The organism is Aerococcus sp. Group 2, from assembly GCF_905125285.1.
GTDB lineage: Bacteria > Bacillota > Bacilli > Lactobacillales > Aerococcaceae > Aerococcus > Aerococcus urinae_E.
The window spans coordinates 458,919-512,257 of the sequence record NZ_CAJHPA010000002.1 but is presented as its reverse complement, the minus strand read 5'-3'; the positions used below and the strand labels follow the sequence as shown (position 1 = coordinate 512,257).

Below are 53,339 nucleotides of genomic sequence, written 5' to 3'. Positions count from 1 at the left end.
CTTACACTATATCTAAAAAAAGAAATAGCTCGAAGATAAATCCGTCGATTTACCTTCGAGCTAATCTTAGTATGTTTTTTATCTTAAACCCAGGTATTGGCCGAAAGAAGCGGCAATAATGGCCAGACCGATAAAGACCCAGAAAGAAATTTTTAAATAATGGTCGAGCTTTTCCTTACCGGAAACCCGGGTTTTGAAGAGGCGGTAGAGGGCAATGGCGAAGGCGATCAAGCCAAAAATGAAGGCAACAGTATAACGATTCATAGTAAACTCCTTTATTATTGCTTCTAGACGATGTATTTCTTAATCATTGTAAGGGAAAAAATCTCCTAAGCAAAGAAGGATAAAATTTGTTTAAGGCTTTGGCTTTTGTTTTGGGAAGTGGTCCTTCCATTATATAATGGATAAAAGAAGCGGAGCGTGAAGAAAGTAATGGCAAAAAGAGGATTTGAAATTGTCAGTTCCTACAAAAATCAAGGGATACACCTGCCTCAAAGGCAAACCACTTTTGCGGCTGGCTATGATATTGAGGCCGCTGAACGGGTGATTTTACCGTCCTTTTGGTCGGCGGCAGTCAAAGCGGCTGCGGGTCAGGGAGAAGGCGATTTAGCGAAGATTACCCAACCTACCTTGGTCCCGACCGGGCTCAAGGCCTATATGCCTAGTGATGAATACCTGCAAATTATTTCCCGGTCCAGTAACCCTTGGAAACGTAACCTCACCCTACCTAATGGAGTGGGGATTATTGATAGTGACTACTATAATAACGCCAACAATGAAGGCCATATCTATGTCCAACTGCTCAACTTTGGCTTGGAAGATGTGGTGATTGAGAAGGGCGAGCGGATTGCCCAGGGAATTTTTACTCCCTACCTGAAGACTGACCAAGATAGTGGGGGTCTGAAGGAGCGGAGTGGTGGTTTTGGAAGTTCCGGACAATAAGAGAAAGTAGAGGGAAGGAATGGCTAAAAAGAAGCGAAAAACTGTCTACACCTGCCAGGCCTGTGGCTATGAATCACCTCAGTGGTATGGAAAATGCCCCCAATGTGGGGCCTGGAATACCCTGGAAGAAGAAGTAATTGCGGGGAAGCCCATCCGCCAAGCTGGGACAGAGGTCAATCAGAAAAAAGCCAAGCCTGAACGCCTCAAGGAAGTCAGCCAGGCGGAAGAAAAACGGGTAAAGACTGGCTTAGGCGAGTTCAACCGGGTCCTCGGTGGCGGGGTAGTCCCTGGGTCTTTAGTCCTGATTGGTGGGGATCCCGGCATTGGGAAGTCGACCCTGCTTCTCCAGGTAGCTAAGCAATTAAGTGATAATGGTGGCCGGGTCCTCTATGTTTCCGGTGAAGAAAGTTTACATCAAATCAAGATGCGGGCTGACCGCCTAGGCTACCAGGATGCGGACTTCTTTGTTTATGCTGAAACCGACCTCTTGGCTATTCAAGCGGCGATTTCTGATACCCAGGCTGATTTTGTAGTGATTGATTCCATCCAAACCATGGTCCATCCTAATAATGAGTCCCTGGCCGGCAGTGTCAGCCAGGTCAGAGAAGCGACTGGTGAACTCATGCATATTGCCAAGAGCTCTGGGATCGCCATCTTTGTGGTCGGCCATGTGACCAAGGAAGGCAATATTGCCGGACCGCGGATTCTCGAACACATGGTGGACACGGTCTTGTACTTGGAAGGGGAGAAGCATAACACCTTCCGCATCCTCAGAGCGGTCAAAAACCGGTTTGGGTCGACCAATGAAATCGGAGTTTTTGATATGAAAAGCCAGGGCCTGGAAGAGGTCACCAATCCCAGCCAGCTCTTTTTAGAAGAACGGCTCATGGGGGCCAATGGGTCGGCAGTGGTTGCTTCTATGGAAGGAACCCGTCCGATCCTAACCGAAATCCAAGCCCTCTTGTCGGCCACGGCCTTTGGTAATGCCCGTCGTACGGCCAGTGGTTTGGACTATTCCCGGGTGACTCTCATTATGGCGGTCTTAGAGAAGCGGGCCCATCTCATGTTGCAAAACCAAGACGCCTATCTCAAGTCAACCGGTGGGGTTAAACTGGATGAACCAGCCATTGACCTAGCTATTGCTATAGCTGTGGCTTCCAGTTACTGGGAGAAGGAGACCCAGGCCAGCGATTGCTTTGTGGGTGAGATTGGCCTGACCGGTGAAATTCGCCGGATTTCCCGGATTAATGAACGGATCCAAGAAGCGGAAAAATTAGGATTTAAACGGATTTTTATCCCTTATGGGAATCTCCAAGGCCTGGCGACAGATAGTCAAGACATTGAAATTATTGGTGCCAAGACCCTGACCCAAGTTCTCAAAGAAGTCTTTCCTCCTCAGGGGTGATAGGGAGTATAATTAACTAACACTTAAAAGATATATTGTGTATAATGTAATAGAAAATAAAATAATAGTTATTGAAAGGAGGTGACAAGATGAAACGATTAGATGTATGGGCCAAGATTATTGATTTTCTGTGGTTATTAGTGGGCGCAGGCTTTGGTTACTATCTCCTCCCCATCTTATGGCGGTGGACCAATTTGTCCCACACCTTTATTAATCAAGCGTGGATTAATATCATCATTGGAGCACTTATTTTTCTAATTCTTATTAAATTATTAGAACCGCTTGAAAAGAAACTGGTCAGACGTTTAGAGAAGGAGATTCGCGATCTACCGATCAGCAATATCCTCATCGCCCTCTTAGGGATTGTTATGGGGCTGATTCTGGCCTGGTTGATTAATATTCCTTTGATTGCCTTGGACATTTACTTTATCAGTAATGTCTTGCCGGTTGTTCTGACCATTCTCTTTGCTTTTTTAGGATATTTTGTCCTCTGGGTGAAGAGTGATGAGATATTGGCCTTCTTCCGTAATATCCGTATCAGTAATTTACGGGACCGTGTCCAAGACAAGGAGACCGCTAGTGATGAAGAGAAGGCTGAAAGTGAGCCTAGTCCAGCCAAGTCCGATAAGGAGTCGGGTCAAGAGAGCGTTGCATGGGAAAACTTCAAGCCTTATAAGATATTGGATACCAGTGTCATTATTGATGGTCGGATTCTGGACGTCTTAAAGACTGGGATTATCGAAGGGACAATTTTAGTGCCCAACTTTGTCCTCAAGGAACTTCAATACATTGCCGATTCTTCCGATGCCTCTAAGCGGGTCCGGGGCCGGCGGGGTTTGGATGTCTTAAATGCTATCCAAGCCTTAGATGACTTGCCGGTGGAATTTTATGCGGGCGACTTTGAAGAAGAGGAAGAAGTCGATTTGAAGTTGCTGCTACTGGCTAAAGAAGTCAATGGGGTGGTGGTAACCAACGACTATAATCTCAACAAGGTCAGCCATTTCCATCAAATTAAGGTCCTCAACTTAAATGAATTAGCCAACGCCATGAAGACCGTGGTTATTCCTGGCGACCGCATGCAAGTCCATATCATTAAAAAAGGAACCGAACGCCAACAAGGGGTCGGTTACTTGGATGATGGCACCATGATTGTGGTGGAAGAAGGACGCTTGCATATGGATGAAGAACTCGAAGTCGAAGTGACTAGTGCCATTCAAACCAATGCGGGCAAGATGATTTTTGCCAAATTAGCTGATGAATAAAAATAAAAAATGCCCAAGCTTTTTCTGTGGAAGCGGGTCAAAGCAAGCTAGTTGATATTTCTTCAACGGCTTGTTGACCGCTCCAGAATGAACTGGGCATTTTTTGATGGCTTAAGCTTGTTTCGCTTGAAGGACTTGGTCCATGACCTGGATCACTCCGTGGTCATTATTAGAAGGCGCTTGGTATTTAGCGACTGATTTAATATCGTCATGGGCATTGGCAACGGCATAGCTATATGCGGCCACTTCTAGCATGGGGATATCGTTATAGTTATCACCAATGGCCAGCATTTCCTGGGGAGTGATTCCCTCTGCTTGGCCCAAATGGCTAATGCCTTGCCCCTTGTCGACGTCAGGAGCGGTGATATCAATCCAGTCTAAGCCCGAGACAGCCACTGAGAAGTCATCCCCAAACTTGGGGGCATAGTCTTGGTCATGGTGGGCCTTACTATCATTATTAGGCAGGTAAATGGTGAATTTGTTGGCTGGAAGGTCCAGTTGGCTGAGGTCATCCACATAATTCAGTTGGTAGTAGTAATAGCGCAAGGCTTCATCATAGCGCTTGGCTTCCTTAGTTACATAGGCTCCGTCTAAGCCACACAGGACCCCAATGTTATGGGGGATGCTTTCCGTAAAGTGGGCCATGGCTTGGTAGTCCTTAGGGTCGATTAGTTCTTGGTATAGGGGACGGTCTTGGTAGCTGACATAACCGCCGTTATCCGAGATAAAGGCTACTTGGTCCTCTAAGTGAGGAAACATAGCTTTTAAGGTATAATTGGGGCGTCCACTAGCAATAGCGACCAGGACATCGACTTGGGCGAGCTCTTTTACCAAGCTGGTAAAGCGGTCGGGAAGCTCGCCGCTATCGGTAATCAGGGTCTTATCCATATCGATAGCAATGAGGCGGACATTTTCTAAGTTGGGCATGTAAAAATCTCCTCTTCTTTATTCGATTAATTTAGTTTTACTCTATCATATTCTTTGTAGGGAGGCTATTTTCAGCGAACGATATCGGTTGCTTTTCTGTTTCTTTCATGAGAAATTAGTATAATTATATTAATAAGAAGTATTTTGTACAAAAAGGGTGGTCAACTTGTCTTATATTGAACTAAAAGATGTTTGCAAGAGCTATGGCCAAGGCAATAGCCAAGTGATTGCTAACGATAATGTCTCCTTCACTATTGAAGAAGGCGAATTTGTGGTCATTTTAGGGCCTTCAGGGGCCGGAAAGTCAACGGTTTTAAATATTTTAGGCGGCATGGACCAGGCGACCAGTGGTGAAATCTGGGTAGCCGGTAAAAATATTGCCAACTTTAATGAACGTGAGCTCACCGCTTATCGCCGCGATAATGTGGGTTTTGTTTTTCAGTTTTATAATTTAATTCCTAACCTTACCGCTAAGGAAAATGTGGAAATGGCCGAGCAGATTGCCGATCAGTCCTTTACCGCTAGCGAGGTTTTAAAGGAAGTGAACTTGGCAGACCGGGAAAATAACTTCCCCGCCCAACTCTCTGGTGGGGAACAGCAACGGGTATCGATTGCTCGGGCTATTGCCAAGAATCCCAAACTCTTACTCTGTGATGAACCTACCGGGGCCTTGGATAATGACACCGGCCAACAAGTGCTCAAGCTCTTACAAAAACAGTCAGTAGACAATGGAACCACAGTCGTGGTGATTACCCACAACCAAAACATTGCCCACATGGCTGACCGGGTGATCCGGATTAAAAACGGCCAGGTGGAATCCAATGTCACCCAGGACGATCCTAAGCAAGTAGAAGAGATTGAGTGGTAAGCATGAAAAAAACAGCTTTATGGAAGAACGCTTGGCGCGAAATTAGAAATTCCTGGGCGCGGTTTTTGGCCCTTTTTGGAATTATCTTATTAGGAACGGGTTTCTTTGTGGGAATCCGGGCCGCGGCGCCAAATATGCTGAACACTTCTAACCAATATTATGACGATTATTACTTAGAAGACCTTTCTCTCCAGTCAACCTGGGGAATTCGTTCTGAAGACCTGGATGCTTTAGAGTCAGTGGATGGGATCGATAGCTTATCTTATAAGACCGTCGACCGCCAGTCGGAAGACTCGGAACTGCTCTACCGGATCTTCCCTAATTTCAATGCCTTAGATGCAGAAGTCAATCATTTCAAAGTGAGGGAAGGCCGCCTACCGGAAAATGACCAAGAGATTGCTCTTGACCATATGCTAATTGCTGAAAACCAGGTAGATATTGCCATTGGGGATACCATTACCTTCAACCAAGCCGGCAAGACGGATGATGACAAGGCTCCCAAGCTCAAGCAGGATAGCTTCACCGTGGTCGGCTTTGTTGACTCTCCCATGTATATTGATAAGTTAATTCGGGGACAAACCAGTATCGGTGACGGGGCTTTGGATGCCTTTGCGGTAGTAAGTCCGGATGCCTTTGCAGGCGAATACGACTCTGCCGTTTCTATCCGCATCCCCGATGCCCGTCAATATCACGGCTATAGTGATGACTACGACCAAATGGTTGCCGATAAAAAAGCGGAGGTCGAGTCCGCCCTTGAAGACCGGCCTAATCACTTACTCCAAGAGGCCAAAAGTGATGGTCAAGAAGCTATTGATGAGGGGCGCAAACAACTTAACCAGGCGCAAGATGACTTAAACAGTAAAAAGAGTGAACTTGACCAGGCCAAATCGGCTTTAGACCAAGCCCAAGGCCATTTGGACCAAGAAGTCCAAGGGATCAAGAGTCAGTTGCCCGCTGGCATGAGCCTAGAAGAAGCTGGTTTGGGTCAAGTGGCTAGCCAATTCCAAGCCAACCAAGACCGGCTCAACCAGGAGAAAGACCAGCTCTCCCAAGGCCAAGACCAAATGCAATCGGCTAAGGAAGAAATCGACCAAAAAACTAAAGACCTCGACGAGCAAGCCAAGCAGTTAGAAGAACTCCAAGCCCCCACTTACCTGGTCAATGACCGCAGTGCCTTATCAGGAATTAGTGAATACGGGGATAATGCTGAGCGGATTTCTGCCATCGCCCAAGTCTTCCCATGGATCTTCTTCTTGGTGGCTGCCCTGGTGTCCTACACCTCTATGTCAAGAATGGTGGACGAGCAGCGCTCACAAGTGGGGACTATGAAGGCGATTGGCTACGGGTCAGGAGACATTGCCATGCAGTTTCTTCTCTATGCTAGTTTAGCCAGTCTCTTAGGAACCGTGATCGGGGTAGGGATTGGTAACTTCCTCTTCCCTAATATTATTTACAATGCTTACCGGATGATGTATACCCTGCCGGATATCCAGTACGGTTTCTACCTGAAAGATATCCTCCTAGCCCTGGGCATAGCCCTCTTAACCACAGTGGGACCGGCCATCTTTACCACCAGCCACTTGCTCCAAGAAAATGCCGCCCAATTAATGCGGCCCAAACCGCCTAAGCAAGGGGAACATATCCTCTTAGAAAAATGGCGGTGGTTCTGGAGTCATCTCAACTTCTCGATGAAGATTACCCTCCGTAACCTGTTCCGTTATAAGGGCCGGAACTTGATGACTGTCATTGGGGTGGCTGGGAGTACCGCCTTGGTCTTGACAGGTTTTGGCATTTCTGACTCGATTTCAGGTCTGGCTGACCGCCAATATACCGTGATTGAGTCCTATGATATCGTGGCCCAATACGCCAATGACTTGAATGCCGAGGATAACCAAGCCGTCCGGGAAGCGGTGGAAGCTACTGAGGGCGTCGACCAGGTTCTCCATTCCTATACCACTAACTTGGAAACCACCGATCCTAATATTAATACCCAAACCGTTCGTCTCCGAGTATTTAATGCGGATAGTCCTTACCATGACTTTTACGCTTTTAATGCCGTGGATGACCCGGAAAAAGCTTATGATTTAAAGGATAATGAAGCCCTCATAAGTCAGAAATTGGCGCGATTACTGGGACTTTCTGAAGGCGATACGATTGAACTGGCCAATGAATCCGGGCAAACCATTAGCCTGCCGGTCGGAGGAATCGTAGAATCTTATATCTTCCATGATTGCTTTATCAATGAGAATACCTATAAGAACCTAATTGACAAGGACTTGCCGGCACCGAATATGGGGCAAATCCAATTAAGCCAGTCATCCAGTCAAGGGCAGGTCTTGGAAGACTTACAAAACACCGACCATGTTCTGGCTGCCTACGCTAGTCAGAGTCTCCGTGATGCCTTTAATGACACCATTGAAAGTTTAAATGTGGTGACTTTAATTCTTATTATTGCCGCCGCCTTACTCGCCTTTATTGTGCTCTATAGTTTAACCAATATTAATGTGTCTGAACGGATTCGGGAACTATCTACCATCAAGGTCCTTGGTGCCTATCCTAATGAAGTGACCATGTATATCTTTAGGGAGACCCTCCTGCTCACCACAGCAGGCATTCTCATTGGTCTCCTGATGGGCTACGGTCTGACAGGATATATCTTAAAAACCGTGGAAGTAGATAATTTAATCTTCCCCCACACCATCCACTGGACCTCTTACCTCTATTCCATTGCCCTAACCTATCTCTTTACCCTGATAGTCATGGGAATCATGCATGTCAAACTCAAACACGTCGACATGGTAGAAGCCCTAAAAGGTGTGGAATAAAAAGGATGTGAGGAAGGATCAGGGAGGGAGATTCCTTGGAAGAAAAGATGAAAAGATCAGAAATAAGGATGTGAGGACGCCGTCAGAGACTTGAATTGCTGGAGGAAAATACCAAAAGCACAGCACGACTGTGCGTTGGAATTTTCTGAAGCAACTTCAAGGCTGGCGTCTGAACTCAACTAGAGAGTGCGACAGTCAGACCTTAAGAGCTGAGATTTTTGTCTCGGCTCTTTTTTTGTCCAAATGTTAAGTCATAAAATATTATTGACAGGGATAGATAAATAAAATACAATAAAAAATAAATTAAAGACAGAATTGTCTGATATTTAATAATCAATTAGTAGAGAAAAGGAGGATGAGCTATGAAGATCAAGCGCAATATAAAGGGGTTGGCCCTCGTCGTCAGTTGCTTAATGATGACTGCCTGTGGTTCTTTAACCCAAACTCAGGAAAAGTCTAACGACCAAGCAGATGTGATTAAGATTGGCGGCAACTGGGAACTCTCCGGTGCCACAGCAGGCTATGGTAGCCCAGGAAATGAAGGGGTGGAATTAGCCGTCGACCAGGTCAACCAGGCGGGCGGAATACTTGGCAAACAAGTGGAATACGTGTCTTTGGACAATAAGTCTACTAGTGAAGAAACCACGGCCAATACTTCGCGGTTAATCTCTAATGACCAAGTATCCTTAATCATTGGTCCAGCTACCACCGGCTTAATGGAAGCGCAGATCTCTAGCGCCTCCTCCCTGCCCGTGATTGCGCCTATGGCAACCGGCGACAGCTTGACTACTGATAGTTCTGGCAAGGTTTTAAACAATGTTTTCCGGGTTTGCTTCCAAGACGCCTTCCAAGGGCAAGCCTTGGCTAAGTTTTCTAATGATAACCAGTTCAAGAAAGCCGTTTTAATCCGGGACAATTCGACCGACTATGGGCAAAACTTGACCAATGAATTTAAGAAGTATTTCCAAGGTGAGGTTGTTGATGAATTAGCTTATAATGCTAAGGATACCGACTTCAACTCCCTGGTTACCCGTTTGAAGGCTAAGGAACCCGATGTGATTTTTGTGGCCGGTTACTACGAGGAAGCTGGACCCTTGATTAAGCAAGCTCGTGAACAAGGGGTTAAGGCGGCAATTCTAGGGCCAGATGGCTTTGGGAACCAAGAGATTATTGATCTCGCCGGCAAGCAAAACATGACTAATGTCTATTACACGGCCCATTACACCACCAATGACCCTAGTCCAGAACTCAAAAAATTCATGGAGGCCTACCAAGAAAAATTTGGCCATGCCCCTGATATGTTTGCTGCCTTGGCCTACGATGGGGCGCGTCTAGCCTTTGACGCTATTAAACGGGCCCAATCGGTAGATAGCAAGGCCGTCAACCAAGCCCTAGCAGAAACCAAGGATTTCTCAGGGATTACCGGGAATTTTACTATCAACGACCAACATAATCCGATTAAGACCGCCTATGTGCAAAAGGTGGACCAGGGCGAAATTGTTGATACCACACCAATTGAACCTTAAAGAGTTAGCAAGTTGAAGCCATGACTTTTGTCGTGGCTTTTTTATTCCTCAATTTAATCACAAAAGGAAAGCGCCGTTCTATTGACTAAGGGGGCTTGAGCGAGCTGGTCGCAGTCTATTTTAAATATTCTTTATATCTTTTAATTAGCCAATATTTCAAAAATTCAGACAATTATCACAAAAGGGCTTGCTTTCTATGTAAAGCCCTGCTAGAATGAGTTCAAGATTATTTCGAAAGGAAGTTTATCCATGTTTAGCTCCCATCAAGCAATTATTATTATTATTAATACCAGGGCTTAACGCTGTTTCAATAAAAAACAGACTAAGTCCTATTCGTGCTTGTTAAAATGAATGGGACTTGGATAAACAATAAAGCCACCCATTCATTCTAAGATGGGTGGCTTTTTCTATGGCTACTGACTTGAAATAATTGTTATGTAACGCTTCTCTGTTGGCCAACAAATCAGCGTTTGATGATTCTAAGGAAATTGCCGTGAGCAATACTTGAGAAAGGGTTTTAAAGATGAAGAAAAAAATGAAGAAATTAGCCGCCTTATTTGGAACTGCTATGATGCTAGGGGCCTGTGGATCGATGACCGAGACCGCTAAGAATGATTCTGCTAACAGTGATGTGGTGAAGATTGGTGGGAACTGGTCCTTGTCTGGGCAATATTCTGCCTATGGAACCCCTCACGACAACGGGGTCAAAGTTGCCGTTCAAAACCTCAACGATAATGGTGGGGTCCTGGGTAAGAAAGTGGAATATGTTAGTGCCGATAACAAATCCGACAACGCTGAATCGACTTCCCAAGCCACCCGCTTAGTGGAACAAGAAGGTGTTAATGTTCTGGTAGGTTCAGACACCACAGGGAACTGTGAAGCACAAATTCCTGTGGCCCAACAATTTAAGGTGCCTATGGTCGCTCCTGCAGCTACTGGGAATGGCTTGACCCTCGACGATAACGGTAACCTCTACGACTACGTCTTTAGAACTTGTTTCGAAGATGCTTACCAAAGTAAGGAATTAGGGAAATATGCCGCTCAAAAGGGTTGGAAGAAGGTTGCCGTCTTAAAAGACAATTCCTCTGACTACGGTCAAAACGTGGCCAATGACTTCAAGGCTTCCTTTGAAGAACATGGCGGTCAAGTGGTTGGCGAAGAGTCTTACACCAGTGGGGACACCGACTTTAAGGCCCTCTTAACCAACTTAAAACAAAATTCACCGGATGTTGTCTTTATCGCTGGTTACTACCAAGAAGGTGGATTAATCATCAAACAATTACGGGAAATGGGCGTGAACGCAGCGGTCTTAGGACCTGACGGCTTCGGTAACCAAAAACTCATCGACTTAGCTGGCCCAGAAAATGCCCACGATGTCTTCTTCGTGACCCACTTCTCCCATAATGAAGACTCACCTGAAAACGTCAAAGAATTCATCAAGAAATACGAAGATGCTTACGGCACTTCACCTGACCACTTTGCTGCTCTAGCTTATGATGCAACCAACCTCATCGCCCAAGCTATGGAAAAAGCTGGTTCAACCGATAGCGAAGCGGTTCAAAAAGCCTTAGCTGAAACCAAGGACTTCCAAGGGGTGACTGGTAAATTCTCCTTTGATAAAGACCATAACCCAGTCAAAGAAGTCTATGTCCAAGAACTTCAAGGTGGCCAAGTGGTCGATACTGAAGTGGTTAAATAATCCTTTTAATCCGAGAATTTTTAAATTAGACTTTGTTCATTAAAAATTAGACCTAAAGAGTCTTTGTTATATTGTTAATTTTATTGATCTTCACAAAAGTTTGATAAATAATTTCAAAAAGATTAAAAAGTGTTTGACAGAATTGTCAGACTATTTTAGAATATTGAGTATCAGCAATTGAATACTTATTCTTTTGTCAAATTTTAATGAGGAGGAGTTAGCATGAATAAGAAATGGTTGAAAGCCTTTGTGACATTGGGGAGTGTCATGGCCTTAGCCGGCTGCGGTTCGGGTTCCTTGACTGAAACGACTAATCAATCCGCTGAAAATGCAGATGAAATTCGTATTGGGGGGAACTGGGAGTTATCGGGCAATGTTTCTGCTTATGGTGTTGTACAGAACAATGCAATCAAGCTCGCCGTAGATGAAAAAAATCAAGCTGGCGGCCTTCTCGATAAGAAGATCAACTACTTAGAATATGATAATAAGTCCACGACTGAAGAAGCGGTTTCTGGTGCGGAAAAACTCGTTGATGAAAACGCGGCAGTGATTATTGGACCTTCTACCACCAATAATACTGAAGCGACGATTTCAACGGTGACCCGGGCCAAGACCCCTTTGATTTCAGCAACTGCCACTGCTGATAATATTACTCTTGATCAAGAGGGGAATGTCTTGGATTATATCTTTAGAATCTGCTTCCAAGATTCCTTGCAAGGGGGCTCCTTAGCGGAATTCTCTAACAAGGAAGGCTATACTAAGGCAGCGATCATCAAGGATAATTCTTCTGACTATGGTCAAAATCTATCTGACGAATTCCACAAGCACTTTGATGGTGAAGTGGTTCGGGAAGAATCCTATGTGGCTAAGGAATCTGACTTTAACAGTATTTTGAGCAATATTAAGAATTCAGATGCCCAAGTGATCTTCGTTGCTGGTTATTATGAAGAAGCTGGTCCAATTATTAAACAAGCGCGCGAAATGGGCATTGACCTGCCAATTCTTGGTCCAGACGGCTTTGGTAATAAGGAAATTATTAACTTAGCAGGGGAAGAAAACTGGGATAACATTTACTATGCTGCCCACTTCGTTGAAAACGAAGACTCTCCTCAAGAAGTCAAAGACTTCTTAGCCAAGTACCGTGAGACCTATCAATCTGAACCAGATATGTTCGCAGCTTTAGCATATGATGCGGCTAACCTGGCCTTTGACGCCATCGAGCGTGCAGGCACTACAGATGGGGAAGCGGTCCAAAAAGCACTGGCTGAAACCAAGGACTTTACCGGAGTCACTGGGAACTTCTCCATGGATGAAAAACACAATCCTTCTAAGACTGTCTTTATCCAAGAGGTAAAAGACGGCCAAGTGGTTGGTTCTCAAGCCATTGAAGCGGCTAAGTAATGAAAAAGTTTAATATTTAAAAATTAAAGCAAGCAGAGTTGTCCAGGGGATGGCTCTGCTTACTGTTTGTTAATAGGATGTAAGGGCTTTAAAGCAAAATCTTTTATATCTAGGTCTAAAAATTATTGAAATAGGATGGAGTGAGAAGTGTGAATAATGTCATTCAACAATTAATCAATGGCGTGGCGCTAGGAAGCATCTATGCCTTGATGGCCTTGGGTTATACCATGGTTTATGGGATTATTGGTTTGATTAACTTTGCCCATGGGGATATTTATATGGTGGGGGCCTTTGTCGGTTTCACCTTGATTACTAATGTCGGAATGGGTGTTTTCCCGGCTTTAATTTTAGCTATGTTATTTACTGCAGTATTAGGGGTTATTATTGAGCGGGTGGCTTATAAACCCTTGCGTGGGGCGACCCGGATTGCCGCTTTGATTACCGCGATCGGGGTATCCATGCTCCTACAAAATGTGATGATCTTCCTCAGAGGACCTGAAGTACGAGCTTTTCCAGCAGATCTGCCTGACTGGTCCTTACAATTGGGAGCCTTTACCATTAACTCCCAACAAATTCTGATCTTAGCGGTAACTATTGTTTTAATGATTGCCTTACAAGTGATCGTACAAAAAACCAAGTTAGGCCAAGCCATGCGGGCGGTTTCGGTTGACCCAGACGCTGCTCAATTGATGGGGATTAATGCCAACACCATTATTTCCTTTACCTTCTTAATTGGTTCAGCCTTAGCAGGTGCAGCAGGGGTGTTAGTAGGGATTTACTATAATTCCATTTCACCATTAATGGGTGTCAATATTGGGACTAAGACCTTTGTTGCAGCTGTGGTCGGTGGGATTGGATCGATCCCTGGTGCCGTTCTTGGGGGCTTGATTATCGGTATTGTAGAAACCTTCGTCTCCATGATTGGTCTCTCCACTTGGAAAGACGCCGCAGTTTATATTATTTTGATTATTATTTTACTGGTCAAACCAACCGGCTTGCTCGGTAAACCGCAAGTAGAGAAAGTGTAGGTGGCAAAGATGAAAGAAAACAAAACTTCTTGGTTCAATCAGTTTTTCACCAAGACCACTCTGGCTAGGGTTGGTGTCATCGTGCTCGGCTTTGTCTTAATGGCAGCCTCCTACATTGCTGGTTTAGTTTCGGCCTACACCCAAAACATTATTATGAATATTGCCATTAATATTATTCTTTCCGTGGGGCTTAACTTAGTGGTTGGTTATGCCGGCCAGTTCTCCCTAGGCCATGCTGGTTTTATGGCGATTGGGGCCTACGTGGGAGCCATCGTTTCCCAAGAAATCCCTGGCCAAGCTGGTTTCTTAGCCGGTTTACTAGCAGGTATGGTAGTGACCGCCGTAGTGGCCTTGATCGTGGGGATTCCTACCCTGCGTTTACGGGGGGACTACTTGGCTATCGCCACGCTTGGGGTTTCTGAAATTATCCGGATTACCATTATGAACTTAGAGATTACTAATGGGGCTGCCGGGATTTCTGGGGTTCCCCGTCACGTGACCTGGATTACCATGTATGTCTTTGTGGTGATTACTACCTTATTAGTGGTTAACTACATCTATTCCAGTCCGGGTCGGGCCACCATTGCGGTCCATGAAGATGAGATTGCGGCCGAATCAGTAGGGATCCACACCACCACCTACAAGACCCTGGCCTTTGTGATCGGGGCGGTAACCGCAAGTATTGCTGGTACCCTCTATGCCTCCTACTTTGGCGTGATTAACCCCAGTCAGTTTACCTTCCAAAAATCGATCGACATCTTAGTGATCGTGGTTTTCGGGGGGATTGGGTCTATTTCCGGGAGCTTTGTGGCTTCGATCTTATTGGGGCTATTGAATACCTTCCTAGCGCCTTTTGGTCAAGTGCGTCCCATCCTCTATGCCGCTGCTTTGATCTTAATCATGATCTTCAAGCCATCGGGATTGATGGGTGAATATGAATTCCAATTCTCCAAGCTCTTTAACCGCAAACGAGGCCAATCACAAGCCGTAGCCAAAGAAGAAAGTGAGGACCAATAGTATGAGTATCTTAAGTTTAAGCCATCTCAGCAAGTCCTTTGGGGGCCTAACCGCCGTTTCCGATGTCAGTATCCATGTGGAAGCGGATGAATTGATCGGTTTGATTGGTCCTAATGGGGCCGGGAAAACCACCCTATTTAACTTGATTACTGGGGTTTATGCACCGACTTCTGGGTTGATTGAATTAGAAACTGACCAAGGCAGTCAGTCCCTAGCAGGTCAACGTCCAGATAAGATTAATGAAATGGGGGTGGCCCGGACCTTCCAAAATATCCGCCTCTTTGCCAACCGCTCGGTCTTGGACAATGTCCTCATTGCCATGCACAACAAACGCGGAGTCGGGGTTTGGCACAGTCTCCTAAGAACGCCCAAGTACTACCAAAACCGGGACGCCCTCCATGCTAAGGGGATGGATTTATTAGCCATCTTTGGCCTGGAAGGCTACGCCAATGAAAAAGCCAAGAACCTGCCTTATGGCCAACAACGGGCCTTGGAGATCGTTCGGGCCTTGGCGACTGAACCCAAGATCCTCTTCTTAGATGAACCCGCTGCCGGGATGAACCCTAATGAAACCACGGACTTGAAACAGACCATTCGTAAGATTCAAAAAGAGTTTGGGATTTCTGTTGTTCTCATCGAACACGACATGTCTTTGGTGATGGATATTTGTGAGCGGATCTATGTTTTGGAATATGGAAAAGTAATCGCTGAAGGTACACCAAGCGAAATCCAAAGCAATCCGAGAGTTATCGAAGCCTACCTAGGAGGTGCCTAGTCCATGTTAGAAATCAAAAATATCAAGGTTGCCTATGGGATGATCCAAGCCATCAAGGGCATTTCCTTTACCGTTAATGAAGGGGAAATTGTTTCTCTGATCGGGGCCAATGGGGCCGGAAAGTCAACCATTCTAAAGACGATTTCTGGACTCTTGAAACCGACCCAAGGGGAAATTCTCTACAACCATGAACCCCTACAAACCAAGTCCTGTGCCCAAATCGTCCAAGCCGGGGTTTCCCAGGTTCCTGAAGGCCGTCATGTCTTTAGCGGTATGTCCGTTAAGGAAAATTTACTGATGGGAGCTTATACCCGTAAGGACCGCGACAATTTAGCCAGCGATATGGAACGTTACTTTGATTATTTCCCAATTCTTAAGGAGCGTTTCAACCAGGACGCGGCGACTTTATCCGGTGGGGAGCAACAAATGCTGGCTATGGCTCGGGCCCTGATGGCGCGTCCCAAGCTCTTGCTCTTAGATGAACCCTCTATGGGTCTAGCGCCGATTTACATCCAACAAATTTTTGAAATTATTCAAACCATTAATAGTGAGTTGAATACCACCGTCTTACTGATTGAACAAAACGCTAAGGCGGCCTTAGAAATCTCTGACCATGCCCACGTCCTCGAAGTGGGTAAAATTACCGCTTCCGGAACCGGGAAAGAACTCCTATCTTCTGAAGTGGTCCAAAAAGCTTACCTGGGAGCTTAAAACCTTCCTTAAATAAAATAATAATGACCTAGTAAAACCCTTAGCCGCTGTGGCAACCGTCACAGTGACTAAGGGTTTTGTTTTATTCAAAAGCAGAACGAATGCTCATAAAGCTATTTGTTAAAATTTATTTTACAGACCCAAATTAAGGATTTCTTAATAAGAAAGCGCTTGCTAATTATATATGATGCACTATATAATCTAATAGTACACACTATATATCTTAATAAGCCATCTTATAAAAGGAGGAAGTCCAATGAAACAAGTGATTTATGCTTTTAACCAAGGGTCTGCGAAGATGCGTGATCTCTTGGGAGGCAAGGGGGCTAACCTGGCGGAAATGACCCGGCTAGGTTTTCCTGTTCCTAAGGGGTTTACCTTGACCACTGAAGCCTGCCTAGATTACTTAGCCCAGGAAGAAAGTGAAGAATTAAGTGACTCAGTGACAGCGGCCATTGACCAAGCGCTAGCTGACTTGGAAAGCGCTACTGAGAAGGCCTTTAATGATCCTGAGAACTTACTCTTGGTGTCGGTACGGTCCGGGGCAAGAGAATCTATGCCGGGGATGATGGATACCATTCTCAATGTGGGACTGAACGACCGCAATGTGGAAAGCCTGGCCCAAATCACCCAAGATGAGCGCTTCGCCTACGACTGCTACCGCCGTCTCTTACAAATGTATGGCAATGTGGTCTATGGCCTGGACAGTCAACTCTTTGAAGCGCACTTGGACCAAGAAAAAAATAAGGCCCAAGTTCGTTTTGACTATGAATTAAAGGTGGACCAATTGAAAGCATTAGTATCCGCCTACAAAAGGGTTTACCAAGACCAACTAGGCTTTGACTTCCCCCAAGAGGTTAAGACGCAAATTTATGAAGCAGTCAAGGCCGTCTTTAAGTCCTGGAACAACCATCGGGCCCGGATCTATCGAGAGATGAACCATATCCCTCATGACCTGGGAACTGCTGTTAATATTCAGGAGATGGTCTTTGGTAATAGTGGTCAAGAAAGTGGGACTGGGGTCCTCTTCACCCGTAATCCCGCTACTGGGGAAAGCAAGCTTTTCGGCGAATACTTGGTCAATGCCCAAGGGGAAGATGTGGTTGCCGGTATTCGTACCCCAGCAGTTATTGAAGACCTAAAAGCAGATATGCCAGAAATTTACCAAGAGATCCATGACCTGGCCAAACAATTGGAAGGCTATTACCATGATATGCAGGATATTGAATTTACCGTTGAAAAAGGCAAACTCTACTTCCTACAAACCCGGAATGGGAAACGGACGGCTAAGGCAGCCGTTAAGATTGCTGTCGACATGGTGGAAGAAGGTCTAATCGAGGAAAAAGAGGCCCTCTTGCGGATTAAACCATCCATGATTGACCAATTACTCCATCCTTCTTTTGACCCCAAAGCCCTGGCACAGGCAGAGGCCTTCTCAAGTCTAGGTTTGGCAGCTAGTCCGGGCGCTGGCTCAGGACAAATTGTTTTCAGTGCCCAAAAAGCTAAAGAATGGCAGGCCGGTGGTAAGAAAGTCATCCTCATGCGCAATGAAACCTCGCCAGAAGACATCGAAGGGATGTCTGTAGCAGAAGCGATTGTCACCGCCCATGGGGGGATGACCTCCCATGCCGCCGTGGTTGCTCGGGGAATGGGAAAATGCTGTGTCAGTGGCTGTAGTGATTTGACCATTGATGAAGACGCTAAAGTGGTTCACTACCCAGGTGGCCAGCTGCAGGAAGGCGATACTATCTCTGTGGACGGCAGTCAAGGGAAACTCTACTTGGAAGAAATTCCTACCGCCCTGTCTAATACTGATGAAAACTATCAGAAAATGATGGCATGGGCGAGAAAATATAGCCGTCTCAAGGTGCGGATGAATGCTGAAACCCCTGAAGATATCCAAACCGGCTTTAGCTTTGGAGCGGATGGGATTGGTTTAGTCCGGACTGAGCACATGTTCTTTAAGGCCGAGCGCCTGCGGGAGATCCGCCGCTTTATTCTCTCAGTTGATGAAGACCAACGTCAGGCTGCCTTGGAGAAGATCCGTGACTACCAGGTGGAAGACTTTACTAAGATTTTCCAATTGTCACAAGAGGCTCCCGCGGTAATTCGTCTACTGGACCCACCGCTCCACGAATTTATGCCCAAGAGTGACCGTGAAGTGGCCGAAGTGGCGGCTGACCAAGGGATCAGTGAAGCAGAATTGCATAGCCGGATGGTGCAACTGGCTGAAGTCAACCCCATGTTGGGTCACCGGGGCTGCCGCTTAGCTATGACCTATCCTGAGCTCTATGACCGCCAAGCGGAAGCCATTATTTACGGGGCCATTGCCGCTAGAGCAGAGGGCTTGGATCCTCAAGTAGAGATTATGATTCCTTTGGTGAGTGTGGAACCCGAGTTAAATCGCTTGCGTAAGCGTCTCAGCCAAGTCATTGACCGGATCCTAGCCCAGGAAAATGTGACAATCGCTTACACAATTGGTACAATGATAGAGATTCCGAGAGCCTGTTTCATTGCCGATCAATTAGCCCAAGAGGCGGACTTCTTCAGTTTTGGGACCAATGACCTGACCCAAATGACCTATGGCTTTTCACGGGATGATGCCGGGAAATTCATTAACCAGTACCTAGAAGACGGTACCCTGACACAAGATCCTTTCCAAACCATCGATCCAGAAGGGGTAGGCGCCCTGGTCAAAATTGCGGTAGACAAGGCCCGCCAGGCCAAAGTCGGGCTCAAGATTGGGGTCTGTGGGGAACTCGGTGGCGATCCAGCCTCAATTCACTTCTTTGACCAAGTGGGCTTGGACTATGTTTCCTGTTCGCCTTACCGGGTGCCCCTGGCTCAATTAGCCGCTGCTCAATCCGCCATCAGGCAAGTAGAAGAAAGTCACTAGAGAAAACCAGGATGAGGGGCCAAGTCCACTGGCAGAATAGAGGTAAGCTATGCAATTCACTGACCGACAAAAAGAAATCATTGCCATTGTCAAAGACCAAGAACCCATTAGTGGCGAGGCCATTGCCAAGCAATTTGGCCTATCTAAATCGACCCTAAGAAGTGACTTGGCCTTACTGACCATGACTGGGATCTTAGATGCCCGTCCCAAAGTGGGCTACTTTTATACCGGCCTGGGTTTTGATCCCTTATTAGGTCAGAAATTGAGCGAGGTCAAGGTAGCAGAACTCATGGCCAGTCCAGTCAATATTTCAGCCAAGACCACGGTTTACGAGGCCATTACCACCATGTTTCTCTACGATAATGGGTCCTTGTATGTGACTGATGAGGACCAACACCTGCAAGGCTTGGTTTCTAGAAAAGACTTATTGCGGTCCTTGGCGACTAAGGGTCAAAGTGAATCTCCTGCGGTGGCCTTGATCATGACCCGGATGCCCAACATTGTGGTGGTGGAAAAAGACACCCTAGTCCTAGAAGCGGGTAAGCTCCTGGTTGACCATAAGGTGGATTCCCTACCGGTCGTCAATAACCGTGAGGACTACCAGGTCCTCGGCAAGATTACCAAAAGCCATTTAGTTGAATTTTTTGTTAATACCTTAGCGAGTGAGGGAGACCTATGACAGAAGCCAAGCAAGTATTTTTTATCATATCGGACGCTGTCGGAGAAACCGCCCGGCAGGTGACAAAGGCGGCTTTAGCCCAATTCGCTCCCGACTTGAAGAGCGACTTGCGCCGCTATCCCTTTGTGAAGACCCAGGAGGAATTAGGCGAAATCCTTCGTGATGCCCAGGCAGAAGGGGCGATTGTGGCAGCGACCTTTGTCAATGACGACTTGGACCGCTTTGCCCGCCAATATGCCAAGGACCACCAGCTCACCTATATTAACTTCCTCCATGAGCTGATCCAGGGGATTGGTCAAGCCACTGGTCTGACTCCTAAGGAACAGGCTGGGGGCTTACGCAAGGTAGATGACGCTTACCTAGCCCGGATGTCGGCGGTCGAATTTGCCATTAAGTATGACGATGGTAACTACCCGAAGAAAGCCTTCGCCCAAGCGGATATTGTTATCCTGGGCGTGTCACGGTCATCCAAAACCCCGCTATCTCTCTATTTAGCTAACCGGGGTTACCGGGTGGCTAACTATCCCTTGATTCCAGAGGTCCGCTATCCAGAAGAACTCTACCAGCTTGACCCTAATAAGGTCTTTGGCCTCATGGCTTCACCTCAATACATTATGAATATCCGAACCAACCGCTTGAAATATTTGGGACTCACATCAACCGCTAAGTATAGCCAGTTGGAACGGATAAAATATGAATTGGTGACCGCCAATGACTTGTACCGGGAATTAGGTGCCCATGTCATTGACATTGAGTACAAGTCCATTGAAGAAAGTGGCGCTGAAATTATTGAATACCTCAAGGAAGAGCAATGAAAATATTAAGAGCGTTAGCGAAGACAATTTACTAAATAAATCGAGTTAATAAAATTAAACAACCTAAAAGGAGACTGAGACAAAAATCTCAGCCTCCTTTTTTGAGTAGTGTTGTTATTCTTTAACTTTAGAAAATAGAGCACGGATAATGATAAAGATAATAATGAAAGATAAGAAATCAATGAAGAGATTATCTAAATTTATCCAATTGCCTATGATACTTTGAATAATAAAAGATATGGCAAAGATGACAACATCGATTATAAAATTTTTCATATTTTCTCACTCCTAAAATTAAGCTAATGTCGTCTCAATCCGTAAATTAACATAGATGAGAACTTCATCCAAGTGAGAAAACTGGCTTCACTTAATAGGACGTAAAAAGCTCTTTTCCTTGATGATTTTGATCTTCTTGGGAAATTAATGGGCTTAGGCTGGGGAAAATGATACAATTAAAGATAGATCAATAAGTCGTGGCTCAAAAGATCGTCCACTCGACTTAAGAGGTGAAAGGGGAGGCCCGGTGGCGCGTAAAAGAAAGAAACGGCCTAAAGTAAGGTTTAAGAAACGCTTTTGGCCCAAGAAAAAAAGGCAGCGAGTGGCTGTGATGATCTTAGTGGCCCTCTCTTTACTTGGTTTGACCTATTGTGCCAATCACTACTTGCCTTATTTTAATTTTTCTGCCTACCAATGGAAGGATAAGGAAATGAGTGATCAAGAGGCGGCCTTTATCAACCAAATCGGTAATTATGCCACCCTCAACTACTCCAAGTCCCAAGTCCTACCCAGTGTAGTCATTGCCCAAGCGATTTTGGAATCGGACTTTGGCAAGAGCCAGTTGGCTAGCCAGTATGGGAATCTTTTCGGGCGCAAGGCAGGTGCAGGGGAACCGAGTGTGACCCTGTCGACTCAAGAATATGGTCCAGGGGGCTGGGTAACCATTACCGATCACTTTAAGGTCTATCCCGACTGGCAGAGTGCGGTGGTTGACCATGGCAATTTAATGGTTAATGGCACCGATTGGAACCCCGATCTCTACCTAGGTGTCAGACAAGCGCGTCATTACCGTCAGGCGACCAAGGCCCTGGCTGAGGCGGGTTATGCGACAGATCCAGGTTATGCGGACAAATTGAACCACTTAATTGAAAGTTACGGTCTCATGCAATTTGATCCCTAGACCAAAAAAGGAATATATTTAGCTAATAATTTTTGGTATCATTAAAAGGAAATTTAACGTTTGCGAGGGAGGAAGCAAGAATGGCTAAGTCTATGAGTTATAAGGAGAAAGCTTATCGCTATTTGAAAGAACAAATTGATAATAACGTGTTGTTAGCAGGAACTCATTTAAAAGAAAATGATTTAGCTAAACAATTGGATATGTCGCGTACCCCCATTCGCAAGGCCTTGGACCAACTGGCTAAGGAAAAATATGTCCGAATTGAACCCTATAAGGGGGCCGTGGTTTGTAAGAATACCCTTAATTCCAAGGCGATTGTGGAACGGCTTCAGTTCATTGAGCTCTTGGTGACGGCCCTCTTTAAGCAAATGGAAAATAAGGGCATCACGGTAAATATCAAGCAGTTAGACGAAATCGCCCACCATTTGAAGTGGGATAAGACCATTGACCAGATTAATGACTATTATGATGCCGAAGCCAAGCTCTTCCAGCTCTTGGTTTCTTATCATTCCAATGCTTACTTCCGCCGGGTGACCTTGGATACAGTCTTAAACCTGCATGAACTCTATATTAACGAAGCCAAGAAACGAGAAGAACGTTTCTTAGCGGAGTTAGAAGACATGCAGAACATCTACCCACCCTTTATCCAAGCCCTCAAAGACGGCGACTACCCACAGGCTAACAAGTATATCCGCATGTGGATCAATAAACTGATCCTGCAACAAATTAATTATTAAAAAATAGGGAAGCTGAAAAAATTCAGCTTCTTTTTAAATTATGAATAAGTTATTAGATCCTGTTCCATCGCACTTTACTAAAACCTGCTTCAAGCGCAGAGCAAGCGTCCGCTTCAGAAAATGACGACAAATTCTCTTTGAGAATTTTTACATCTTTTTCTTTCAGCAATCATGCTCTTCAACGCGCTTGTCGCACTCTATTTAAACGTGCTCCGGGTGCAGATCGATCTCCACTTCACTAAAGGGCAAGAAATTCTTTTCAAGAATTCTTGCTCTTTAGCTCCAGTTGCTATAGCTGTAGGAAGCAAAGCGACGTACAGATATAGTATGCGTAGCTCTATCGATCTTTGGTGCACCCGTCACACTCTATTCAAACCTGCTCGCTGACAAAAGTGAACTCCACTTCAGAAATATTTGTCAATCCTTTTCAAGGATTTCCGCATATTTCTTCCAGTGTTTCACTTTTTTGTCGTCAGCTCGCACTCTATATCTAAACTGTTTGATGGCGGGTTATAGAAGTGATAGACTATTAAAGAATATCAGAACGGAGGTTTGGTATGACCCATATTAATCAATTAATCGACGGTCTCAATCCACAACAAAAAGCAGCAGTTCAATATACAGAAGGCCCCCTCTTAATTATGGCTGGGGCGGGATCGGGGAAAACCCGGGTCCTCACCCACCGCATGGCCTACTTATTAGAAGAAAAAGCGGTCCGGCCTTGGAATATCCTAGCCATTACCTTTACCAATAAGGCCGCCAATGAAATGAAAGAACGGGTGAAAAACCTAGTTGGCGAAGCCGCAGATACCATGTGGGTAAGTACTTTCCACTCCATGTGTGTGCGGATTTTGCGCCGGGAAGCAGAAGCTATCGGTCTCTCCCGGTCTTTCACCATTGCTGATCCTGCCGAACAACAAAGTTTAATTAAGCGGATCATGAAGGACCACAATCTCGATACCACGCAATTTAAGCCCAAGATGATCTTAGGAAAGATTTCCGATGCCAAAAATAACCTGCTCGACCCCAAGGAATACCGAGAAAAATATACTGGCTTTATCGAAAATATTGTGGCTGACCTTTATGAAGACTACCAAGCTGGTCTCCAAGCCGCCCAATCCTTGGACTTTGATGACTTGATTATGTTGACAGTCCGCTTATTTAAGGAACAACCAGAGATTCTTTCCTACTACCAACAAAAATTCCACTATATTCACGTGGACGAATACCAAGATACTAATGAAGCCCAATACCGCTTGGTTAAACTCTTAGCGGATTACTTCAAGAATATCTGTGTGGTGGGGGACGCTGACCAAAGTATCTACGGCTGGCGGGGAGCCAATATGGAGAACATCCTTAACTTTGAAAAGGACTACCCCCAAGCCAAGGTGATTCTCCTCGAACAGAACTACCGGTCCACCAAGACCATCCTCAAGGCGGCCAATGAAGTGATTCAAAATAATGTCCACCGCCAAGCCAAGAAACTCTGGACCGATAACCAGGACGGTGGCAAGATTAACTATTACCGTGCCCAAAACGAACAAGATGAGAGCCACTATGTCTTGGATAAGATTCGCCAAGCCACGACTGACAAGAACTACCAATACAAGGACATTGCCATCCTCTATCGAACCAATGCTCAGTCCCGGACCATGGAAGAAGCCCTGGTCAAGGCCAATATTCCTTACCGGATTGTCGGCGGCCTCAAGTTCTATGACCGTAAGGAAATTAAGGACGTCCTGGCTTACTTGCGGCTGTTAACCAATCCCCAAGATAACCTGTCTTTCACCCGGATTATTAATGTTCCGAAACGGGGAATCGGGCCAGGGACCCTGGACAAGTTACGCCATTTTGCTAGTGAGCACGGACTAACCCTCTTACAGGCCGCTCAAAAGGTAGACTATGCGCCCATTTCAGGAAAAGGGGCTAAGTCGCTCAAGAAATTTGCGGACATGATGACCAAGCTGCAAAAACAAAGAGAATTTCTTACCATTACCGACCTCACCGAAGAGGTCTTAGATAAGTCGGGTTATTTAGCTGATCTCAAGGCCCAAAAGACCTTGGAAGCAACGGCCCGGATTGAAAATATTGAAGAATTCCTGTCTGTGACTCGAGCTTTCGATGAACGGTGGGAGAAGGAAGCTGACCAACGCCAAGCTCTAGCGGAGATCACCCAGACTGACCAAGCCGGGAATGCGGTGGAACCGGTGAATATTATGGATGATTCCAGCCAAGATGACCTAGCAGGGGAAGTGTCGCTCTTGAGTCCCGAAGAATTAGATGCCGGGCTCGGTCAAGCAGCCTTACTTGGTTTAGATCCGGGTGCGGATGCTAGTGATGATGCCCTCTTGGCCTTTATTACCGACCTATCCCTAGTTTCTGACTTGGATGATAGTGAGTCCAATGAAGAAGAGGGCCAAGTCAACCTCATGACCCTCCATGCCGCTAAGGGCTTGGAGTTTCCCATCGTCTTTATCATTGGTATGGAAGAGGGCATCTTCCCTCTTTCCCGGGCCAGTGAAGATGATGAGGAATTAGAAGAAGAGCGCCGTCTGGCCTATGTGGGGATTACCCGGGCAGAAGAGGAGCTTTATCTCACTAACAGTTACTCCCGCATGCTCTACGGCCAACATAAGAGCCATCCAGAATCACGATTTATCACGGAGATTGACGATGAGCTCTTGGCTAAGGAAGACCATAGCCCGCTCTCAATGGGGAGCTTCTCTTCCAGTCGGCCGGCCTACTATAATCGCAGAAGCCGGGTTTCCAAGTCTGCGGCCAAAGCCCAAGAAAAACGTTCTATCTTTGCTAAGGGGCCCAGCCAATCTCAAGCCAAGAGCAGTGAAGCGGTGGAATGGCAGGTGGGCGATAAGGCCCGCCATAAGGTTTGGGGAGTAGGCACTGTGGTCAAGGTGACCGGCAGTGACAATGACCAAGAATTAGATATCGCCTTTAAGGGGCAGGGGATTAAGCGCTTGTTAGCGGCCTTTGCACCCATTAGTAAAGAAGATTAGGAGGTTTTGCTGTGACAAAAGAAGAGCAAGCTCAGGAAAATAGCCAAGGGGTCCAGGAAAGAATGGCAGAATTGGTTGACCAGTTAAACCACTATGCCCATGAGTACTATGTCTTAGACCAACCCAGTGTCAGTGATGACCTCTATGACAAGACCTACCGTCAATTGGAAGAATTGCAAGCCAGCCATCCCGAATTGATTCAAAGCGACTCCCCCACGCAAAGAGTCGGGGATGTTTTAAATGAAAAGTTTGACAAGGTTCACTTTGACCATCCCATGCTGTCCTTAGGCGACGTCTTTAGCCAGGAAGAATTAATGGCCTGGGTAGATGGGGTTCAAAAGGAATTTGGCGAAGATACCGAATTTGTCTGTGAGATGAAAATTGACGGCCTGTCTGTTTCTCTCCTCTACCAAGACGGCCGTTTGGTCAGGGGAGCGACCCGGGGCGATGGTAATACAGGCGAAAATATTACCAATAACATAAAAACCATCTCCTCCATTCCCCTCCGCTTACAAGAACCCTTAAATGTGGAAGTTCGGGGAGAAATTTATATGCCCAAGGCTTCCTTTGCCAAGTTGAATGAAGAGCGGGAGGCTGCGGGGCTGGCAACTTTTGCTAATCCGCGTAACTCAGCCGCGGGTTCAGTCCGCCAATTAGACCCCAAAGTGACCGCCAAGAGAAATCTGAATGTCTTTCTCTATACTGGCGTTTTACCTGCCGATGCTGGGGTCAACAGCCAAGCAGAACTGTTGACCAGCTATCCTCAATGGGGCCTCAGGGTGAACCCAGAATTTAAGTTGACCCACAGTAAGGAAGAAATTTGGGACTATGTCGAACACGTTAGTCAGGTTCGCCATGACCTGGCCTATGATATCGACGGAATTGTGATCAAGGTCAATGACTTCGATCAACAGGAAGAATTAGGCTATACCGTCAAGGCACCACGCTGGGCCATTGCCTATAAGTTCCCCGCTGAACAGGCGAAGACCACCATCCGTGATATTGAATGGACCGTGGGGCGGACTGGGGTAGTCACCCCTACTGCCGTCATGGATCCGGTCCTAGTGGCAGGGTCGACCGTGCAACGGGCTTCCCTCCATAATATGGACCTGATCCAAGCCAAGGATATCCGCCTCCACGACACCGTGATGATCCATAAGGCTGGGGATATTATCCCAGAAGTGGTTAGCGTGGTGACGGAAGACCGGGACGCTGATAGTCAACCCTATCCAGAGCCTGAGACCTGTCCAATCTGTCACAGTGACTTAGTCCACTTAGAAGATGAAGTGGCCCTCCGCTGTGTCAACCCCGCCTGTCCAGCCCAGGCCAAGGAGAAACTCTTCCACTTTGTTTCCCGCAATGCCATGGATATTACCGGGGTGGGGCCAGCGGTCATTACCCAATTGTACGAGAAGGGCTATGTCAAAGACCCTAGTGACCTCTACCAATTAGATGAAGATACCTTACTGACCTTAGACAAGGTCAAGGAAAAATCGGCCCAAAACATCCTCCAAGCCATCGACCAAAGCCGGGAGAATTCCTTGGAACGGCTCCTCTTTGGCTTAGGCATCCGCCATGTGGGCGTCAAGGCAGCGCGCGACATTGCCATGACTTTTGGCTCCATGGAAGACATCCAAGCTGCTGAACGGGAGGCGATTTCAGCCATTGATGGGATTGGTGAAATCATTGCCGATAGTGTGGAAGAATACTTTGCGAATGATGAAGTGACTGCCCTAGTCAACCGCCTGAGTGAGCGGGGGGTTAATATGACCTATCTCGGCGCTAGCCCGCAAACTTTAGCCAATGTGGATTCCTTCTGGCAAGGTAAAACCGTGGTCTTAACTGGTAAACTGACTCACTATAGTCGTCAAGAAGCCAAGGCCCTCATTGAAGGCCAAGGGGGAAAAGTCACCGGATCAGTTTCCAAGAATACCGATGTGGTCGTGGCCGGTGAAGATGCCGGCAGTAAATTGACCAAGGCCCAAGACTTAGATATTTTAATTTTTGATGAAGAAGAGATGTTGAGTCACCTAGAAGATGCTTAGTCACTTGATTTCGTGTTAGAATAGTATGGACTCTACAGATATCGTGATAAAGGAGAGCATACCGTGAAAAAACGCATCCAACATATGATCGTGATTGGCTTAGCGTCACTGAGCCTGTTAGTAGCTTGTGGGAGGGACGCCCAACCCAAATCAACCGCTGGGCAAACCCAAACCACGGAAGAATCAAGTAGTGAAGAGGAAGAAAGTGGTAAGAAGAACACCCTTACCGAGGCTTACTATCCTGCCGCTATCAAAGATGGCAGCTATCCCTTAAGTAACAGCCGGGGGACCCTGTCTAGTCGAACCAGCCAGGCCAACCTGGAAAATATGGAACGGGGCCTCTATGAATTAATGAAGAATGCCTATCCGACCGATGAGTATTCCTTGGCGGAAGGCCAGGTCCTATCCAAAGACAAGATCACTTCCTGGCTCAAGCCCAAGTCTCAGGACAATCCTGAAGGGCTTAACCCCGAAGCCAGCGCCGCGAGCGACCGCGATCAATTCCAACCCCGTTATTTGAATTCCATCTTGGAATACAATTTAATGCAAGAAAATGGGGATGACTATGACTTGAAAGTCATCAGTCTCGGCCTGGCCATGAATGCCGAAGACCGCTTCCAAAACAAGGATAGTGAAGAAACCATAGAAATTAGCCGGGACCAAGCCCTCCAAGAAGGCAAGGCCATGGCCCAAACCATTGTCGAGCGTATCCGCCAAGAAGGCAAATACGGCCAAACCCCGATTCAAATCGCTCTTTTCTATAATGATAAGCAAAACAGTCTCGGGGGCGGGGCTTATATGGCAGAAGCCATTGCTGAACCCGGAGCGGGCCTAGGTAAGTGGAAGGAATACAACCGCCAATACGTGGTCTACGGGGTCGACCAAGCCCCACGTGAGGAAGATAACACTTCCTTCAGCCGTTTCCGTGGTGAAATCGAATCCTTCTTCCCAGAATTGAGTGGGATTGTGGGTGTCGGCCAATACGATAACGGCAAACTAAACGGAATTGACTTCCATATCAATACCCCATTTGACGGTTATACCGAAAACATCGCCCTGGTCCAACACGTCATCGCTAGCCTGGATGCCATCTATCCTAAAGACGTGCAAATGCAGGTAACCGTCGAAGGCCCAAGCCGAATGACCGCCAATATCACCCGCCTCTCCGGCCAAGGCAAATTCCAATATACTGTGTATTAGTAGAGTGTGACAAGCGCGTCAAAGAGCAAGACCATTGGAAGAAAGGGACGTAAAAATTCTCATAGAGAATTTGTCGTCATTTTCTGAAATGGACGCTTGCTCTGCGCTTGGAGCACGTTTTAGACCAGTAAAGGGCATCCACCCTTAATTTGTGAGATTTTTTTACAAGAATAAGTAAGTCAGTAAAAATGCCCTAAGAACTTATGTTAAAATAGAACAGTAAATATTTTGAAAAAGAAAAAAGGAGGCCATTATGTCTATCAGCGAACAAGACTTTAAACACGTGGCACAACTTGCAAAACTATCCTTTTCTGACGAAGAGGTAGGTCCCATGAACGACCGCTTTACTGAAATCCTCGATATGGTTGAACAACTCTCTGAAGTGGATACCGAAGGGGTCGAAGTCATGACCCACGGTATTAACCTAAAAAATATTATGCGCGATGACCAACCTGAAGCAGGTACCGATCGCGACTTAATGTTAAAAAATGCGCCAACCAAACGGGATGGCTTTATCGTCGTACCAGCCAGTTTTGATGAAAGTGAGGATTAATCCATATGAGTCGATTTGATGAAAGCATTAAAGGCTTAAACCAACAATTGGTCGATGGAAAAATCACTGCCGTTGAATTGGTACAGTCTACCATTGATCGTATTAAGGAACTCGATGAAACTTACAAGGCCTTTCTCACCCTAGACGAAGAAGGCGCTCTTGCAGCCGCTAAAGCTAGTGATGAAAAAGGCTATTCCACCGACCGTCCCCTACAAGGGATTCCAGTCGGGATTAAGGACAACATCATTACCGAAGGGATTGAAACGACCGCTTCTTCTCATATCTTAGAAGGCTTCGTCCCAGTTTACCAATCCGCTGTGGTGGAAGCCTTAGAAGCCGCTGGAGCTATTACTATTGGTAAGTTAAACTTGGACGAATTTGCGATGGGGTCTTCTACGGAAACCTCCTACTTTGGACCAAGTAAAAACCCTTGGGACACCAGCCGGGTACCAGGTGGTTCTTCCGGTGGGTCAGCAGCTGCTGTAGCCAGTGGTGAAGTTGTCGCTTCCCTAGGTTCTGATACCGGGGGTTCTATCCGCCAACCAGCCGCCTATAACGGGATTGTGGGGATGAAACCTACTTATGGTCGGGTATCACGCTGGGGCTTAATTGCCTTCGGATCTTCCTTAGACCAAATTGGCCCAATGACTAGAACTGTTGAAGATAACGCCTTGGTGCTTAATGCCATTGCCGGCCACGACCACCGTGACTCCACGACAGCCGACATTGAAGTGCCTGACTTCACTGCCCAATTAGGTGACAGTATCGAAGGCTTACGGATTGCCGTTCCTGAAGAATTCTTCACCAACGGTATCGAAGCTGACGTCCAAGACCGCGTAGAAAAAGCCATTGACCAACTTGAATCCATGGGAGCCATCGTGGAAAAAGTCCACTTCCCACTCTTAAAATACGGGATTCCAGTTTACTACATTGTGGCTTCTTCAGAAGCTTCTTCCAACTTGCAACGTTTTGACGGTGTTCGTTATGGCTACCGCGCTGACGACATCCAAGACTTGGAAGACCTCTATGTACGCAGCCGTTCAGAAGGTTTCGGTGACGAAGTTAAAATGCGGATTATGTTAGGGACCTTCTCCCTATCATCAGGTTACTATGACGCTTACTTCAAGAAAGCCGGTAAGGTCCGTACCATGATCCGTCAAGAATTTGAAGAACTCTTTGAAAAATATGATGTTGTTGCTGGTCCAGTAACCACCTCAACCGCCTTCAAATTTGGCGAAAAATCTGACGACCCAATCGAAATGTACTTAGCTGACCTCTTAACCGTTCCGGTGAACTTGGCCGGCCTACCAAGTATTTCGGTACCTTGTGGGTTTGACAGCGATAACTTACCAATTGGTCTACAATTAATTGGTAACTACTTCGATGAAGCGACCTTGTACAAGACCGCTTATGCCTACGAACAAGCTACCGACCACCATACCAAACATCCAGAGTAGAAGGGAGATTATTACATGAATTATGAATCAGTTATTGGCTTAGAGATCCACGTGGAATTAAAAACTCAATCCAAAGTTTTCTCCCCAACACCCACCAGTTTTGGTGCCGATCCTAATACCCAAACCAACGTTATTGATTGGGGTTACCCAGGTGTCTTACCAGTAACCAACCACCACGCCGTTGAATTTGGCTTACGGGCTGCTTTGGCTTTGAACTGTGAAGTGAACCCGGTCCAAAGCTTTGACCGCAAGAATTACTTCTATCCTGACAACCCTAAGGCCTACCAAATTACCCAATTAGACCGTCCTTTAGGGGAACACGGCTATGTAGATATTGAACTCGAAAACGGGGAAACCAAACGTATCCGCATTGAACGGATTCACTTAGAAGAAGACGCTGGGAAGAGTATCCACGATGAAGGCGATACCTTAGTGGACTTAAACCGCCAAGGGACTCCGCTTGTGGAAATCGTTTCTGAAGCTGACATGCGTTCACCAGAAGAAGCCTATGCTTACTTGGAAAAAATCCGCGAAACCATGATGTTTATCGATGTTTCTGACGTGAAGATGGAAGAAGGATCCATGCGTTGTGACGCCAACATCTCCTTGCGCCCTTATGGCCAAGAAGAATTCGGTACCAAAACCGAAATTAAGAACCTTAACTCCTTCTCTAACGTCCGTCGTGGTTTAGCTTACGAAGAAAAACGTCAAGCCCAAGTCTTAAACCGTGGTGACCGGGTCGTTCAATCCACCCTCCGTTGGGACAAGGATAACCAAAAAACCGTCCTCATGCGGGTGAAAGAAGGGGAAGCCGACTACCGTTACTTCCCAGAACCTGACCTTCCTGAATTTACCGTCAGCGAAGAATGGTTGGATGAAATTAGAAAATCTATCCCAGAAATGCCAGCTGAACGTCGGAAACGCTATGTAGAAGAATACGACCTACCAGACTATGACGCTATGGTCTTAACCCAAACCCTAGTCATGTCCGACTTCTTTGATGAAGCGGTCAAACTGGGAGGCGATCCTAAGCAAGTTTCCAACTGGTTGATGGGTGAAGTGTCCGCCTACATGAATGACAATGAAAAGACCTTAGATGAAATCGGCCTCACCCCAGAAAACTTGACCGAAATGATCGACTTGATTGCCAACGGAACCATTTCTTCAAAAATTGGTAAGAAAGTCTTCAAGCACCTAGCCGAAAATGGCGGCTCTGCTAAGGAATATGTGGAAAAAGAAGGCCTGGTTCAAATTTCTGACCCAGAAACCTTGCTGCCAATGATTAACGAAGTCATTGACAACAACCCACAATCCCTTGAAGACTACCGGGCTGGTAAGAAGAAAGCCATGGGTTACTTAGTTGGCCAATTAATGAAACAAACCAAGGGTCAAGCTAACCCACAAGTCTTGAATAAACTCTTAAAACAAGAATTAGATAAACGTTAATGCACTTTATTGGTAGATAACAACAATGCCACATCCGCTTGGGTGTGGCATTTTTTGTTGGATTCTTTGCCTTTGTTCCTGAAAAAGATGTAATAAAAGACAGACTAGAACAAATATTGTTTATTTACTGTCAACTTAAGCGAAAAAATTGTTTTCTTAGTTTTATTTGGGGTATTATTAGGGCTAATTATACAGTGAAATAACTGTAGCTTTAATATAAATAAAAAAAGAATTTAATTATGTTTTTAAGATGTTAATATATAGTTTAACTAAATTAACTTATATCATTAGTGTAATATTGTATAAGTTAAAGTCTTCGATTGCATGGAGGAGAACAATGGAGAAGAATTATAGATATGCAATAAGAAAAACCACCTTGGGGGTGGGAAGTGTCGCCATTTCTGCCTTCTTAGCTGGTCAAGGCCAAGAAGTGCAAGCTGCAGAACAGCCCGCTCAGCCAAGTTCGGCCTTAGCGGTTGATGCAGTGAATCCAGCTGACCAAGCTGGCTTCTATGCCGCAGAGGGGGCTCCAGTTAACACTGACCATCCCGCACCCGGTGATGCCGCCAAAACGTCTGGTCTACCTGCTGATACTGTCAACATGCCGATTGTAGCTGCTAATCCAGATAACCCGAATTACTCAGAAAATGAGAAGAATGTGGGTCATTATAGGCAGTCGGAATTGGCGAATAATGGGATTTCCTATACTGCTACGGAAACAGAAGGTAAGACTGAAGGGGTTACACATAAAGTACTAAATCCATCAGTAAACAGCCCTAAAGAAAAGAAAAAAAATTATGGGATTGATATTTCCATCGATCGTAATGAGTCTCAGAGAACTTATAATCATATATCTATTACAGATTCTGTAAATAATGCGCCGGTAAGACTTGGCTCTAGAGAGTTTGAAAATATTGGGACTCCAACACTTATCAATGGAAAATCTACCAATTTTAAACCAGAGGCAACAGTAGATATTACTACTTCAGGTCCACAAAAACAATTAAATTCGGATCTAAGTAAAGCAGATTTAGAACATATTAATAAATACGATAATAAAGAGATAACTATTTCGTTTAGAGATAAATATACAAAAGATGTTCCAGGAGAAAAATTTAAATTACTTGACGGTGGTAACTTTGCTTTTGCTTTTGGCGTCAACCCCTATCCAAATGAGAACTCTAATCTATCTCTGATCAAGGTAGCTGGAGATACCAATGTTAATCGGATAGCTGTGAATGAAGGTTATATTAAGACCAAAGCCCATATTGAAAATCTTGATCCAGCTGACTATGATCGGGTGGTGGGCCAAGTCTACCATCCAGATGGCTCTGTTGTACCAGAAGCTAACGCGTTTATTGTTACGCCAACCAATATAGAAGATTTAAAAACAAAGCTAGGTAATGATATCCAGTTAGGGCAAATTATCTTTGCTATGCCTAAGGGCGCTCTAGAAGGTAAAGATTCCATCTTTAATACAGATAAATTTAGGGGCATTCAAAGTCTCAAGGCTCAATTTTTCGCACGACCTAGGACAAAGGAAGAATTCCAAAATATAGCCAATAAAAAAAATATGGTAGCTACTGGTGTTGATACATTAGAAGATTATAAACTGGCAGTAGCTGAAGGATGGGCAGAAAGTCCTTACAAATACGTCCAAACCGGTGCTGGGACAGAGATTATTAACCACAATGGCCAGCCCGTAACCATCGACAAGCAAGGTATCGCCCGCTACGATAACTACAACGATCTAGGTTCCATCACCGTCAATCTAGACGACACACGATTCTATGATCAATCATTCCTAGATCAAAACGAGAAAGATACAGAAAAGCATACTTATTCGGAAGTAGAACCTGGCCAAGAATTTAAGGTAGAAATGTACGTGCCTAAAACTACTAAGGCAAATCAAAAAACTGCTGAAGAAATGAAGGCAGCTGATCAGGCAGGCTTGTCAAGGGGTAAGCTTGATAAGCAATTTATAGATATTGCAAATCACAAAATAGCCGAGCGATTAGGTACAACTGTTGATAAGTTAACTGATGATCAAAAGTGGACCGTAAGTTTTAATAGTAAAAAAGATAGTCAGGGGAATCCAGAAAAAGATAGCAATAGTAATAGTATTATAATAGGAGATATTACAAGCCTTTCTGTTAAAGCTCCAACCAATGCCAAGGCAGGAGACTTTGTAGCAATTCCTGTTGAGTATACTTACACAAATGGTTCAACAGATACCCATTGGTTCCACTTTGTTGTTCAAGATTCTGACAATAACAAGCCTGAATACCATGCTGAAGTGGGATTCCAAGGGGACCAGCTTGTCAATACACCAGAGATTCCTAAAGATTCGAAAAAATTAGCTCCTAAATCCTTTGAACTCATACCTCAAAAAGACGGTTACAAGGATGATCGAGGCAATGTTTGGTCAGATGTTAAGATTGACCCTAACACAGGTGTAGTTACCGCAACAGTTCCAGAAGATGCAGAGATTATAGGTGGGGAAAACCTTTACATACCAGTAAGAGTTAACTATGGAACTAATTCCGTTACTAACAAACCAATAACAGAAGAAGTCAAAGCCCAATTCATTGCCCGTCCGAAATACAAGACAACCGTTACCGACACCGATGACAAGCTGATTCCTTATGAAACTAAGGAAGTCATCGATGAAACTCTGCCTGCAGGAACCATCCAAGTGGTGACTCCAGGTAAGCCTGGTAAGGAACGGACCATCTTCGAACAAGATGTCATCAATGGACAAAAAGGGCTGATTGACCCTGCCACTGGCCAATTTACAGCTGGCGACCAACTTTTCCGCAAACGGACAGAAACCATCGAAGAAAAACAAGACCGTTTGGTGAAGGTTGGGGTTAAACCAGTTGAAGAAACCGTAGCTATCCCTCGACCTGTTGAAGTTGAAGTGGATCCTAACATGGAACCAACTGCTCAACCGGTCGTTGTTGAAGAAGGTCAAGATGGCGTGGTTACCGTGAAGACGACCAGAGACCCACAAACTGGTGCGGTCAACATCACGAAGACCACCACGACACCAGCTCAGCCTAAGAAAGTCAAAGTCGGCACCAAGACCACCGGCACGGTTGTCGATACCGACGAAATTCCATTCAAGTACACGGTGGAATTCGATCCGGACTTCTACAAGAATTATCCTGATGCGACCGAAAACTACAAGGTCGTGACCCCAGGACAAGCCGGCTCTAATAAGAAGACCTGGACCATCGAAAACTCCAAGGTCGTGGGCGAGCCTCTTGTCGAAACGGTGGCCCCAATCAATGCGCTGATCAAGGTGGGCCAAAAAGACTACACCGGCAGCTTTGAAACGGTGGACAAGGATCCAATCCCTTATGAAACCGAATATATTGTCGATAACACGCTTGAACCCGGTAAAGAAGTGGTCGAAAATCCAGGTGAACTTGGTGAGAAGACCACCACAACCACCCACACCATCCAAAATGGTCAGGTGACCGCTTCAACTCCAGGTCAAACTGTTCAAACCAAGGCGCCAGTCAAACGGGTTATCCGCATTGGGGCTAAGTCCAATGGCAGCCACCAAGTGACTGAACCCATCCCATTCCAAGTGGAAGTCAAGAAGGACCCAAGCTTGAAGAAGGGCGAATACAAGGTTGAAACCCCAGGTAAGCCAGGCAGTCAAACCAAGACCCTGACTATCGAAAACTCGCAAGTAATCGCTACTTCTGAACCAACCATTAATGAACAACCAAGAAATGCGGTTGTCTTAGTGGGTGACCAAGACTTTACTGGCGAAGTCAGCCACGATGTCACTGAAAAAGTCCCATTCCCAGTCAAGGTCATTGAAGATCCGACTATGGACAAGGGCACCTACCATGTCGACCAAGAAGGCCTTCCAGGATCTAAGACCACCACTTACACCCAAGCCATCAAGAATGGGGCAGCGGATGGCGCCTTGACCTCAACCGTCAAAGCCAAAACCGCGCCTCAAGAACACATCATTCGTGTCGGAACCAAGCCTTTAGCTGGCTCAACAAATGTGATAACGACTAACCAAAAACCATTTGATGTGGAAATTGAATATGACGCGACTAAACCTGCCGGAACCGTCGAAGTGGTGCCAAATACGGGTGTACCAGGTGAAGAAACCAAGACCACCCCAGTGACTGCAGCGGATGGCACAGTAACTCCAGGAACCACCACCACGACTGAGACCAAGGCCCCAGTCAATAAGAAGATTATTGTGGGGACCCAAGGCTATAACGGTGAATTCAGCCACGAATACACCAATGTCGTGCCTTTTGAAACGGAAGTCGAAGTCGACCCAAGCTTGGCACCCAACGAAGTGGTTGAAGTTCAAAAAGGCCAGTTAGGCGAAACCACCACCAAGGTGACCCAAACGATTAGCAATGGCGTTCCTGGTGAGAAAGTGGTCTCAGATCCTGTTCAAACCAAGGCCCCAGTCAACCGCAAGATCAAGGTGGGCGCTAAGACAGAAGGTAAGCATACTTACACTGAAGAACTCCCATTCAACTATACGGTGGAATACGACCCAGCTATCCAAGCCGGCAAGTATGAAATCGTAACTCCAGGCGCAGTGGGTTCACGAACCACTGAATGGCCAATTACCAACTCTGTTGTTGGCCAAGGCAAGGTGACCCAAGAAACGCCTGCGACCAATGCGCTCATCAAGGTTGGCAACAAGGACTTCACCGGCCAAGTTTCCCATACCGAAACGGTACCGGTACCGAACACGGTGGAAATCCGTTACAACCCCAACGTCAAAGCTGGCGAGACCAAGGTCCTTGAAGAAGGCAAACCGGGTTCTGTTGATGTGACTTACACTCAAGCCATCAAGAATGGCTAAGCGGACGGGGACTTAGTGAAGACCGAAGCCAACCGCGTAGAACCAGTTAACCGCGTGATTGAAGTCGGCACCCAGCCAGCATCTGGCACTGAAACCCCAATCCAACAAGATGTTCCGGTTGAAGTCGAATACGTTTACGACAACACCAAGGACAAGGGCTTTGTTGAAGCTGGTCAAGTCAGCCCTGGCAAGACCGAAAGCAAGGTCGTTTCCAAGGTGGTTGACGGCCAAGTGGTCAACACCGTTGAAAATGTCGTGACGCCAGCCAAACAACAAATTATCGTTGGAACCAAGGATTACACCGGCAACTTTGAATACAAGGATACCGACGTGATACCAAACAATACCCATGTGACTATCAACCCTAACTTGGCACCAAATGAAATCAAGGTGGTTGAAGCGGGTAATACTGGTCTCAAGGAACGGACAGTTCGCCAATCCTTCACCAATGGAAAACTCGGTGAACAAGTCCTTGGTGACTACACCACGGTTAGAGAACCTAAAGACCGCGTGATTGAAATCGGTGCTAAATCCGATGGCACCTATACCCACAAGGAAGCTCTCCCATTCGAAGTTGAAGTGAGAAAGGCGCCTGACCTTAAGAAGGGCCAAACCAGAGTCCTTCAAGAAGGTCAACCCGGTGAACAAACCACCACGGTAACCATCGAAAACTCCCAAGTCGTTGGCACACCAAGCGTGACGACCACCAAGGCACCGGTTAAACATATTGTTGAAGTCGGCGACCAAGACTTTACTGGAGAAGTAACACATAATGTCACTGAAACACTGCCATTCAAGGTAGAAATCCAAGAAGATCCAAGCCTCCCACTCTTTGAAATCCAAGAAGTTCAAAAGGGTGAGAATGGTTCCAAGACCACTAAGTACAGTCAAGCCATTAAGAATGGGGCAGCTGATGGTGAGTTGAAGACGGAAGAAATTGCCCGCATTGAACCCAAGACCCATATTATCAAGGTCGGCACCAAGGCTCCGGAAAATGCTGAAACGAGAGTCAAGGAAGTTCCTGCTGAGATTGAGTATGTCTACGACAAGACCAAGGATAAAGGTGTGGTTGAGAAAGGGGCTTACACTCCTGGCAAGGTTGAAACGAAGATCGTCAATAAGTTCAACCCTCAAACTGGCCAAATTGAAACCACAACCGAAGAAGTGGTCACCCCAGCCAAACAAGTGATTGTGGTGGGGACCAAGGACTACACCGGTGAATTCAAGCACACCGAACAAAGCTTGGCACCATTCAAGACCGAATATATCCTTGACCCAAGCCTGAAAGCTGGCGAAGAAGTGGTTAAAAAAGAAGGTAAACTCGGTTTAATCGAACGTGATGTCAGTCAGAAATACGTCAATGGCACACTGGCTGATAAGGTCTTCGGTGAGACTCGAGAAGTGATCGCTCCTGAAAATCGGATCGTCCGCATCGGTGCCAAGACGAATGGCAGCCATACGTCTACAGAAGAAATTCCATTTGATGTGAAAGTTGAAGTCGATCCAAGCTTGCCTAAGGGTGATTACCGAGTGGTGACTCCAGGTCAACCAGGTACCAAGGAAACGACCGTCAACATTGAAAATTCTCAAATTGTTGGCGAGCCCGTCTCTAAAGTAACCAAGGCACCTGTAACTCAAGTGATCAAGGTCGGTAACCAAGACTTTACCGGTCAAGTGAAGCACACGGAACGCTTCGACGTGCCTTACAAGGTTGAAGTGCGTGAGAATCCAAATCTCAAGGTTGGCGAAACTAAGCTGATTCAACAAGGTCAGCCAGGTTCATATGACGTGACCTATACGCAAGCCGTTAAGAATGGTCAAGCCGATGGTGACTTAGCTAAAACCATCACCAACCCGGTTGAGCCGAAAGCGCATATCGTTGAAGTCGGCACCCAGCCGGTTGTAGGCACAGAAACGGCCATCAACAAGGAAATTCCAGCTGAAGTTGAATATGTCTTCGATGATACCCTTGAAAAAGGTCAAGTGGAAACCGGACCATTAACCCCAGGGAAGACAGAAACAAAGGTCGTTTCTAAAGTGGTGGACGGCCAGGTGGTTAATACGGAAGAGACTCTTGTAACCCCAGCTAAACAAATTGTCCGCGTGGGGTCTAAGGACTTCACCGGCGACTACAAGTTCTCCAACACTTGCCCAGTCCCATTCTCAGTTGAAATCAGAGAAAATCCTGATTTACCAGTCGGAACGACCAAGACTGTTCAAGAAGGTGTCCCAGGCTCCAAGACCACGGACTACAGCCAAGTTATCAAGAATGGCCAAGCGGAAGGGGCACCTGTCAGCCAAGACGGCGCCTACACCGCACCGAAAGCCCACATCATCGAAGTGGGTACCAAGCCGGTGGCAGGTAACACCCATGAAAGCAGCACGGATGTCCCTGTTGAAACTATCTTTGAATATGACCCAAGTCTGGACAAGGGCAAGGTGGAAACCGTCCAAGTTGTGCCAGGCCATGTGACCACCAAACTGGTCAACAAGGTGGTTAACGGTCAGGTGGTGACTGAAGAAGTCCCAGTGGTGACCCCAGCCAAGCATATCGTTAAGGTAGGGACCAAGGACTTCATCGGCAGCTTTACCACCGTGGATAAGAATCCGGTGCCATTTGAAGTGGAATATAAACTGGATCCAAGCCTGGCACCAGGGACTGAAGTAGTTGACCAAGAAGGCGTTCTCGGTGAAGTAGAAACCCCAACCACCCACACCATTGTTAATGGTCAAGTGACCGAATCGACTCCAGGTGAGACCAAGCAAACCAAGGCTCCAGTGAAGAAGATTGTCCGCATTGGTGCCAAGACCGATGGTAGCTACACCCATACGGAAGAAATTCCATTCAAGGTGGTCGTGGAAGTTGACCCAAGCCTGAACAAGGGTGAATATAAGGTCGAAACCCCTGGTCAAGTGGGCCAAAAGACCACTACGGTGACGGTTGAAAACTCTCAAGTTGTCGGTAGTCCAAGTGCTGTGGTCACTAAGGAACCGGTGACCGAAGTCATTAAAGTAGGTGACAAGGACTTTACTGGTCAAGTCAGCCATACGGAACACTTCGAAACGGCCTTTAAGGTGATCGTCCGTCGCAATGAGGCCTTGAAACCAGGTCAAGTGAAGACCGTTCAAGAAGGGGTCAAAGGCTCTTACGACGTCACCTTTACCCAAAAGATTAAGAACGGCCAAGCTGACGGGCCGCTCCAAGCAGACCGTCACAACGAAGTCGCAGCTCTTGATCATATTATTGAAGTGGGACCAGATTGTCCAATCTGTCCAGTTCCTGACCAACCTGACCAACCTGACCAACCGGGTGAAGACAAACCGAATACTGACAAGCCTAATGAAGAAAAACCTGGCGATAACACACCAGGTGGCCATACCTCAGATGGTGAACCAGACAAGCCTACACCAGGTGGAAACACCCCAGGAGGCGGCTCTTCGGAAGATCCTAGTTCAAATGCTGACAAGCCCGGTAAGGACACCCCAGGTAACCCTAGTTCAGAAGATTCTCAACCAGGGGACAAGAAACCCGATCAAGACACTTCTGAGTCGGACAGACCGGGCGGATCTAGCTCAAACGGGCTAGTCCCAGGGAAGGATCCAGCTGATGGCAAGACTCCCGGAAATCCAACACCAGGCTCTGGTATTATCGGGGAAGCAGTCTCAACGGATAAAACGTCAGAAGCAGATCTGCCAACCGATAAACTAGTCAGTGAGGATCCAGCTCTTGAACCAGCTGCAACTGACAGCCTCAGCCCGGGGAGTCACAAGGCCAGCTCAACAGCAAGCGCTCAACCTGTCCAAGTGGCGTCAGTCTTACCACAAACTGGTGCGGTTGCTTCAGTGACAGGAGTCGGTTTATCCCTACTTCTGGCTGGATTGGGCTGTCTCAGACTCGACCGTAAGAAGAAAGATTAAGTCTTTTACTGAAAAACTTAGAACTTTTTAAAAGTATGACAAAAGCCCCTGAAGTTGAGCTCAGGGCCGACTTTTAAAATAGGTTTTTAGCCGAAGTGTTAAGCTTCGGCTTTTTTGCTTAAAACGAGATGTAGATAGTGGGAAAGGGATTGCTATCTAGGTAAGAATTATTGGTGTCCATCCCAGACAGCAGAGGTAGTGACATTTTTCTATAAATCATCTAAAATTTTTGAATTTACAATTTATCATTTTCTTATTTTAATTTATAATATCTAATGCATTGTTAAGTGCTTTTAAACAAAATAAAATGAATGGATGATTAGAAATGGAAAATTTTGAAAAAAGACAGCGTTTCTCTATTAGAAAATTATCTGTTGGGGTGGGCTCTGTATTAATTGCTACCCTTTTATTTGCTCAGTCAGGGACCGTTTATGCGGACGAAATATCTCATACTGAGAGTAAGTTAGCTCATGTTGGCGAGGGAGAAGGTCCCAATATAGCTAGCGAAAAAAATGCCAACCCGGCTACTGGTGCGGAAAGTGACCCTGCTGATAAGCTAAGTCATGATAGTGCCGCAAAAGTAGAAGAAAAGAAAAATACTGACCAAAAAGTTCAAGACAATGTGGTTGAAACGGGCAAAGTTGAAACAGGAGAGTTTACCAATACTGTGGCGGCTCATCCAGCAGAGACTGCAACGAACGTAAAAGATAGTTATCCTGAAAGCACTTATGAAGTAGGAAAAAATGACGAGGGCTCATTAGATACTTTAGTTGATCAATTGAAAAATGCTAAAGATTCAAGGGCTGTATTAAAAGCTCAATTAAATGAAGTCTATAGTGAAGAAGATAGCGCTGCTATTCTTTCTCGTGTAAAGATTGAAAATATAACAGATAGCAAGTCTTTAAAAGAAGAGCTGACCAAAGCTGGCCTTGACTATGCTAATAACAGTTCCTTGTTAAATAAAGCGCCAGTCTTAGCTGCTATCAATAATGAGGGGAAAGATGTATCAAATCTCTTAAATTTTACCAGATTTGACTTAAAACACAATGCCTGGAAGCCTGACTTTAGTAAGATGGAATTAAAGGACTTCAACGAAGCTCAGCCAATCAGGTCCTATATGGGCGAGTCTGGTTATGTCGATTTTGATGTAGAAATCCCTGATGCCACAAAGGCTGGAGACTACTTTATCATTGACTATGGTAAGAATGTAAGACCAGGTGGCATCGAAACACCAATTGGTTTAACGCCACTTATCTCAGAGGGCGTTTATATCACGGATATCACCTATGATGAAGCCAACAACCGTGTCTTCCATCGGTTTAACAAAGAGGTTGAAAAGAAAGATAAGCATAAAGTCCATTATCAAGATCCTTTCTGGCAAAAATATGATAGAGTCACCGATAGTAAGAAAAAATATCCCATTGAGCTGACAGTAGGTGGGAAATCATTCAAAAAAGAACTTTCTTATGATTATGGGAACGAGTCACAAGGTAAGAAAGTAGTCTTTGGTGCTAATATCAATGTGGATGACTCAGGAGATAAGAAGAGAATAACCCAAGTTTGGCATGTCAACCGCTATGGTGAAAAAGTACCGGAAGGAAACCATAGCTTACTATGGGAATCCAATACTGGCGAGGACTTCGAATCCATCAAGGTTTATGAAGTAACAGACGATCGAGCACTTACAGATAGTCCAAATCCAAGACCAAATCCTGCCTATGTAAAAGAAATCAAGGTCACACCTGAAGTAACTCCTAATGGAACGGCGCGGGTAGATTTAGGAAGTGGTGTGGCAGAAGGTAAGAAGTATATTGTTGTTACAGTAGCAAACCCTACTAAGCCCGGACCTAGCGTGGATTGGCTATCTCTTAGAAATAAAGATGACCACTCAAGACCACAAGATTCCATGGGGATAACAATTGGTGTTAACAATAGTGCCAGTTCGGGTAGCGGCCAAAAAAGACCAGGAATGTTTATTGAAAACCATCGCTATGAGCTGGTAGATGAAGATGGCAACGTATTGAAGGTCGAAGACCGTGTAACTAAATTCCCACAAAAGGGCTTTAGAGATGAGCAATATACAACAGCAAAAGAAGACCGTGAAGGCTATAAGTTTGTAAGAGCGGAAAACCCGAAAGAAGCGCCAACATACTCACCAGACGGAGCGGAGACTAAGGGAAATTACAAAGCAGGTAAAACCCAAGAAATCACCTATGTTTACCAAAGAACAGTTAAGACAAAAGGCTCCTTCCAAGAACATCACATTTATAGAACCGTAGATAAGAACGGAAATGTGATCTATGAAGATTCAAAAGAAGACGGAAAGACCACGGAAGGAAAATCTTCTGACCACTACACTACTTCCAAAAAGGATAAGCCTGGCTATAAACTGGTTAAAGTTGAAGGGAAAAATGGTGGGAAGTTCGCTAAGAACGGAGCCCAAACCAAAGCCAATTACGTTGACAATACTAAACAAGAAGTAACCTATATCTACGAAAGAGTTCAAGAAGAAAAAGGTTCCTTCCAAGAGCACCATATATACAGAACCGTAGATAAGAATGGCAACGTCCTTTCAACCGATGAGGTTACCGATGGTGAAACCAGTGAAGGGAAATCTTCTGATCAATACACCACTTCTAAGAAAGACAAGCCTGGCTATAAACTGGTTAAGGTTGAAGGTAAGAATGGTGGTCGATTTGATAAGAATGGTGCTGAAACCAAAGGTAACTATGTTGACAACACCAAACAGGAAGTAACCTACATCTACGAAAAAGTACAAGAAGAAAAAGGAACCTTCCAAGAGCACCATATTTACAGAACTGTTGATAAGAATGGAAACATTCTTTCAACCGATGAAGTCAGCAATGGAGATACTTCTGAAGGAAAATCTTCTGATCAATATACTACTTCTAAGAAAGATAAGCCTGATTACAAACTCGTTAAGGTTGAAGGTAAGAATGGTGGTCGATTTGATAAGAATGGTGCTGAAACCAAAGGTAACTATGTTGACAACACCAAACAGGAAGTAACCTACATCTACGAAAAAGTACAAGAAGAAAAAGGTTCCTTCCAAGAGCACCACATTTACAGAACTGTTGATAAAAACGGGAATGTGATTTCTGAAGATTCCAAAGAAGACGGCAAGATTACTGAAGGAAAATCGGACGAAACTTACACCACTTCGAAGAAAGACAAAGCTGGCTATAAGCTGGTTAAGATTGAAGCTAAAAATGGTGGGAAGTTTGATAAGAACGGTGCTGAAATCAAAGGTAATTATGTTGATAACACCAAACAAGAGGTAACCTATATCTACGAAAGAGTTCAAGAAGAAAAGGGCTCCTTCCAAGAGCACCACATCTACAGAACCGTAGATAAGAATGGAAATATCCTTTCAACTGATGAGGTCAGCGATGGTGAAACTTCTGAAGGAAAATCTTCTGATCAATACACCACTTCGAAAAAAGACAAGCCTGGCTATAAACTGGTTAAGGTAGAAGGCAGAAATGGTGGTCGATTTGATAAGAATGGTGCTGAAACCAAAGCTAACTACGTGGACAATACCAAACAAGAAGTGACCTATATTTACGAAAGAGTTCAAGAAGAAAAAGGGTCCTTCCAAGAGCACCATATCTACAGAACCGTTGATAAGAATGGCAACGTTCTTTCAACCGATGAGGTTACCGATGGTGAAACCAGTGAAGGGAAATCTGACGAAACTTACACTACTTCTAAGAAAGATAAAGCAGGCTATAAGCTGGTTAAAATTGAAGGCAAAAATGGTGGGAAGTTTGATAAGAACGGTGCTGAAACCAAAGCCAACTACGTGGACAACACCAAACAGGAAGTAACTTACATCTACGAAAAAGTACAAGAAGAAAAAGGAACTTTCCAAGAACACCATATCTACAGAACTGTTGATAAAAACGGCAATGTGATTTCTGAAGATTACAAAGAAGATGGCAAGACCACTGAAGGAAAATCAGACGAAACTTACACCACTTCTAAGAAAGATAAAGCTGGCTATAAGCTAGTTAAGATTGAAGCTAAAAATGGTGGGAAGTTTGATAAGAATGGTGCTAAAACCAAAGCGAACTACGTTGACAAGACTAAGCAAGAAGTGACTTATATCTACGAAAGAGTCCAAGAAGAAGCACCAGTTGAGAAGAAAGGCTCCTTCCAAGAACACCATATTTATAGAACTGTTGATAAGAACGGCAATGTGATTTCTGAAGATTCCAAAGAAGATGGAAAGATTACCGAAGGAAAATCAGACGAAACTTACACCACCTCCAAGAAAGACAAAGCTGGCTATAAACTGGTTAAGGTAGAAGCTAAAAATGGTGGCAAGTTCGATAAAAATGGTGTTGAAACTAAAGGTAACTATGTTGACAACACCAAACAGGAAGTAACCTACATCTACGAAAGAGTCCAAGAAGAAACACCAGTTGAGAAGAAAGGTTCTTTCCAAGAACATCATATCTACAGAACCGTAGATAAGAATGGTAAGGTGATCTCCGAAGATTACAAAGAAGACGGTAAGACTACCGAAGGAAAATCAGACGAAACTTACACTACTTCTAAGAAAGACAAGCCTGGCTACAAGCTGGTTAAGATTGAAAGCAAAAATGGCGGTCAATTTGATAAGAGCAGTTCCGAAATCAAGGGTAATTATGTGAACAACATTAAACAAGAAGTGACTTATATCTACGAAAGAGTTCAAAAAGACCTGAGCCAAGAGTATCCTATTACTCAAACAAGTCATAAGAATGGTAAGGTTACTTTAGTTAATAAGACAGTAAAAATCCCTGACCAAGAAACACCAGTTGTGAAAAATAAAGAAAAAGATGCAGTTCTTCTTGAAACACCGAAAGAAAATAGTAAAAAAGATAAAGTTGAAAGCCCTACTGTTGGGGAAACAGTAGAAAAACACTCTGAAATCCATCCAACAGCTGAAAAAGTTGCAAGCAGTTTACCTAAGACAGGGGCGATTGCACCATCTTTATTCAGCTCAGTGTTTGGTTTTGCTCTTACATTTGCAGGGTTTAGAGTCTTCAAGAAGAGAAAATTTTAAAGCTTTACTTGGAAAAATATCTAACTTGACGACCTATTAAACAAATATAAACTTATAGATCCGTAAGTTTTTAGCCGAAGTGTTTCGCTTCGGCTTTTTTTAATGATCGAGATGAAAATTCATAAAAGTTAGAAACATTTGCCTAATTAATTCATAGCTTTTTCACAAATGGTCTTTATGATAAAGACAGTCCAAATAAATTTCTTTATATTTTTCTCCCAGCGAGCTTTCAAGCGAAAGCTCGTTTTTTGTTGGGAAATTGATTAAGAGGTAAAAATTTTTACTAAAACATGTGAAAATTTACAAAAACTATACTTTGAATTGACGGTATTTTTATATAAGTATGAGATCCTGTAGGTGTAAGAGTAATTGAATAAACAGCCTACAAGGAGGATAAAATGAGTATCAAAAAATGGCTATTGAGTGGTTTAAGTGTATTAACCGCTTTTGGTTTGGCAGCTTGTGGTAATGAAGGTGGAGAGAGTGGGGATTCAGCTGAGGCAGATAATCATATCGATACGTTATCAGTAGAATTCGTTCCTTCTCGTGACCCTGAAGAAATTATTACGGTCACTGATCCCTTGAAAGACATTTTGAAGGAAGAATTAGAAAAACAAGGGTTTACTGTTGATAATGTCGATATCAACGTGGGAACCAGTTATGAAGCAACGGGTGAAGCCTTAGAAGCGGGGACTACTGACGTTGGTTTTATTCCTGGTGGGACCTATGTCCTTTATGAAGAAGGTATCGAACCGATCTTAACTGCTACTCGTGGCGGACTTTCGGTGACTGGTGAAAATCCTCAAGACTGGAATAAAGAACCAGTAACTAAAGTAGACGACCAAGTCACTTACTATCACGGTCTAATCTTAGCGGGACCAAGTGAAAAAGGGCAAGAATTAGCCGAAAAGGTAAATAATGGCGAAGAACTCAACTGGGAAGACCTCAATTCAGCCAACTGGTCAGTGATGGGTACTTCTTCACCAGCTGGTTATATTTATCCATCTCTTTGGTTACAAGATAACTTTGATAAGAACATTACCGACTTAGACAATGTGGTTCAAGCGGATTCCTATGCTTCAGCCTTTGCCCGTTTAGCTTCTGGTCAAGTGGATGTCATGGTTACCTATGCGGATGCCCGTTTAGATAATGAAGAGAAATGGCAAGAACAACTCGGTGGTAGTGATGACATTTGGAAAGAAGTTCAAGTGATTGGAGTCACTAAACCAATGATGAACGATACCATTTCCGTGTCCAAGAACTCTGAAAACATGACGCCTGAATTGGCTGAAGCCTTACAGGAAGCTTTCATCAATATTGCCCAAACCGATGAAGGAAAAGAAATTATTGCTGTTTACACCCACGAAGGTTATGAAAAGGCCGAACCAGCTGACTATGATACCGAACGTGAAGCCCAAAAATTAGTGCAAGAAATGAATTAATTAAGACGATAACTCGATGGTTATTTTGAGTTTATGAATAAGTTATTAGGATAAAAAAGTGCTTCGATCAATGGCTAACTATTGGTTGAATGCACTTTTCCTATTTCTACTTATGGGGAATAAGTCGTTTGTTTAAGCGGTAGTGAGTAATCATGTTTTGGAGAAAGGAATAAAAAATGATTCGATTTGAACATGTGGATAAGGTTTATGAAGGTGGATTAAAGGCTTTAGATGATATTAATTTAGAAATTCCCAATGGGCGTTTTGTCGCCATTGTGGGGAAATCCGGAGCTGGTAAATCGACTTTAATTCGTACTATTAATAAAATGCATGATATTAACGGGGGTAAATTAACCGTTAACGATAGGGATGTTTCGGCCTTAGAAGGTAGCCAATTAAGAAAATTTCGGAGAGATATTGGCATGGTCTTTCAGTCCTTTAACCTCGTGGAGAAGACCACCGTCTTAAATAATGTTTTAAATGCCTTTTTACCTGACTTAGCCTGGCATCAAAAACTATTTTCCTTGTTTACAGAAGAGCAAAAGGTTAAAGCCCTGGAAGCTTTAGAAAGTGTGGATATCCTCGATAAGGCCTATGACCGGGTCGACCAATTATCTGGTGGACAAAAACAGCGGGTGGCTTTGGCTCGAACCTTGGTTCAGGAGCCGTCGATTATTTTAGCGGACGAACCGGTGGCCAGTCTGGACCCAATTTCTTCTAAGCAGGTCATGGATTACTTTAAAGATATTAATCAGAGCCAAGATATTACCATTTTAATTAATATCCATGATGTCGATATGGCCCTTGATTATGCCGATAGTGTGATCGGGATTAATGCAGGGAAGATTGTTTATTATGGCCCAAGTAGTGAGGTTAATCAAGAGATTTTAGATACGATTTACAAGAAGTCTTAGGGGGATTAAAGTGTTTAAACGAAAAGAATATCAACTGGCTTCTGGAAAGGTATTTAAAGAAAAACGCTCTTGGACGCCAGTGATTGTACTAGTTTTAGCCATTGCTTTATATGTTGCCTTAGAGGTGACCGAGTTTGATTTCGCTGACATTATAAAACGGGGCCACCAGTTAACTACCATTGTTGCCCAACTCTTTCAACCGGATTGGTCCTATCTATCTGATGTCATCCAACCCTTAATGGATACCATAAAGATGTCATTATTTGGCTCTTTTGCTGGGGCAGCAGTTGCTTTACCCTTTGCCTTTTTAGCCTCATCCAACATGGTCCATTTTGCGCCAGTAAACTGGTTGGTTAAGGTGCTATTTACCATTATTCGTACCATTCCAACCTTAGTTTCTGCTTTGATTGCGACTTATTTGTTTGGTCTAGGGACTTTGGCGGGGACGGTAGCCATCTTCCTATTTTCATTTTCCTATGTGGGTAAGCTATTGTATGAAGAAATTGAAACTACTGATCTAGGAGCCTTTGAGGCTATGATTGCCATGGGTTATACCCGTCCTTTTGCCTTTTTTAAAGGTGTGATTCCTAATATTATGCCTTTCTATCTGTCCACCGCTCTCTTTAACTTTGAAGGGAATGTGCGTTATGCCTCGATCTTAGGTTACGTGGGCGCCGGCGGTTTAGGATTACTCATTAATGAAAATATTGGTTGGCGTGATTATGAAAAAGTGGGGACCATTCTCTTTGTCCTATTAATAACTGTTTTCATCATCGAGAACTTAAGCCGTTATATTCGGCGTAAGATTAGTTAGGAGGGCTAGCTGTGACAGATTCAATTCAAAGCGTATTAGACAAAGAGCCAAATTACCGTGCCATTCAGGGAGTCATCACTGTCCTTGTGCTGCTGGTATTATTTTGGTCATCCAGTGTGATTGATTTTTCCAATTATAGCCAGGACGGTTGGGCCGTAGCTGGAGAAATCATCTCTGGGGTGCTTCATCCCGATATGACTATGTTGACTGATTTTTCTTCCAGTGGTTTATGGTTTTTATTATTTGAAACCGTCTGTATTGCTTTTGTTGGGACCTTAATTGGTGGTATCATTTCTTTACCTTTAGCTTTTTTATCATCCAGTAATGTGGTTCCAGCTTGGCTAGCCGCAATCTTCCGGGTGGTGATTATGATGCTTCGGACCGTCCCAGCCATTGTATACGGATTGATGTTTATCCGGGTAACGGGTCCTGGGCCAGCTGCTGGGGTCTTAACCATGACCTTTACCTCGATTGGGATGTTAACCAAGCTCTTTTCAGAAACCATTGCCGATTTAAATACCGATATCTTGGAAGCCTTTCGCGCCATGGGAACGACCACCATGGATCAAATCATGTTCGGTATTATTCCACAGTTATCGGCTAGTTTCTTATCGACCTTAATTTACCGTTTCGATATGAATATTCGAGATGCAACTACCCTAGGTTTGGTTGGTGCTGGTGGGATCGGGGCTCCTCTACTATTTGCGATTAACTCTTATCGCTGGAACCAAGTGGGCGCCATTCTAATTGCTTTAATCTTACTGGTCTTCTTAGTGGAAGCCATTTCTACCCGCCTACGTCAATACCTCGCCTATGGACACTTTTAGAAAGGACAAGCATGAAATTAACTTTACTCGCCATGAGTGATGTTCATGGACATTTTTCAACCCAAAGTTTTCAAGCAAGAAATAAAAAGACGACTAACGGTCTATCCCGTTTTGCCAGTGTTTTAAAGGCCAAGCGTCGCCAAGAAGATCATCTCCTGTATCTGGAAAGTGGGGATATGATTCAGGGCTCGCCCCTGACCAATTATGAGGAAAGCCATCATGACTATGCCAAGATATCCAGCCAGGTCTATAATTATGTGCAGCCTGATGTCTGGACCTTGGGTAACCATGAATTTAATTTTGGCTTAGATTATTTAAAGAACACCATTAACCATATGCCTGATTCCCTGGCTTTGGCTAATGTGATTTCAGATGGAGAGGTTTTCTGCCATAAGCCCTATCGGATTTTTCAATGTGAAGATATCCGAATAGGTGTCCTGGGATTAGTTACCCAATATATCCCTCACTGGGAGAAGGAAGAAAATATTGCGGGCTTAGAATTTAAGTCCGCCCTGGAGACGGCCCAATACTATATCCCATTGATGAAAGAAAGCGAACACTGTGATCTTATCTTCATTACCTACCATGGGGGCTTTGAATGTAATTTGGAGACCGGCCAACCGGAAGAGGACTTAACCGGAGAAAATGAAGGCTATGCCCTATTAACTAGTGGTTTACCGATTGATGCCTTCTTTACTGGTCACCAACACCGTGAGATTGCGACAATCTGGCAGGGGATACCCATCATTCAGCCGGGTTTTCGGGCGCAAAAATATGGCGAAGTCATTTTAGAGCTGGATAAAGAGGCAGATGGTCAACTGAATAAGAGGGTGGAGAGCTGCCAATTACACTCACTCGCTGACCAGCCGGCTGACCAAGAGCTAGAAGAACTTTTGGCAGAGGATAATGAAAAGGTCCAAGACTGGCTAGACCAACCGCTGGGGCATTTGGATCGACCCGCCCTAGTGGATAATTTCTTTGCAGCCCAAGTTGAGGGGCATCCTTATTTTGCCTTGACCAATAAAATTCAGATGGAGGCTGCAGGGACTGATATTTCTGCCTCTTCAGTCTTTAATCTGGATGTTTATGGTTTGAAACAAGAAGTCACTGTGCGTGATTTGGTGATTAATTATCCCTTCTCCAACGGTTTATGTAAGATTAAGCTCACCGGTAAAGAATTAAGAGAGAACTTAGAAAAAAATGCCGAATATTTTGCCTTAGATGACCAAGGTAGGTTGGAAATTAGTGAGGACTACCTCAATCCTAAAGTCGAAGTTTATAACTATGATATTTATTCGGGGATTGACTACACCATTGATGTGTCTAAAGACCGAGGCCAGCGGATTGTTCAACTAGACTATCAGGGGCAAGAAGTTAAAGATGATGATGAATTATACCTAGCCATTAACCAATATCGGATGGCAGGAGGCGGTAACTTCCCGCATTTCTCTAGAGACAAGGTCCTAGAAGAACTGACTACCGACATTCCCAATTTAATCATCGATTATTTCGCTGACCATGACCTTGTTGAAGTCCCAGAAAACGACAATTATCAAGTGATAGGTTATCAAGCAATCAGTGACGATATTTAGATCAAGGTGTTGAAGGTGAGTAGATGACAACTTTAAAGGATATTGCCAAGGCAACAGGTTATTCTGTATCAACGATTTCTAGAGTATTGAGAGAAGATCCTACCCTATCCGTTAAAAGCTCTACCCGTCAAGAGATTAATGCTGTGGCGCAGGCCATGAACTATACCATTCGTGGAGTCAGTAGTTATGCCTATGATATTCTCGTTATCCATAAAGATGACCATTTCCGCGATCATATTGACAATGCCTATTATTTTAATATGCGTTTTGGCATCGAGTCCATCGTTCATGAATATGGTTACAGCTGTTATTTTGTCCCCATTAGTCGCTTAAAGAAATTCAAACGGACTTTTGATGGCATTTTATTATTGGGCAATTTTACTCGAGAAGAACAAAAAGAGATTGTAACTTCTTACCACAATTGTCCCATTGTTACGGTTTGTTTAATGAATTTTTTCCCTGATCACATGGACCAGGTGGCCTATGATATTGAAAAAGCTATGGAACTTTTGTTAGACCAGGTCGCTGATGAGGGTTATCATTCCTTAGTCTATGTATCTGGTGAAGAAATTGACCAGGCTCATTTGATGAGTAGTAAGGAACAAATCCTACGGGCTATCTTACCGAAGTATCCGACCATTAACTGCCAGGAAATTATTTCTATCAAACAAAGTTCCTATTCCGGCACGCAAGCAGCTAAGAAATTCTTTAGTCAAAGCGAGGCCTTGCCTGATGTTATCATCTGTTCCAATGATCCCATCGCCTTTGGGTTTTTGGGGGTCATGCAAGATTTAAACATTGATCTGCCACTCTTATCCATCAACGGCGATTCCTATGGGGAAGTGACGACCCCACAACTGACTAGTGTGGATGTCAGAACCGAAGAAATTGGTCAGGTTGCAGTGGAAAGGCTATTAGAGCGTTTGAAAGACCCCCAAGCGCCCTATCAAAAAATCCTAATCCAACCGCAAATGCTCTTGCGGCAAAGTCATTTGCCCAGTCCCAGTTAACATGCTAGACTAAAAAGTTTTACTTGGCCTACCATACGGATGAAAGTTTTATCATCAATGTCATACCTCAGAAGGGTATGGCATTTTTTAGTTTTTAAGCGTCCTTAGATATTTTTTGATTAAATCAATCTTAGGGGAGTTCTTGAGGTAAATTAATTGGACTGCATAGGGGCTAGGACGGTTTTCGATGGGGAGGTAGCTGATTTCATTTTGAAGGGGCAGGTCAATCAGTCCACCGCAGTAATGGGCGATGGCCTGGCCAGTAGCGACCAGGACTTGGATGTGCTGGAAACTCTGTTCGCGACGGATTTGTAATTGGTTGAAAGGAATTTCGATAGACCTGAGGAAACCTTCTTGGATATAGGTGGAATCTTCTGGTGTGTAGAACAGGATGGGGTAATCTTTGAAAGCCGCTAGGGGAAAGGCTGGCTTTTGAGCGATTAGATTCTTTTTACTGATTCCCATTAAAATATTATCTGAATAAATCGTTT

General features: G+C 44.8%; 35 protein-coding genes (1 of these 35 only partly in view). 32 read left to right on the top strand and 3 right to left on the bottom strand.

Annotated elements, in window-relative coordinates; translation table 11 throughout:
• Positions 1 to 78 precede the first annotated feature (78 nt).
• Positions 79 to 264, bottom strand: coding sequence for a hypothetical protein (locus JFU01_RS04650; protein ID WP_195855706.1), 186 nt, complete (start codon positions 262 to 264; stop codon positions 79 to 81).
• 168 nt (positions 265 to 432) lie between these two features.
• Between JFU01_RS04650 and JFU01_RS04645 the strand changes: the two genes are divergently transcribed.
• The 3 genes from JFU01_RS04645 to JFU01_RS04635 all read left to right on the top strand — a co-directional run bounded on the left by JFU01_RS04645 (position 433) and on the right by JFU01_RS04635 (position 3,609).
• Positions 433 to 942, top strand: a complete 510-nt coding sequence (locus JFU01_RS04645; RefSeq protein WP_195856003.1) for a dUTP diphosphatase — start codon at positions 433 to 435, stop codon at positions 940 to 942.
• A gap of 19 nt (positions 943 to 961) precedes the next feature.
• On the top strand, positions 962 to 2,347 hold the full coding sequence (gene radA / locus JFU01_RS04640; protein WP_195855707.1) for a DNA repair protein RadA: 1,386 nt from the start codon (positions 962 to 964) through the stop codon (positions 2,345 to 2,347).
• 89 nt (positions 2,348 to 2,436) lie between these two features.
• The gene (locus JFU01_RS04635) at positions 2,437 to 3,609 is read left to right on the top strand and encodes a PIN/TRAM domain-containing protein (protein ID WP_195855708.1); all 1,173 of its coding nucleotides are present in this window, start codon (positions 2,437 to 2,439) and stop codon (positions 3,607 to 3,609) included.
• A 111-nt stretch (positions 3,610 to 3,720) separates the two neighbouring features.
• Here the strand turns inward: JFU01_RS04635 and JFU01_RS04630 are convergent, their stop codons facing one another.
• Positions 3,721 to 4,536: an HAD family hydrolase gene (locus JFU01_RS04630; protein ID WP_195855709.1), complete on the bottom strand. Its 816-nt coding sequence runs from the start codon at positions 4,534 to 4,536 to the stop codon at positions 3,721 to 3,723.
• Between the two features lie 166 nt (positions 4,537 to 4,702).
• On the opposite strand from JFU01_RS04630, the gene JFU01_RS04625 reads away from it, so the two are divergent.
• The 29 genes from JFU01_RS04625 (at position 4,703) to JFU01_RS04485 (ending at position 52,848) form a co-directional block, all read left to right on the top strand.
• Positions 4,703 to 5,404: an ABC transporter ATP-binding protein gene (locus JFU01_RS04625; protein ID WP_013669167.1), complete on the top strand. Its 702-nt coding sequence runs from the start codon at positions 4,703 to 4,705 to the stop codon at positions 5,402 to 5,404.
• Between the two features lie 2 nt (positions 5,405 to 5,406).
• Positions 5,407 to 8,229: an FtsX-like permease family protein gene (locus JFU01_RS04620; RefSeq protein WP_195855710.1), complete on the top strand. Its 2,823-nt coding sequence runs from the start codon at positions 5,407 to 5,409 to the stop codon at positions 8,227 to 8,229.
• A gap of 362 nt (positions 8,230 to 8,591) precedes the next feature.
• Positions 8,592 to 9,755: an ABC transporter substrate-binding protein gene (locus JFU01_RS04615; protein ID WP_195855711.1), complete on the top strand. Its 1,164-nt coding sequence runs from the start codon at positions 8,592 to 8,594 to the stop codon at positions 9,753 to 9,755.
• A 523-nt stretch (positions 9,756 to 10,278) separates the two neighbouring features.
• Positions 10,279 to 11,454 (top strand): ABC transporter substrate-binding protein, encoded by a 1,176-nt coding sequence (locus tag JFU01_RS04610; protein WP_195855712.1) that lies wholly within the window; start codon positions 10,279 to 10,281, stop codon positions 11,452 to 11,454.
• A 222-nt stretch (positions 11,455 to 11,676) separates the two neighbouring features.
• Positions 11,677 to 12,855 (top strand): ABC transporter substrate-binding protein, encoded by a 1,179-nt coding sequence (locus tag JFU01_RS04605; RefSeq protein WP_070559666.1) that lies wholly within the window; start codon positions 11,677 to 11,679, stop codon positions 12,853 to 12,855.
• A 149-nt stretch (positions 12,856 to 13,004) separates the two neighbouring features.
• Positions 13,005 to 13,883, top strand: a complete 879-nt coding sequence (locus JFU01_RS04600; protein WP_076340191.1) for a branched-chain amino acid ABC transporter permease — start codon at positions 13,005 to 13,007, stop codon at positions 13,881 to 13,883.
• Positions 13,884 to 13,892: 9 nt separating this feature from the next.
• Positions 13,893 to 14,900 carry a branched-chain amino acid ABC transporter permease gene (locus JFU01_RS04595; protein ID WP_195855713.1) on the top strand — a complete coding sequence of 336 codons (1,008 nt, stop codon included), beginning with the start codon at positions 13,893 to 13,895 and terminating at the stop codon, positions 14,898 to 14,900.
• Between the two features lies 1 nt (position 14,901).
• Positions 14,902 to 15,675 carry an ABC transporter ATP-binding protein gene (locus JFU01_RS04590; RefSeq protein WP_195855714.1) on the top strand — a complete coding sequence of 258 codons (774 nt, stop codon included), beginning with the start codon at positions 14,902 to 14,904 and terminating at the stop codon, positions 15,673 to 15,675.
• Positions 15,676 to 15,678: 3 nt separating this feature from the next.
• Positions 15,679 to 16,386 (top strand): ABC transporter ATP-binding protein, encoded by a 708-nt coding sequence (locus JFU01_RS04585; RefSeq protein WP_064292701.1) that lies wholly within the window; start codon positions 15,679 to 15,681, stop codon positions 16,384 to 16,386.
• Positions 16,387 to 16,642: 256 nt separating this feature from the next.
• The gene (ppdK, locus tag JFU01_RS04580) at positions 16,643 to 19,282 is read left to right on the top strand and encodes a pyruvate, phosphate dikinase (protein ID WP_195855715.1); all 2,640 of its coding nucleotides are present in this window, start codon (positions 16,643 to 16,645) and stop codon (positions 19,280 to 19,282) included.
• 49 nt (positions 19,283 to 19,331) lie between these two features.
• Positions 19,332 to 19,961 carry a helix-turn-helix transcriptional regulator gene (locus JFU01_RS04575; RefSeq protein WP_195855716.1) on the top strand — a complete coding sequence of 210 codons (630 nt, stop codon included), beginning with the start codon at positions 19,332 to 19,334 and terminating at the stop codon, positions 19,959 to 19,961.
• On the top strand, positions 19,958 to 20,776 hold the full coding sequence (locus JFU01_RS04570) for a pyruvate, water dikinase regulatory protein (protein WP_195855717.1): 819 nt from the start codon (positions 19,958 to 19,960) through the stop codon (positions 20,774 to 20,776). Before JFU01_RS04575 ends, JFU01_RS04570 begins: the two co-directional genes overlap by 4 nt.
• 523 nt (positions 20,777 to 21,299) lie before the next feature.
• Complete coding sequence (locus JFU01_RS08945) at positions 21,300 to 21,953, top strand: glycoside hydrolase family 73 protein (RefSeq protein WP_195855718.1); 654 nt, start codon at positions 21,300 to 21,302, stop codon at positions 21,951 to 21,953.
• An 80-nt stretch (positions 21,954 to 22,033) separates the two neighbouring features.
• Complete coding sequence (locus tag JFU01_RS04560; protein WP_195855719.1) at positions 22,034 to 22,690, top strand: GntR family transcriptional regulator; 657 nt, start codon at positions 22,034 to 22,036, stop codon at positions 22,688 to 22,690.
• 557 nt (positions 22,691 to 23,247) lie between these two features.
• The gene (locus JFU01_RS04555; RefSeq protein ID WP_195855720.1) at positions 23,248 to 25,704 is read left to right on the top strand and encodes a UvrD-helicase domain-containing protein; all 2,457 of its coding nucleotides are present in this window, start codon (positions 23,248 to 23,250) and stop codon (positions 25,702 to 25,704) included.
• 62 nt (positions 25,705 to 25,766) lie between these two features.
• A complete protein-coding gene (gene ligA / locus JFU01_RS04550; RefSeq protein ID WP_198434192.1) occupies positions 25,767 to 27,749 on the top strand; it encodes an NAD-dependent DNA ligase LigA in 1,983 nt (660 codons plus the stop codon).
• Positions 27,750 to 27,812: 63 nt separating this feature from the next.
• Positions 27,813 to 28,949: a CamS family sex pheromone protein gene (locus tag JFU01_RS04545; protein ID WP_195855721.1), complete on the top strand. Its 1,137-nt coding sequence runs from the start codon at positions 27,813 to 27,815 to the stop codon at positions 28,947 to 28,949.
• A gap of 253 nt (positions 28,950 to 29,202) precedes the next feature.
• Positions 29,203 to 29,502, top strand: a complete 300-nt coding sequence (gene gatC, locus JFU01_RS04540) for an Asp-tRNA(Asn)/Glu-tRNA(Gln) amidotransferase subunit GatC (protein ID WP_111821660.1) — start codon at positions 29,203 to 29,205, stop codon at positions 29,500 to 29,502.
• Between the two features lie 5 nt (positions 29,503 to 29,507).
• Positions 29,508 to 30,959 carry an Asp-tRNA(Asn)/Glu-tRNA(Gln) amidotransferase subunit GatA gene (gatA, locus tag JFU01_RS04535; protein ID WP_195855722.1) on the top strand — a complete coding sequence of 484 codons (1,452 nt, stop codon included), beginning with the start codon at positions 29,508 to 29,510 and terminating at the stop codon, positions 30,957 to 30,959.
• A 15-nt stretch (positions 30,960 to 30,974) separates the two neighbouring features.
• Complete coding sequence (gene gatB, locus JFU01_RS04530; RefSeq protein WP_060777541.1) at positions 30,975 to 32,405, top strand: Asp-tRNA(Asn)/Glu-tRNA(Gln) amidotransferase subunit GatB; 1,431 nt, start codon at positions 30,975 to 30,977, stop codon at positions 32,403 to 32,405.
• 337 nt (positions 32,406 to 32,742) lie between these two features.
• A complete protein-coding gene (locus JFU01_RS04525) occupies positions 32,743 to 37,260 on the top strand; it encodes a G5 domain-containing protein (RefSeq protein WP_195855723.1) in 4,518 nt (1,505 codons plus the stop codon).
• Between the two features lie 15 nt (positions 37,261 to 37,275).
• Positions 37,276 to 41,178, top strand: coding sequence for a G5 domain-containing protein (locus JFU01_RS04520; RefSeq protein ID WP_195855724.1), 3,903 nt, complete (start codon positions 37,276 to 37,278; stop codon positions 41,176 to 41,178).
• Between the two features lie 325 nt (positions 41,179 to 41,503).
• Positions 41,504 to 46,249, top strand: a complete 4,746-nt coding sequence (locus tag JFU01_RS04515; RefSeq protein ID WP_195855725.1) for a MucBP domain-containing protein — start codon at positions 41,504 to 41,506, stop codon at positions 46,247 to 46,249.
• 398 nt (positions 46,250 to 46,647) lie between these two features.
• On the top strand, positions 46,648 to 47,691 hold the full coding sequence (locus tag JFU01_RS04510) for a phosphate/phosphite/phosphonate ABC transporter substrate-binding protein (RefSeq protein ID WP_195855726.1): 1,044 nt from the start codon (positions 46,648 to 46,650) through the stop codon (positions 47,689 to 47,691).
• Positions 47,692 to 47,867: 176 nt separating this feature from the next.
• Entirely contained in the window at positions 47,868 to 48,605 is a 738-nt protein-coding gene (gene phnC, locus JFU01_RS04505; protein WP_195855727.1) for a phosphonate ABC transporter ATP-binding protein, read from the top strand.
• A 10-nt stretch (positions 48,606 to 48,615) separates the two neighbouring features.
• Positions 48,616 to 49,419, top strand: coding sequence for a phosphonate ABC transporter, permease protein PhnE (gene phnE / locus JFU01_RS04500; protein WP_195855728.1), 804 nt, complete (start codon positions 48,616 to 48,618; stop codon positions 49,417 to 49,419).
• 11 nt (positions 49,420 to 49,430) lie between these two features.
• The gene (phnE, locus tag JFU01_RS04495; RefSeq protein WP_181566209.1) at positions 49,431 to 50,246 is read left to right on the top strand and encodes a phosphonate ABC transporter, permease protein PhnE; all 816 of its coding nucleotides are present in this window, start codon (positions 49,431 to 49,433) and stop codon (positions 50,244 to 50,246) included.
• An 11-nt stretch (positions 50,247 to 50,257) separates the two neighbouring features.
• The gene (locus tag JFU01_RS04490; RefSeq protein ID WP_195855729.1) at positions 50,258 to 51,838 is read left to right on the top strand and encodes a bifunctional metallophosphatase/5'-nucleotidase; all 1,581 of its coding nucleotides are present in this window, start codon (positions 50,258 to 50,260) and stop codon (positions 51,836 to 51,838) included.
• Between the two features lie 23 nt (positions 51,839 to 51,861).
• Positions 51,862 to 52,848: a LacI family DNA-binding transcriptional regulator gene (locus JFU01_RS04485; RefSeq protein ID WP_195855730.1), complete on the top strand. Its 987-nt coding sequence runs from the start codon at positions 51,862 to 51,864 to the stop codon at positions 52,846 to 52,848.
• 87 nt (positions 52,849 to 52,935) lie between these two features.
• Here JFU01_RS04485 and JFU01_RS04480 read toward each other — a convergent pair whose 3' ends face one another.
• Positions 52,936 to 53,339, bottom strand: the final stretch of a protein-coding gene (locus tag JFU01_RS04480) for a LysR family transcriptional regulator (RefSeq protein ID WP_195855731.1). Its footprint extends 487 nt past the window's final position; only the last 404 of its 891 coding nucleotides appear in the window; its start codon lies off the right edge, out of view; its stop codon occupies positions 52,936 to 52,938.

What these genes read in the sequence shown, in the direction of transcription:
- JFU01_RS04490 (WP_195855729.1), top strand. Translation starts at nt 50,258, where the DNA reads ATGAAATTAACTTTACTCGCCATGAGTGATGTTCATGGACATTTTTCA.
- JFU01_RS04525 (WP_195855723.1), top strand. Translation starts at nt 32,743, where the DNA reads ATGGAGAAGAATTATAGATATGCAATAAGAAAAACCACCTTGGGGGTG.
- radA (WP_195855707.1), top strand. Translation starts at nt 962, where the DNA reads ATGGCTAAAAAGAAGCGAAAAACTGTCTACACCTGCCAGGCCTGTGGC.
- JFU01_RS04590 (WP_195855714.1), top strand. Translation starts at nt 14,902, where the DNA reads ATGAGTATCTTAAGTTTAAGCCATCTCAGCAAGTCCTTTGGGGGCCTA.
- JFU01_RS04615 (WP_195855711.1), top strand. Translation starts at nt 8,592, where the DNA reads ATGAAGATCAAGCGCAATATAAAGGGGTTGGCCCTCGTCGTCAGTTGC.
- JFU01_RS04555 (WP_195855720.1), top strand. Translation starts at nt 23,248, where the DNA reads ATGACCCATATTAATCAATTAATCGACGGTCTCAATCCACAACAAAAA.
- ligA (WP_198434192.1), top strand. Translation starts at nt 25,767, where the DNA reads ATGGCAGAATTGGTTGACCAGTTAAACCACTATGCCCATGAGTACTAT.
- JFU01_RS04485 (WP_195855730.1), top strand. Translation starts at nt 51,862, where the DNA reads ATGACAACTTTAAAGGATATTGCCAAGGCAACAGGTTATTCTGTATCA.
- JFU01_RS04595 (WP_195855713.1), top strand. Translation starts at nt 13,893, where the DNA reads ATGAAAGAAAACAAAACTTCTTGGTTCAATCAGTTTTTCACCAAGACC.
- JFU01_RS04575 (WP_195855716.1), top strand. Translation starts at nt 19,332, where the DNA reads ATGCAATTCACTGACCGACAAAAAGAAATCATTGCCATTGTCAAAGAC.
- gatC (WP_111821660.1), top strand. Translation starts at nt 29,203, where the DNA reads ATGTCTATCAGCGAACAAGACTTTAAACACGTGGCACAACTTGCAAAA.
- JFU01_RS04585 (WP_064292701.1), top strand. Translation starts at nt 15,679, where the DNA reads ATGTTAGAAATCAAAAATATCAAGGTTGCCTATGGGATGATCCAAGCC.
- JFU01_RS04645 (WP_195856003.1), top strand. Translation starts at nt 433, where the DNA reads ATGGCAAAAAGAGGATTTGAAATTGTCAGTTCCTACAAAAATCAAGGG.
- JFU01_RS04515 (WP_195855725.1), top strand. Translation starts at nt 41,504, where the DNA reads ATGGAAAATTTTGAAAAAAGACAGCGTTTCTCTATTAGAAAATTATCT.
- JFU01_RS04605 (WP_070559666.1), top strand. Translation starts at nt 11,677, where the DNA reads ATGAATAAGAAATGGTTGAAAGCCTTTGTGACATTGGGGAGTGTCATG.
- JFU01_RS04570 (WP_195855717.1), top strand. Translation starts at nt 19,958, where the DNA reads ATGACAGAAGCCAAGCAAGTATTTTTTATCATATCGGACGCTGTCGGA.
- JFU01_RS04635 (WP_195855708.1), top strand. Translation starts at nt 2,437, where the DNA reads ATGAAACGATTAGATGTATGGGCCAAGATTATTGATTTTCTGTGGTTA.
- phnC (WP_195855727.1), top strand. Translation starts at nt 47,868, where the DNA reads ATGATTCGATTTGAACATGTGGATAAGGTTTATGAAGGTGGATTAAAG.
- JFU01_RS04610 (WP_195855712.1), top strand. Translation starts at nt 10,279, where the DNA reads ATGAAGAAAAAAATGAAGAAATTAGCCGCCTTATTTGGAACTGCTATG.
- JFU01_RS04560 (WP_195855719.1), top strand. Translation starts at nt 22,034, where the DNA reads ATGGCTAAGTCTATGAGTTATAAGGAGAAAGCTTATCGCTATTTGAAA.
- ppdK (WP_195855715.1), top strand. Translation starts at nt 16,643, where the DNA reads ATGAAACAAGTGATTTATGCTTTTAACCAAGGGTCTGCGAAGATGCGT.
- JFU01_RS04630 (WP_195855709.1), bottom strand. Translation starts at nt 4,536, where the DNA reads ATGCCCAACTTAGAAAATGTCCGCCTCATTGCTATCGATATGGATAAG.
- JFU01_RS04650 (WP_195855706.1), bottom strand. Translation starts at nt 264, where the DNA reads ATGAATCGTTATACTGTTGCCTTCATTTTTGGCTTGATCGCCTTCGCC.
- gatB (WP_060777541.1), top strand. Translation starts at nt 30,975, where the DNA reads ATGAATTATGAATCAGTTATTGGCTTAGAGATCCACGTGGAATTAAAA.
- JFU01_RS04510 (WP_195855726.1), top strand. Translation starts at nt 46,648, where the DNA reads ATGAGTATCAAAAAATGGCTATTGAGTGGTTTAAGTGTATTAACCGCT.
- JFU01_RS04620 (WP_195855710.1), top strand. Translation starts at nt 5,407, where the DNA reads ATGAAAAAAACAGCTTTATGGAAGAACGCTTGGCGCGAAATTAGAAAT.
- gatA (WP_195855722.1), top strand. Translation starts at nt 29,508, where the DNA reads ATGAGTCGATTTGATGAAAGCATTAAAGGCTTAAACCAACAATTGGTC.